The sequence below is a fragment of the Micromonospora echinaurantiaca genome (assembly GCF_900090235.1).
GTDB lineage: Bacteria > Actinomycetota > Actinomycetes > Mycobacteriales > Micromonosporaceae > Micromonospora > Micromonospora echinaurantiaca.
Genome location: NZ_LT607750.1, coordinates 3,701,341 through 3,759,011 on the forward strand (window position 1 = coordinate 3,701,341; position 57,671 = coordinate 3,759,011).

General features: G+C 67.0%; 45 protein-coding genes, 10 pseudogenes and 1 other annotated feature (1 of these 56 running past the window's edge). Of the genes and pseudogenes, 22 read left to right on the forward strand and 33 right to left on the reverse strand.

What is annotated here, in order from left to right:
• Nucleotides 1-209 precede the first annotated feature (209 nt).
• Nucleotides 210-527, forward strand: coding sequence for a hypothetical protein (locus tag GA0070609_RS16630; protein ID WP_157748216.1), 318 nt, complete (start codon nt 210-212; stop codon nt 525-527).
• A gap of 802 nt (nt 528-1,329) precedes the next feature.
• Here GA0070609_RS16630 and GA0070609_RS33315 read toward each other — a convergent pair.
• Both GA0070609_RS33315 and GA0070609_RS16640 read right to left on the reverse strand, forming a co-directional pair.
• Nucleotides 1,330-1,413, reverse strand: a pseudogene (locus GA0070609_RS33315) (transposase); the annotation flags it as partial.
• 424 nt (nt 1,414-1,837) lie between these two features.
• On the reverse strand, nt 1,838-2,572 hold the full coding sequence (locus tag GA0070609_RS16640) for a methyltransferase domain-containing protein (protein WP_088994630.1): 735 nt from the start codon (nt 2,570-2,572) through the stop codon (nt 1,838-1,840).
• Nucleotides 2,573-2,723: 151 nt separating this feature from the next.
• Between GA0070609_RS16640 and GA0070609_RS16645 the strand changes: the two genes are divergently transcribed.
• Together GA0070609_RS16645 and GA0070609_RS16650 are read left to right on the forward strand one after the other, a co-directional pair.
• Entirely contained in the window at nt 2,724-2,957 is a 234-nt protein-coding gene (locus GA0070609_RS16645; protein WP_088994631.1) for a hypothetical protein, read from the forward strand.
• A 414-nt stretch (nt 2,958-3,371) separates the two neighbouring features.
• Nucleotides 3,372-3,880 (forward strand): annotated as a pseudogene (locus GA0070609_RS16650) (LytR C-terminal domain-containing protein).
• Between the two features lie 542 nt (nt 3,881-4,422).
• Here the strand turns inward: GA0070609_RS16650 and GA0070609_RS33320 are convergent.
• Nucleotides 4,423-4,767: a hypothetical protein gene (locus GA0070609_RS33320; RefSeq protein WP_157748217.1), complete on the reverse strand. Its 345-nt coding sequence runs from the start codon at nt 4,765-4,767 to the stop codon at nt 4,423-4,425.
• Between the two features lie 127 nt (nt 4,768-4,894).
• Between GA0070609_RS33320 and GA0070609_RS16655 the strand changes: the two genes are divergently transcribed.
• From GA0070609_RS16655 to GA0070609_RS33330, 5 genes and pseudogenes are all read left to right on the forward strand, one after another.
• Nucleotides 4,895-5,416, forward strand: a complete 522-nt coding sequence (locus GA0070609_RS16655) for a SigE family RNA polymerase sigma factor (RefSeq protein ID WP_088994632.1) — start codon at nt 4,895-4,897, stop codon at nt 5,414-5,416.
• Nucleotides 5,416-6,339 carry a hypothetical protein gene (locus tag GA0070609_RS16660; RefSeq protein ID WP_088994633.1) on the forward strand — a complete coding sequence of 308 codons (924 nt, stop codon included), beginning with the start codon at nt 5,416-5,418 and terminating at the stop codon, nt 6,337-6,339. Before GA0070609_RS16655 ends, GA0070609_RS16660 begins: the two co-directional genes overlap by 1 nt.
• 1,052 nt (nt 6,340-7,391) lie before the next feature.
• Nucleotides 7,392-7,522 (forward strand) — a sequence feature (AL1L pseudoknot).
• Nucleotides 7,427-8,152: pseudogene (locus tag GA0070609_RS16665) on the forward strand (IS3 family transposase); the annotation flags it as partial. It overlaps the preceding feature by 96 nt.
• Nucleotides 8,128-8,562: pseudogene (locus GA0070609_RS16670) on the forward strand (helix-turn-helix domain-containing protein); the annotation flags it as partial. The pseudogenes GA0070609_RS16665 and GA0070609_RS16670, both read left to right, overlap by 25 nt.
• Nucleotides 8,563-8,714: 152 nt before the next feature.
• On the forward strand, nt 8,715-9,065 hold the full coding sequence (locus GA0070609_RS33330; protein WP_157748219.1) for a hypothetical protein: 351 nt from the start codon (nt 8,715-8,717) through the stop codon (nt 9,063-9,065).
• 535 nt (nt 9,066-9,600) lie between these two features.
• On the opposite strand, the gene GA0070609_RS16675 is transcribed toward GA0070609_RS33330, so the two are convergent.
• The 4 genes from GA0070609_RS16675 to GA0070609_RS16690 all read right to left on the reverse strand — a co-directional run bounded on the left by GA0070609_RS16675 (nt 9,601) and on the right by GA0070609_RS16690 (nt 13,270).
• Complete coding sequence (locus GA0070609_RS16675; RefSeq protein ID WP_088994635.1) at nt 9,601-10,014, reverse strand: hypothetical protein; 414 nt, start codon at nt 10,012-10,014, stop codon at nt 9,601-9,603.
• 92 nt (nt 10,015-10,106) lie between these two features.
• Complete coding sequence (locus GA0070609_RS16680) at nt 10,107-11,294, reverse strand: IS110 family RNA-guided transposase (RefSeq protein ID WP_088994636.1); 1,188 nt, start codon at nt 11,292-11,294, stop codon at nt 10,107-10,109.
• A 513-nt stretch (nt 11,295-11,807) separates the two neighbouring features.
• Complete coding sequence (locus GA0070609_RS16685; RefSeq protein ID WP_157748220.1) at nt 11,808-12,092, reverse strand: hypothetical protein; 285 nt, start codon at nt 12,090-12,092, stop codon at nt 11,808-11,810.
• Between the two features lie 185 nt (nt 12,093-12,277).
• Nucleotides 12,278-13,270: an IS481 family transposase gene (locus tag GA0070609_RS16690; RefSeq protein ID WP_088994638.1), complete on the reverse strand. Its 993-nt coding sequence runs from the start codon at nt 13,268-13,270 to the stop codon at nt 12,278-12,280.
• Nucleotides 13,271-13,483: 213 nt separating this feature from the next.
• On the opposite strand from GA0070609_RS16690, the gene GA0070609_RS16695 reads away from it, so the two are divergent.
• Complete coding sequence (locus GA0070609_RS16695) at nt 13,484-14,395, forward strand: IS5 family transposase (RefSeq protein WP_088994639.1); 912 nt, start codon at nt 13,484-13,486, stop codon at nt 14,393-14,395.
• Here GA0070609_RS16695 and GA0070609_RS33335 read toward each other — a convergent pair.
• The 3 genes and pseudogenes from GA0070609_RS33335 to GA0070609_RS34490 form a co-directional block, all read right to left on the reverse strand.
• Nucleotides 14,369-15,484, reverse strand: coding sequence for a hypothetical protein (locus GA0070609_RS33335; protein ID WP_172899257.1), 1,116 nt, complete (start codon nt 15,482-15,484; stop codon nt 14,369-14,371). The two genes, GA0070609_RS16695 and GA0070609_RS33335, sit on opposite strands and share 27 nt — an antisense overlap.
• A gap of 142 nt (nt 15,485-15,626) precedes the next feature.
• Nucleotides 15,627-15,887, reverse strand: a pseudogene (locus tag GA0070609_RS16700) (glycosyltransferase family 2 protein); the annotation flags it as partial.
• A gap of 376 nt (nt 15,888-16,263) precedes the next feature.
• A pseudogene (locus tag GA0070609_RS34490) lies at nt 16,264-16,516 on the reverse strand (transposase); the annotation flags it as partial.
• A 22-nt stretch (nt 16,517-16,538) separates the two neighbouring features.
• Between GA0070609_RS34490 and GA0070609_RS16710 the strand changes: the two are divergent.
• Entirely contained in the window at nt 16,539-17,198 is a 660-nt protein-coding gene (locus GA0070609_RS16710; RefSeq protein ID WP_088994640.1) for a hypothetical protein, read from the forward strand.
• A gap of 453 nt (nt 17,199-17,651) precedes the next feature.
• On the opposite strand, the pseudogene istB reads toward GA0070609_RS16710, so the two are convergent.
• The 3 genes and pseudogenes from istB to GA0070609_RS34495 all read right to left on the reverse strand — a co-directional run bounded on the left by istB (nt 17,652) and on the right by GA0070609_RS34495 (nt 19,904).
• Nucleotides 17,652-18,439 (reverse strand): annotated as a pseudogene (gene istB / locus GA0070609_RS16715) (IS21-like element helper ATPase IstB).
• Nucleotides 18,439-19,615: pseudogene (istA, locus tag GA0070609_RS16720) on the reverse strand (IS21 family transposase). The pseudogenes istB and istA overlap by 1 nt, the downstream one beginning before the upstream one ends.
• Nucleotides 19,542-19,904 (reverse strand): hypothetical protein, encoded by a 363-nt coding sequence (locus GA0070609_RS34495; RefSeq protein WP_231928309.1) that lies wholly within the window; start codon nt 19,902-19,904, stop codon nt 19,542-19,544. The pseudogene istA and the gene GA0070609_RS34495 overlap by 74 nt, the downstream one beginning before the upstream one ends.
• A 165-nt stretch (nt 19,905-20,069) precedes the next feature.
• Between GA0070609_RS34495 and GA0070609_RS34500 the strand changes: the two genes are divergently transcribed.
• The gene (locus GA0070609_RS34500; protein ID WP_088994641.1) at nt 20,070-20,267 is read left to right on the forward strand and encodes a hypothetical protein; all 198 of its coding nucleotides are present in this window, start codon (nt 20,070-20,072) and stop codon (nt 20,265-20,267) included.
• A 135-nt stretch (nt 20,268-20,402) separates the two neighbouring features.
• Here the strand turns inward: GA0070609_RS34500 and GA0070609_RS16730 are convergent, their stop codons facing one another.
• Together GA0070609_RS16730 and GA0070609_RS16735 are read right to left on the reverse strand one after the other, a co-directional pair.
• Nucleotides 20,403-20,750, reverse strand: a complete 348-nt coding sequence (locus tag GA0070609_RS16730; RefSeq protein WP_088997783.1) for a histone-like nucleoid-structuring protein Lsr2 — start codon at nt 20,748-20,750, stop codon at nt 20,403-20,405.
• Nucleotides 20,751-21,007: 257 nt separating this feature from the next.
• Nucleotides 21,008-21,685, reverse strand: coding sequence for an HNH endonuclease family protein (locus GA0070609_RS16735; RefSeq protein ID WP_088994642.1), 678 nt, complete (start codon nt 21,683-21,685; stop codon nt 21,008-21,010).
• Nucleotides 21,686-21,971: 286 nt separating this feature from the next.
• Between GA0070609_RS16735 and GA0070609_RS16740 the strand changes: the two genes are divergently transcribed.
• Both GA0070609_RS16740 and GA0070609_RS34505 read left to right on the forward strand, forming a co-directional pair.
• Nucleotides 21,972-22,196, forward strand: a complete 225-nt coding sequence (locus GA0070609_RS16740; RefSeq protein ID WP_088994643.1) for a hypothetical protein — start codon at nt 21,972-21,974, stop codon at nt 22,194-22,196.
• Between the two features lie 266 nt (nt 22,197-22,462).
• Nucleotides 22,463-23,064 (forward strand): annotated as a pseudogene (locus GA0070609_RS34505) (ATP-dependent DNA ligase).
• A 1,467-nt stretch (nt 23,065-24,531) separates the two neighbouring features.
• On the opposite strand, the pseudogene GA0070609_RS16750 reads toward GA0070609_RS34505, so the two are convergent.
• Nucleotides 24,532-25,715: pseudogene (locus tag GA0070609_RS16750) on the reverse strand (IS3 family transposase).
• A 151-nt stretch (nt 25,716-25,866) separates the two neighbouring features.
• Here GA0070609_RS16750 and GA0070609_RS16755 point away from each other — a divergent pair.
• Entirely contained in the window at nt 25,867-26,436 is a 570-nt protein-coding gene (locus tag GA0070609_RS16755) for a class IV adenylate cyclase (protein WP_231928310.1), read from the forward strand.
• On the opposite strand, the gene GA0070609_RS16760 is transcribed toward GA0070609_RS16755, so the two are convergent.
• From GA0070609_RS16760 to GA0070609_RS34510, 3 genes are read right to left on the reverse strand one after another with little or no spacing between them, the layout of a single operon-like run.
• The gene (locus GA0070609_RS16760; protein ID WP_088994644.1) at nt 26,433-27,233 is read right to left on the reverse strand and encodes an endonuclease/exonuclease/phosphatase family protein; all 801 of its coding nucleotides are present in this window, start codon (nt 27,231-27,233) and stop codon (nt 26,433-26,435) included. The genes GA0070609_RS16755 and GA0070609_RS16760 overlap by 4 nt on opposite strands.
• 15 nt (nt 27,234-27,248) lie before the next feature.
• Nucleotides 27,249-27,845, reverse strand: a complete 597-nt coding sequence (tmk, locus tag GA0070609_RS16765; protein ID WP_157748222.1) for a dTMP kinase — start codon at nt 27,843-27,845, stop codon at nt 27,249-27,251.
• Nucleotides 27,842-28,945 (reverse strand): radical SAM protein, encoded by a 1,104-nt coding sequence (locus tag GA0070609_RS34510; RefSeq protein ID WP_231928311.1) that lies wholly within the window; start codon nt 28,943-28,945, stop codon nt 27,842-27,844. Before GA0070609_RS34510 ends, tmk begins: the two co-directional genes overlap by 4 nt.
• A 327-nt stretch (nt 28,946-29,272) precedes the next feature.
• Between GA0070609_RS34510 and cutA the strand changes: the two genes are divergently transcribed.
• Nucleotides 29,273-29,614: a divalent-cation tolerance protein CutA gene (cutA, locus tag GA0070609_RS16775; RefSeq protein ID WP_088994647.1), complete on the forward strand. Its 342-nt coding sequence runs from the start codon at nt 29,273-29,275 to the stop codon at nt 29,612-29,614.
• Nucleotides 29,615-29,626: 12 nt separating this feature from the next.
• Here the strand turns inward: cutA and GA0070609_RS16780 are convergent, their stop codons facing one another.
• On the reverse strand, nt 29,627-30,919 hold the full coding sequence (locus GA0070609_RS16780; protein WP_088994648.1) for a helix-turn-helix domain-containing protein: 1,293 nt from the start codon (nt 30,917-30,919) through the stop codon (nt 29,627-29,629).
• A gap of 658 nt (nt 30,920-31,577) precedes the next feature.
• Between GA0070609_RS16780 and GA0070609_RS16785 the strand changes: the two genes are divergently transcribed.
• The 4 genes from GA0070609_RS16785 to GA0070609_RS16800 are packed head-to-tail and all read left to right on the forward strand — an operon-like array spanning nt 31,578 to nt 35,375.
• Nucleotides 31,578-32,987, forward strand: coding sequence for an APC family permease (locus GA0070609_RS16785; protein ID WP_088994649.1), 1,410 nt, complete (start codon nt 31,578-31,580; stop codon nt 32,985-32,987).
• Between the two features lie 5 nt (nt 32,988-32,992).
• Nucleotides 32,993-34,012 carry an acetamidase/formamidase family protein gene (locus tag GA0070609_RS16790; protein ID WP_408630670.1) on the forward strand — a complete coding sequence of 340 codons (1,020 nt, stop codon included), beginning with the start codon at nt 32,993-32,995 and terminating at the stop codon, nt 34,010-34,012.
• Nucleotides 34,009-34,692, forward strand: a complete 684-nt coding sequence (locus GA0070609_RS16795; protein WP_088994651.1) for a GOLPH3/VPS74 family protein — start codon at nt 34,009-34,011, stop codon at nt 34,690-34,692. Before GA0070609_RS16790 ends, GA0070609_RS16795 begins: the two co-directional genes overlap by 4 nt.
• 26 nt (nt 34,693-34,718) lie before the next feature.
• On the forward strand, nt 34,719-35,375 hold the full coding sequence (locus GA0070609_RS16800) for a GNAT family N-acetyltransferase (RefSeq protein WP_088994652.1): 657 nt from the start codon (nt 34,719-34,721) through the stop codon (nt 35,373-35,375).
• 1,051 nt (nt 35,376-36,426) lie between these two features.
• Here the strand turns inward: GA0070609_RS16800 and GA0070609_RS16805 are convergent.
• From GA0070609_RS16805 to GA0070609_RS16825, 5 genes are all read right to left on the reverse strand, one after another.
• Nucleotides 36,427-37,608, reverse strand: a complete 1,182-nt coding sequence (locus GA0070609_RS16805) for a Wadjet anti-phage system protein JetD domain-containing protein (RefSeq protein WP_088994653.1) — start codon at nt 37,606-37,608, stop codon at nt 36,427-36,429.
• A gap of 5 nt (nt 37,609-37,613) precedes the next feature.
• On the reverse strand, nt 37,614-41,042 hold the full coding sequence (locus tag GA0070609_RS16810) for an ATP-binding protein (RefSeq protein ID WP_088994654.1): 3,429 nt from the start codon (nt 41,040-41,042) through the stop codon (nt 37,614-37,616).
• Nucleotides 41,039-41,740 carry a DUF4194 domain-containing protein gene (locus tag GA0070609_RS16815; protein WP_088994655.1) on the reverse strand — a complete coding sequence of 234 codons (702 nt, stop codon included), beginning with the start codon at nt 41,738-41,740 and terminating at the stop codon, nt 41,039-41,041. The genes GA0070609_RS16810 and GA0070609_RS16815 overlap by 4 nt, the downstream gene beginning before the upstream one ends.
• A complete protein-coding gene (locus GA0070609_RS16820) occupies nt 41,737-43,194 on the reverse strand; it encodes a DUF3375 family protein (protein ID WP_157748223.1) in 1,458 nt (485 codons plus the stop codon). Before GA0070609_RS16820 ends, GA0070609_RS16815 begins: the two co-directional genes overlap by 4 nt.
• 445 nt (nt 43,195-43,639) lie before the next feature.
• Nucleotides 43,640-44,476, reverse strand: a complete 837-nt coding sequence (locus GA0070609_RS16825; RefSeq protein WP_088994657.1) for a helix-turn-helix domain-containing protein — start codon at nt 44,474-44,476, stop codon at nt 43,640-43,642.
• A gap of 637 nt (nt 44,477-45,113) precedes the next feature.
• Here GA0070609_RS16825 and GA0070609_RS16835 point away from each other — a divergent pair.
• Genes GA0070609_RS16835 through GA0070609_RS16845 form a run of 3 tightly spaced genes read left to right on the forward strand, consistent with a single transcriptional unit; the run spans nt 45,114 to nt 50,144 of the window.
• On the forward strand, nt 45,114-46,436 hold the full coding sequence (locus GA0070609_RS16835; protein WP_157748225.1) for a ComEC/Rec2 family competence protein: 1,323 nt from the start codon (nt 45,114-45,116) through the stop codon (nt 46,434-46,436).
• Nucleotides 46,426-49,050, forward strand: a complete 2,625-nt coding sequence (locus GA0070609_RS16840; RefSeq protein WP_088994660.1) for a ThiF family adenylyltransferase — start codon at nt 46,426-46,428, stop codon at nt 49,048-49,050. The genes GA0070609_RS16835 and GA0070609_RS16840 overlap by 11 nt, the downstream gene beginning before the upstream one ends.
• Nucleotides 49,047-50,144, forward strand: coding sequence for a patatin-like phospholipase family protein (locus GA0070609_RS16845; RefSeq protein WP_197700162.1), 1,098 nt, complete (start codon nt 49,047-49,049; stop codon nt 50,142-50,144). Before GA0070609_RS16840 ends, GA0070609_RS16845 begins: the two co-directional genes overlap by 4 nt.
• Before the next feature lie 124 nt (nt 50,145-50,268).
• Here the strand turns inward: GA0070609_RS16845 and GA0070609_RS16850 are convergent, their stop codons facing one another.
• The 8 genes from GA0070609_RS16850 to GA0070609_RS16885 all read right to left on the reverse strand — a co-directional run.
• On the reverse strand, nt 50,269-50,568 hold the full coding sequence (locus GA0070609_RS16850) for a hypothetical protein (RefSeq protein WP_172899352.1): 300 nt from the start codon (nt 50,566-50,568) through the stop codon (nt 50,269-50,271).
• Between the two features lie 481 nt (nt 50,569-51,049).
• On the reverse strand, nt 51,050-52,351 hold the full coding sequence (locus GA0070609_RS16855; protein WP_157748226.1) for a hypothetical protein: 1,302 nt from the start codon (nt 52,349-52,351) through the stop codon (nt 51,050-51,052).
• The gene (locus GA0070609_RS16860; protein WP_231928312.1) at nt 52,348-53,007 is read right to left on the reverse strand and encodes a GGDEF domain-containing protein; all 660 of its coding nucleotides are present in this window, start codon (nt 53,005-53,007) and stop codon (nt 52,348-52,350) included. The genes GA0070609_RS16855 and GA0070609_RS16860 overlap by 4 nt, the downstream gene beginning before the upstream one ends.
• 421 nt (nt 53,008-53,428) lie before the next feature.
• Complete coding sequence (locus GA0070609_RS16865; RefSeq protein ID WP_088994663.1) at nt 53,429-53,707, reverse strand: hypothetical protein; 279 nt, start codon at nt 53,705-53,707, stop codon at nt 53,429-53,431.
• Nucleotides 53,708-53,815: 108 nt separating this feature from the next.
• Nucleotides 53,816-54,250, reverse strand: a complete 435-nt coding sequence (locus GA0070609_RS16870; protein ID WP_088994664.1) for a hypothetical protein — start codon at nt 54,248-54,250, stop codon at nt 53,816-53,818.
• Nucleotides 54,251-54,298: 48 nt separating this feature from the next.
• Complete coding sequence (locus GA0070609_RS16875; RefSeq protein ID WP_088994665.1) at nt 54,299-55,309, reverse strand: DUF4192 domain-containing protein; 1,011 nt, start codon at nt 55,307-55,309, stop codon at nt 54,299-54,301.
• A 42-nt stretch (nt 55,310-55,351) separates the two neighbouring features.
• Entirely contained in the window at nt 55,352-56,533 is a 1,182-nt protein-coding gene (locus tag GA0070609_RS16880) for a hypothetical protein (protein ID WP_088994666.1), read from the reverse strand.
• A gap of 860 nt (nt 56,534-57,393) precedes the next feature.
• Nucleotides 57,394-57,671: the end of a TRM11 family SAM-dependent methyltransferase gene (locus GA0070609_RS16885; protein ID WP_088994667.1), read on the reverse strand. 565 nt of this gene lie beyond the right edge of the window; 278 of the gene's 843 nt are visible here — the last part of the coding sequence; the start codon falls outside the window, past its right edge; it ends in the stop codon at nt 57,394-57,396.

The window sequence follows — 57,671 nt, forward strand, 5'->3', positions numbered from 1 at the left end:
GACACCACCGGGTTGACCGGGGGCTTCGTCCAAGCGGTGGAGCTAACCGGAAGCGCCAGCCGACGCACGACCGGGCCGCGTCGCGGTCAATAATCAGGGACGTCGCACGTAACTCGGTGTCGACGTGCCGGTCCACTCCCCGGGCACTTGAGATGAGCCGGAATGGGGTCGAGGGCGCCGGCGACCGTAAGGCTACAAGGACCGAATTCATGTTGATGATCATGCTGCTAGTGCACGCCGATGAAGGGGAGGAACTGCGGCTGACCGACGAGGACTGGAGAGACCACTTCTGGCTACACACTCGCGCCGATGACCGCATCGAACACATTCGGGTGCAGGTAACCGGCAGTGGCGTCAAGGCAGTCTTCTTCAGCGCCAGCGTTGATCGCGGCAGTTCCGCTGCCACGGTCGAGGCCATCTGTGTCCGTGCGCTAGAAGCAATGCCCGGATCCGCTACGTGGGAGGTCAGCTACCATCCGACGACTCCCGGTGAGCCCCCGCTGGGCGACCTGAAGAGTGACCAATGACGACGACGCGGGCTGCCTCGGTGATCAGCTCCGTCCCCCGGTCTTCTTGCCCGACCGGTGGACAGCAGGCGGACCCGACGGGCAAGCTTCGCGGGCACGTTGACCGCCTCCACACCGTCGGCGGCCAGCCGTGTGGTCAGCGGGGCGCCGAGCCCAGAGGCACCTTCGATCGCCCAAACCGCGTCGGGCCAGCGGCGGAAGAAGCGGCGTAGCTGCCGGTAGCCATCGCGGTTGACCGGAACGCGGATGGACGCCAACGACTGGAGTCGAGCGTCCACCGCGCCGGCGGTCCACGACGCCTAGTGCGGATCGATTGCGATGACAACCTGAGCAGGCGTCAGCGCAGAGCGGAGGGCATGCGTTCTCCTCATGACAGCCCACAGCACGGGTGCTTGAACCGGCGAGGAGGGCAGACCAACTTCGGGCTAAACAGACCTCTCTCGAGCCACTCTCGCCGCCGGCCGCGGCCGGGACGCAGGCCGTTCGGCAGCCAGCCCGAAGGCGGCAGGCGTAACTAGAGCGATCCCAACCACGGCCTCAAAGATCATGACTGCAGACCACGATCTCCACCAACGATCAAACAAGTTGGAGACCTCCCTGTCGCCGACCGCTTGACACAGAGAGGTGCCGTTCGTCTTACAGTCCCGAGGAGGCCGTGATGGGATACGGCGCATGCACTCCGGGCCCGCGGCAGGCCCGGCAAAGTCCCCAGGTGATGCCGAGTAGGGCCAGTGGTCGGTTGCTGTCGCGGGCGTGTTGTCGGTTGGCGGCGACGATGTTGGTGACGCCGGTCAGGCGTACGGCGCCGATTAAGCGATTCGATCGCGTTCGTGGAGAAGATGACCTTGCGGATCTCGAGGTCGTAGTCGGGGAACGGGATGAACTCGAGCCCGTTCCCAGTCATGTCGGTTTGGGAACAGCGCGAGCCGTGGCCCACCGACGTTGGCTTCCTGCACGATGCTGGATTGACCGACCTGCATTGGGCCATGCGCTGCCCCGACCTGTGCCTATGTGGCCCCTACATATCAGCGACGTCGTCAACGGAGATGACACCCGGAGTGTGCTGACGCCGAGTGGGAACTGACCAACGCGGGCGGCCGGTGGGTGTAGGCGCGGCAGAGGTAGCGCTCCTCGAGGTCCCGAACTTCAGTTGGATCGAGCGATCAACACGACGCTTCACGCGGCGCGGCCGCGGAGTTCAACCACAACAACCCGTCACTCTGCGTAGCGCGTCCGCGCCGCTACCCCGGGCCGCATACGGATCTGTCGATGGAGTGCCTGGCGTCAATGCGGCTTGACCGAGTAGGGCGTTAGCGCCCGAGTACGAAATATGCGAGACCGAGAACGCCGCGATAGACGCCGACGTATTCGCGTAGGCGGGCATCGAGTTCATCCCGAAGCCCTGCGGCTCGGGGATCCTCGGGGTGGTGCAGCAACCACTCCTGGCGGCCGGCGAGCCACGTTGACTCGAAGTCGTCCCATTCCCGTTGATCGGCGGTGCTCAGGTGCAGGACGCGCCAGCCCAGCGATCGTGCGTGCTCGACCAGATCCGCGAGGGGCATGATCTCCGCGCCGAGGATCTCTGTCGCCTCCTTCGTGGGTGGGCGCTCCCAGAACCCCTCACCGAACAGCAGCCGGCCGCCCGGCTGGACGAGATCGGCGAGCGCCCTGAGGGCTTCACGTGTTCCTCCGAATGCGTGTGAAGCGCCAATGCACATGACCCGCTCTGCACGCTCTCGCCAGGCCGCCGCTTCCTGCTTCAGGAAGGTCACCTGCTTGTCGAGTGACCGATTGGCGGCGAGGGCACGGCCGCGCGCCAAAGCTGCGTCATCGGTGTCGACGCCGGTACCCGTTCTCGAGCCGGTGCCATCTGCGCCGACTGCCCGCAATAAGAGCTCGCCCCAGCCGCATCCGAGGTCCATCACGTGGGCGCCGGCGGGAATGTCGAGTCGTTGGAGTAGGAGGGCGGCGTGGGACTCCGACAGCGGTGTGTTCCAGCGCATCCGCGCGTAGCGCGCGATGGCGAGATCGTCGGCTGATGGCATCGCGCCAGCGTGCCAGGTCCTGATCGACCATGCACCGCCTTTTTGCAGGCGGTTCCGGCACCCTCATCTGCCGCGACCCGCTCGCTACGCAGTGTCACGTCGGGCTCGACTTGCCGGCGTCCCAGCGTACCGATGGTCCTATCCTCGCCGTATGACATATGAGGCTCCGGACAGAATTCTGGATCGCTTGATCGAGGCAATAGCGGCCCAGCTGGGTACTTCGGAGCACTCCGCCCTGGCGCCTGTCGCGGTCGAGGCGCTGACCGGGTTGAGCAGGCCCGAGGCGAATTTGATCTTCAGTCATGATGGCCACCTCGTGCACTACGGCACAAACACCGCACCGCTGGAGATCCTTTATTCAGTTGATCTCGGATATTCAACGTAGTGTGGCTGCGGCGGCTGCTGCAATCCTGCCGGGCGACATAGTGAGTGACCGGGTCAGGCGTGAGGCACCGCCTCAACACCCAACGGCCCAGCATCGGCGGCTGAACGCGGAGTCAACCCGCTTGCCGCCGATGTGGGGTTGAGGAAGATCAGCGCTGGCCGCTGGGCGTGGTGGCGCGGGTACCGGCGCCACCACGCCCAGCGGCGCGAAGAATCATGGGCGGCCGATACGTCTTCCGCTGCCCGGCCTCCTTTGATTACCCACCGCAAACTGCCATGCCGACTGGATTCACATCACAGATAAAGTGCCGCAGCATGGCCAGCCGACAAGATCACTACGTCTACCAGGCCACCGTCATGATTACCGCGCTACGGCAATGGTTTTCCGGGGAGCATTGAGATGAGTTTTGCGCGAGTGCGGGCACTCGTTGTCGTCGGTTTGCTGGCGGTCACCGCTGTGGTCTTCGTGGTCGTCACGCTGGTCCGTGACGCTCAGGCCGTGCGGGTATCGCCACTGGTTGCCCGGACGGCTGGCCGCTTGCCGACATCGCCCTGCGTTTACCCAAGGAGATCAAGATCAATGTGTTGAACGCGACCGACGAGAAAGGGCTCGCCGGCAGCGTCGCGAACGACTTCCGCAACCTCAAGTTCCAGGTCAAGAAGGAAGGCAACGCGCCCAAGGGGGTCGACGAGGTGGCCGTGCTCCGGTACGGCCCGAAGGGGGTCGGCTCGGCGCACCTGCTCCGCGCGTACTTCCTCAACGACGCCAAGCGGGATTATGACCCAAAGCGCACCGATGACACCGTCGACGTAGTGCTCGGCAACGGGTTCCGCCAGCTTGCCAGCCCCACCGAAGTCAACCAATCCCTCGTCGAATCGCCGGTCGCCCCACGTGGCTCTTGCCCCGCGCCCGTGAACAAGTAACCCCGAGGACGGAGCTGTACCGAGCGACGGCTGAGTAGACCGGCAGGAGTTCGTAGGCCGTTGGTTGGTCTTCCAGCCGCACTTCCGTTGGCGGTGTTTGCGCAGCTACAGATCTTGAAAGGCTAGGTTCAGCTGGGTTGGAGGGCCAGGCCGGTGTCGGTCGGGAAGCTGACGAGTGGGCCGGGACATGTGCTGGATGCTCAACACGCGCATCGCGGCACCCGTTGTGTTTCGCCTGCTTGACCCTCGACCTGGTTGAGCCTTCAGGATCGCCGGGTCAGCCAGTCGGCGATCAGTGGGAGTGATCCATTTTGGTGGGCAAGCTTGCCGCCAGTCCGGCATCCCAGGCGGTCGCGATCGGCGAGTCCGTGCCAATCACGGTGCGGTGGACGGGTCTCACCGCCGGTCGGCGCTACCTCGGTCTCGTGTCATTCAGAGGGGGCAACCACGCTCGGGTGCACGACTGTCTCGGTTATCGCCTAACCGGGCGTAAGTCGGCTATCCGCGCCTGCGCGGATAGCCGACTTAACTGTTAGATGCGTCTACTGTTCTCGAACATAGAGGTCGTACACGCCTTCGAACAGCGCGCACTGGTAGTCCTGCCATTTACCGGTCGCCATACCGTGCTGGCCCGCAGCTTGACACTCGGCATCCGTCGAGTATGCACCAGCAAACTCCCATGGACTGGCCTGAGCTTCTGAGGCAAATCCAATTGACAGCACGACACCGGCGATCCCGGTCGCAAGAACTTCACTGAGCTTTCTCATCGCCAACTCACTCCAGCTAATTGGTGCTTTCAGCAAGGCATAGCTGACATAAGCGTTCGCCACTCCGGTATAACGGCCGTATAGCGGCGCGACGATCGTCCGTTGGGTCGGTACGCCCATGCCCGCTTCGCCATCGCCGCACACGCCTGCCGCTCGGCCAGCACCACGGCGGCCTGGACGGGGTCGCTTCGGTCGAAGAAGCCGGGAGTCATCCCATGGCAACGGGTCCTGTTGAGACGGCGTTCTGATGGGCATGCAAGTAGATTCCCTCTTCGAGACGTTCGTCGAACGACGCTCTACGGACCTTCTCCGCACCGCGTACCTACTCACCGGGGATCGCGGACATGCCGAGGACCTGTTGCAGACGGCGTTGCTGCGCACTGCGCAGCACTGGCCTCGTGCACGCGCGGCACCCGAGGCCTACGCGCGCCGAGTACTGGTCAACCTCTCCCGGGACCGAATCAGACGGCTGTTCCGTCGCCCGCGGGAGACGTCCATGACGCCCGGGGCCGACAACCTGCCCGCCGCTGATGGCGGCTACGACCAGCTCACGGACCGACGGCTAATCGTCCGCGCGTTGGCCACGTTGCCTACCCGGCAGCGGGAGGTCATCGTGCTGCGCTTCTTCGAGGACCTGTCGGTCGATCAGACCGCCGACCTACTCGGGTTTTCCGCCGGCACGGTCAAGTCGTACACGTCACGCGCCCTGATCAGATTGCGGGAACTTTTAGCCGACTCAACCGCAACCACTTCCATTGGAGGGTCCTGATGCACGTCGATGAGCAGTACGGCCGCCGGCTCGGCGCACAGTTGCGCGAAGAACTCGACGACGTCCACGCGGCCCCGGACATCGTCTCGATCCTGCGCCGCCAGCGGTCGCGACGCGCGTGGAGGATCCGAGCCGCGATCGCCACTCCGATCGCGACGGCTGCCGCGATCGCGATCGTGTCGTCCTTGACCGGGCCCGGTCCTCAACCGGACGGTTCGTCGAACGACTCCGTGCAACTTCAGAACGTCGCCTACATCAAGGCGCAGACCACCCGGGCGCTGAGCCAGGCCACAAATTACGTCATCTATTCCGAAACCGTGTACTCGGGCGGGCGCATCGAGCAATGGAACGACCCGGCAACTCAGCGCTACCGCAACGACGTCTACTCCGTCGACTACGATTCCTTTCCGGTCGGACCAGATGGGCAAGTTCAGGTACCCAGTAATCCAGGTCCCCCGGTCCTATTCCAGTCTCACAGCGCGAGCGGTCCCTTCAGCAAGCGGGACGTCGTCAGCGTGGACTATAAAAGCAAGACGTGGCACAGAGATCACGAGACCAACGCGCCGCCGCCCGGCGCGTTGGACGTGACCGATCCGGACTCGGTCGAGAAGGCGATTAACAACGGCCGGTTCGAGGTGCTGGGCGATGATGTTGTGAACGGTGTGGCCACGCTACATCTGCGCATCAGTCCCAGCGGTGGAACTGGGCCAGCGATGAACCCAGCCGATCACGCCAGCGCCCGCGGTGATGGGATCGACCTGTGGGTCGACGAGAAAACCTTCCTGGCGGTTCAGTCGGCGAAAATAGTGGAAACCAAAAAGGGACCCGTCACGACGACGACGTACACCTGGTTGCCGCGCACGGATGAGAATTTGGCGCGTCTCGTGCTGATCGGCCCGCCAGGTTTCACCCAGGAGCACTGAGAAGGCGGCGAGGCCTCGCTGCCGGCGAGGCCTACACGTCTACAACCAGCCACCAGATCGGGGGAACCGCAACTCGGGCCGGTGGAGCACGTCCTACGTCCGCGAGACTGTGACCAACCCGAAGTACACCGGTTCCATATTCTGGAACCGCCCCGCAACCAAAGACGAACAGCATCCTGGCAGGCCCAACCCCGCGACGAGTAGGTCATCTCCAGCCAATCCCAGCACAAAGCGCTCGCGCCGGCCGACCTGTCCGTGGCCGCCCAGACCTCTCCGGATGCGGCGGGCGCGTGTCAACCTCGACCCGCTGGCCCACAACCCGCACCTGCTGACCGGGAGCGGCTGGCAATGCCGATGGTCATTTCCTCGCGCGGATCAACCGCCGTATGTAGGAACCGACCGCGACATCGCCGCCGCCTCCGACCAACGACGTCTCGTTGCCGGACCTGCTACCGCTCGTTGAGATCGACATCACTCAAAGGCCGGGACCCCGCGGGCTCGATGCCGCCCGGGGCCGAGATCCATTACGACCACCGCACACGCGCGGGCCAACGGATCAAGGCCCTGCACGTCTTAGTGTGTGCCCCCGGCGTGAGTAGCACTGGAAGGGAGAAGGCTCTCCGCCCTCCGATGGCCGTTGCCGTCGGAGGGCGGTCTCCCGCGTTTCGGGCGGCCACGAGTCCTCGGGCATTCATGACTGCTTCGGTTGTCCTGCTGATGTGAACCGTCCCCGGTCTGGTGACTGGTTTGAAGCCACGAAAGGGTGGTGTCATGCCAGCACCGAGGAAGTACCCCCAGGAGTTGCGTGAGCGGGCGATGCGGCTTGTGCAGGAGGCCCGGGAGCAGGATCCGGAGTTGTCGCTGAACGCGGCGGTGGTCCGGATCGGGCAGCGGACCGGCGTGAACGCGGACACTCTGCGGGTTGGTGTAAGCAGGCTGATATCGATGCCGGCCGGCGGCCGGGTACGACGACCCGTGATGCGCAGCGGATCAGGGAGTTGGAGCGGGAGAACCGTGAGCTGAAGCGGGCCAACGAGATTCTGTTGGCGGCCAGCTCGTTCTTCGCGCGGAAGCTCGACCCGCGTTTGCCGTGGTAGTGGCGTTCGTCGACGAACACCGGGAGCGGTTCGGGGTCGAGCCGATCTGCCGCGTGCTGACCGCGCACGGGGTCACGATCGCCCCGAACAGCTACTACGGGCACAAGAAGCGGCCGCCGTCGGCGCGGCTGCAGCGCGATGCGCGGGTACTGGCGCAGATCGTCCGGGTGCCCACCGATCCGGCGATCGGCCGTGGCCCGTACGGCGTCCGCAAGGTGCATGCCGCGCTGGCCCGTGAGGGCGGGGTGGACGGGCAGTCGGTGTCGCGGCGACAGGTCGAGCGGCTCATGCGCCGGGCCGGGATCCAGGGCGCCCGCCGCGGCAAACGGTTCGTCACCACCCGCCCGGACGCGACCGCGTCCCGGCCGCCGGACCTGGTCCGGCGCGACTTCACCGCGGCCGCGCCGAACCGGTTGTGGGTGGTCGACTACACCTACGTGCCGACCTGGTCGGGCATGGCGTTCACCGCGTTCGTCACCGACGTGTTCTCCCGCCGGATCGTCGGCTGGCGCACCGCCGCCAGCATGCCGACCTCGCTGCCGCTGGACGCGCTGGAGATGGCGCTGTGGACCCGCCACCGCCAAGGCCACAGTAAGCACGGCCGGCTCGACGGGCTGATCCATCACTCCGACGCCGGAAGTCAAGGCGGATTCCAGTGGTCGTCGCAACACCTCGATCAGGGGGTGTGCGGATGGGAAGACCATCGGGCTGGGTGACCGCGATGACGGGCCGACCGGCGATGCGATCACCAGGACGGCCGGACGTGAACGCCAGGGATGTTCAGCGGCAGTTCTGGCGGCGAATCGCTGAGGGCTTGTCGAGCGAGGAAGCCGCGCTGGTCTGTGGTGTGTCGCAGCCGGTGGGCGCCCGGTGGTTCCGTCAGGGTGGCGGCATGCCGCCGCTATCTCTCAAGCCGCCGTCGGGCCGGTATCTGTCGTTGGCCGAGCGGGAGGAGATCGCGCTGCTCAAGGCCCAGGACAAGGGCGTGCGTGAGATCGCTCGGCTCGTCCGGCGTGACGGGTCGACGATTTCGCGGGAGCTGCGCCGCAACGCCGCTACCCGTGGCGGTCAGCCGGAGTATCGGGCCTCGGTCGCGCAGTGGCATGCCGAGCGCCGCCTGCGGAGAACTCTTTCCCTGCGCGGACGTTCAAGAAGGTCTACGTGCTCAATCAGGCCCATCCGGACGCAGGAGATCCTCTCGGGAAGCATGAGCGGGGCACTCCAATTAGGCGGAACACGCAGCAGCAGGTAACGGCCTCTCTGACGGCGGTAGCAAATGTGACTTTCATCGACGACGGGGAGGCAGTGATCGAGACGAGGGACGGCTGCCCAAAGGTCAAGGACGGCGGCATCTTGATCACGCTGGGCACGGTGAACGGCGACGATCAGAAGGTGCAGGTACCGATCACCGGCTTTGTCGCCTGCCTCGGCGCCACCTGGCTGACCTACGTGGTGCAGAACAGACCTGGTACCGGGTGGCGGGTGACGGGCACGACCGGCCCGAGTGCAGACTCATTAACCCGCGAACGATCCCGCCGCGACTCCTCACCCCGTCTCAGGGCCCTGGGACCGCCGGCCAGTTGCGCGGTCTTGACGAGTAGTGACCGGCGACGCGGGTCACGCCGCTGAGCGGGTCGGCGATGGGTCCTCGCTGCCATCGCGGGATGAGGTTGTGGAATTCGCCCAGCGGAGACTGCCAGCGCCGCCAACGTGGTGATGCTGCTTGTCATGGCGACACCGCCCGGGCGGGAGCTGTTCGACTGGTACGTCGGATAGCCGGCCCATGTTTCCCTACAACCATCCTCGTATTTGCCGCATGGACTGCCGCCAGGCGCCCACAGCGCGCTACCTAAGCGGATCTCCTCGTCGGCAGTCGCCAGACCGTCCAGCCTCCCCGGACGGGGACAAGGTGGAGCGCCCTACCGGACGAGTCTCAATGGTGGCTGTCAAGCGCGCCTTGCGGCGGGCAGGGTCTCCTCGGTCGGGCAGGCTTGTTCCTGTCCGGGGTTCGCGGTCGGGTCAAGGCTCGCCGTAGGCGACCGCGTAGCGGCTCGGCCTTGATCCGACCGGGGTTCTCGGGCAGCCCTTGCGGTGCCCGGCCGAGGGGACCCGTTGCGGTCTCCGAGGGAGGGTCGGGGTGCGGGGCAGCGCCCCGTCGCTCTTGTCAGCCGCGTGTGGATGCTCGCAACTGCAAGTCGACGTGTGGTTGACGCACCAGGGCCTCTCCCCAATCGCCGGTCATTTCCCAGACGTCGGGTCCATGGTCGGCTGCCAGGTGCAGAGTATCGATGTGGCCATAGTCGGGCTCTCCTGATGCATCGGTAGCGAACGGCGCCGTCGACCGGCGGACGTGGATGGCCGAACCGCTCCGCACCGTCAATGTCGCTTCGCGGTAGCAGTGCGTCTCATTGGCAGCGGCCGACTGGTAGGCAGGGTGCTCCGGCGCGAGGGCGGCTTCGAGCTTGAAGACCACTGCCGTCGCGGAAACGTCTACGTCCAAGACCCAGGAGTCCTCCAAGACGACGCCTACCAAGTCGGAGAAGACCTCGTAGTGCTTGCCACCCTCACGTCTTGCCACAGGCTAAGAATGCCTGGCCACTGCGAGTAGCACAGTCCCGGTCGCCGGGGTCGTTACGCGAGTGCGAGGCGACGGCGTTACGAGACGTCCCGTTATACCGGCGCTGACGGCGCTGGTGGTTGAAGGTGGAAGCAGCGGTTGTCGCGGAGCAGTGCCCACAGCACGTCGACGCGGCGGCGGGCGAGGGCGATCAGCGCCTGTTGGTGCTTGCGTCCTTCGGCGCGTTTGCGCTGGTAGTAGTCCCGGTTCGGGCCGTTCATCCGCAGGGTGCTCAGCGAGGACATATAGAACACGTGGCGCAGCCGCCGGTTGTAACGCTGTGGCCGGCGCAGGTTGGCGACGCGCTTGCCAGAGTCACGGGCCACCGGTGCCAGACCCGCGTAGGCGGCAAGGTGATCAGGGCTGGCGAACGTCGACAGGTCCCCGACCGCGACAATGAACTCCGCCGCCGCCAGTGCACCCATGCCGGGCAGGCTGCGGATGATGCCGGCCTGCGGGTGGTCACTGAAGGCGGCCTCGATCGCTTTGTCGGTGTCCCGCATCCGTTGGTGCAGTTGCAGCAGGTGGATGGCCAGCTCACTGGCGAGGGCAGCAGCGGTGTCCTGCCCCGGCAGGGTGAGGTCCTGCTCAGCCGCGGCGGCCAAGGCCTGCTCGGCGACCTTGACGGCGTTCACGGCCCGATGCCGGCGCAGATGCGCCACGAGCTGCTCGCGACCGGCGGCGCGGATCTGCTCAGGCGTCTGATACGCGCTGATCAGAATCAGGGTCGCGACGTTGGTGAAGGTCAACGCGCGTTCCAACACCGGGGAGATTCCGAGCATCAGTCGGCGCAGCCGGTTGACGGTGCAGACCCAGTCTTCGACCAGGTCGGCGCGGTGCGCGACCAGCAGCGCGAGTTTGGCGATCAGCTCCGTCGGGGTCTCGACGGGCAGGAAGTCACGCCGCATCCGGGCGGTATTTGCGATGACCAGCGCGTCACGCGCGTCAGTCTTGGCCTCGCCGGCGAACCCAGCAGCCATCGTCTTGACCGTCCGGCCCGGGATATAGACGACCCGGTGACCAGCAACAGCCAGCATGGCCCGCAGCAGCGCGGTCTCGCAGCCGACCAGGTCGACTGCCCACACCACCTCGTCATCCGCGCTGACCCGCACGAGCAGCTCCGCGATCGCCTGCTGATCGTTGACCACCCGCGTCGACCACAGCACCCGCCCGGCCACGTCCACCGCCGCAGCGTGGTGAGCCTGCTTGCCCGCGTCAACGCCTACCCATACCTGCGCCAAGCCGTCCTCCCAAGCACCCGGATCCAGGTCACCTCGGACGACCCCGCCGGCAGTTCCTTAGCATGCGACGACTCGCAGATCTCAATCAGCGGCCAAGGCGCCCTAGGCTGGCTGGGCGGCCGCTCGTCCATGGCCACCTGACGGCAAACGACCTTGAGCCACACCCAACCAACCCGGCGGCCCGGAACACCATCCAGACGCAGGAACCCTAAGGAACGACCTTGGCCCCGTCCGGGGAGGCTGGTAGCCCTGGTGGTGCCCGGCGAGGAGATGCCGCCGACGGCATCTCTGAGGAGGGTCGGAGTTCGGGGCGGAGCCCCGAGGTCTTCCAAGATCAGCCGTCCGCGAACGTGGCCGGCCGGCCCTGCCGATGCCGGCCGAAGGTCGCCAGCAGGCCGGGGCCGGGCCGGCGCGGCCCGCTTGCGGGCCGCCTTGATCCTGAAGAGGGGAATTCGACAGTCAACGGACACCGAACCGGGCACCGAACCGCCGGAGTAGCGTCGGGTGGGCCGACTATCCGATGTCCTTGGCAAACAGCGCCACAACAGTCGGATTGTGTGTGCTGACGCCGATCCGCTGCGCCCAGCGTCCGAGGCCGACCAGTCCGATCTCGTGGGCCTCTTGTTCAGTGACGGCCGCGACGACCGCGCTCAGGATGGTTAGACGATCGCCTATTCTCGATATGGCGATCGGGTTCACACGTGAGTCATCCGTGGTGCCGTCGTCCTCACGCCAAGCAGGCGACACGCCGGCATACTCGACTGTCATGATCCACGTCGGGGTGGCAGCTGATTCCATGGATATCCCTTCCAGCTTCGGCCGAGCAGGAATTTTCGTCGCGGATGTGGGTCTGGTCAAAACTTCGGCTGGACCGGTGAGGGCAGCATGTCGGATCACTTGCGTAGTACGTCGACGGCCTGGTCCCGAAGGGCTCCGTCGGCGACCTCTTCGCGCAGTGACCGGCGCTCGATCGGCTGAGCAACCTAGGTGTTCTGCCCAGAGAGGTTAGGGACACGGCTGGCTGGTGGGTGGCCGCCGAGTGCGGTGTGGGCGCGGTGGTGATTGTAGGCGTGGAGCCAGGCGGGTAGGGCTGCTCGGCGGGCTGATTCGGAGGGGTATGGGCGGGCGTAGGCCCATTCCTCGGTAAGGGTGCGGTGGAACCGTTCGACCTTTCCGTTGGTTTGCGGCCGGAAGGGGCGGGTCTTCTTCACGGCGATGCCCAGCTCGTGCAGGGTGTCGCGCCAGAGGAAGGACTTGTAGCAGGAGCCGTTGTCGGCGATGACCCGGCGGACGGTGATGCCGTGGGCTGCGAACCAGGCCTGCGCGCGGCGCCAGAAGGCGGCCGCGGTGTCTTTGCGTTCGTCGTCGAGGATCTCTGTGTAGGCCAGCCGGGAATGGTCGTCGATGGCGGTGTGCAGGTAGGAGTAGCCGAGCCGGGCGCCGCCCCACCGGTCGGTGGTGTGGCCTTTGGTGGCGGTGCGGTTGAGTTTTCCTTGACGCCGGCCCTGGGTGCGCCATCCGCCGCCGTCGGGGATGTTGCCCAGCTTCTTGATGTCGACGTGGACCAGGTCTCCGGGCGCGGGATGCTCGTAACGGCGTACCGGCCGGCCCGTGGCCCGGTCCAGGTGGGCCAGGCGGGCGGCTCCGGCCCGGCGCAGCACCGCATGACACGTCGACGCCGCCAGCCCGAACCGGCCACCGATCCGCGCCGGTCCCCACCGGCGCTTCGCCCGCAGATGCAGCACCTTCCGCTCCACCGGCGCCGGCGTGCGTCGCGGTGACCGCAGCGGCCGGCTGGACCGGTCGACCATCCCCGCCACACCCTCGACCCGGTACCGGTCGGCCCACCGCTTCGCCGTGGTCGGACTGACCTGAAATCGGTCAGCTGCCCGCCGCAGCGGCCAACCGTCGTCGACCACGCAGCGGGCCAGACGCAGCCTGCCACGGTCCGTCAGGGGTGCGTTAGCGTGGGGCACGAGGACCTCCCGGGTGATGCGGAACCTTCGACAAGCTCCACCTCACCCGGAGGTCCTCACCTATTTCAAGATCCCAGCCACGTCACCAACGTCCATGGACAGAACACCTAGGTCGTGTCTCGAAGTCGTGTGTGGCGTGTCGGTGATCGATAGATAGCGAGGTCTCCGGTAGAGGGTTCATCGACCAAGAAGAACCTGAATACCGGAGACCTCGTGGCCACCATAGCGGTGACGAGGCGGCACGACCTGACCGACGCCCAGTGGCGGGTGTTGGAGTCGCTGCTGCCTGCGGGTAAGCGGCCGGGCCGACCGTCGCAGTGGAGCAAGCGGCAGCTCATTGACGGTATCCGGTGGCGGGTGCGGGTCGGTGCACCGTGGCGGGACGTGCCGGCGTGTTACGGCTCCTGGCAGGCGATCTACGCGTTGTTCCGACGCTGGCAGCGGGCCGGGGTCTGGCAGCAGATCGTCACCGGCTTGCAGGCTCGCGCGGACGCGGCCGGGTTGATCACGTGGGATGTGAGCGTCGATTCCACCATCGCTCGGCCCCACCAGCACGCCGCGGGCGCACGTCGGCGCCCGCAGGAGCAGATCGAGCCGCCCGGCGGAGTCCATGCCGAGCCAGGCGACCACGCCTTGGGCCGGTCCCGTGGCGGCTGGACCAAGCTGCACCTGGCCTGCGAGCAGGGCGGCAAACCGCTATCGATGCTCCTGACCGCCGGACACCGCGGCGACAGCCCGCAATTCGCCGCCGTGCTGGCCGGCATCCGCGTGCCCAGACTCGGTGTCGGCCGTCCCCGCGTGCGACCCGACCGGGTCATCGCCGACCGGGCCTACACCTCCCGCGCCAACCGGACCTACCTGCGCCGCCGAGGGATCAGGGCCTGCATCCCGAGCAAGGTCGACCAGGACGCCCACCGGCGGGCCAAGGGCTCCGCCGGCGGCCGGCCACCAGCCTTCGACCCCGAGGTCTACCGGCAGCGACACGCCGTCGAGTGCGGCATCAACCGCCTCAAGCGCCACCGCGGGCTGGCAACCCGATACGAAAAGCTGGCCGTCCGCTACGAAGCCACCATCCACGTCACCGTGATTAACGAGTGGCTACGCGCACTTCGAGACACTGCCTAGCGGTAGAACTGAAGGTCTTCGAAGCCGTAGGTCGCCACATCGTGGCTGCTCGCCCCGAAGATCAGACGTGGAATGCGTGCCCAGTAGCAAGCCTGAGGCACATGGGCAGGGTTCGCTGCTCGCGTACATGATGCCGTCTTCGAACAGGTGTCGGCCCAGGTTGCTCCCGGCATGACGCAGTGCCATGACCCTGCCCGAGGGACCGGATGCCTTCGTTTTCCCCGGCCGGCAACCGCATCGCGGCCCCACCGGTGTGATGTCTGCTTCTGCTTCGATAGCGGGGGGCGGATTCGCCCTGCCGCTGTACGGCTCGTCGGCATGCTCCAGGCTGGGCCGTTGCCCGATTGCGGCGGCGATCCAGCCGGCGCAGATGAGGATCGCCAACAGCGTGCCGGGGAGGGTGACTCGAGCGACTGAGGTGCGCAGCCACCATTGGATGTCGTTCGGACCGACGACATGCGTCAATGCCAGCACGGTCAGATACCCCACGAGGAGGTTCCAGAGCCACAGGTCCGATCCGAGCCTCTTTGCTCGACGCTGTCGGCGCAGAAAGACCATGCCGAACAGCGCGACCAAGACCGTCCCGGTGAGCAGCGGGCCGACGTTGTCACGAAAGGCGTCCAGGGTGCGGCCGGCACGGTCGAGTACCTCGGGACCCCCGGCTAGCATCCGCTCCATTCGGCTGCCTTCCGTGACGTCGGAGCGAGCACCGAGTCCACGGACGAGCAGAGCCCAGCCACCGCCGGCAAGGACCGGTAGCCAGACCAGCCAGGCGCGGTGAAGCTCGCGGCGGGAACGAATCACCACTAGCAATGCGAGCAGACTACCGGTCACCATGCCCTCGTTCTTGGTGAGGACCGCGACGGTCAGCAGGAGCAGGGCCAGTGCCGGTCGCCGGAACGGATGCGGTTCCAGCAGCAGGCCAGCCGCTGCGCCCACCAGGCAGACCGACCATAACGGGTCTGCCAGCCCACTGGTTGGCGCGTACGGGGCGGTTGCCCAGGTACCGAGGCCCACCGCGATCGCGAGCAGCCAGGCCACCGCGGGTGGGGAGCGTCGGAACGCCCGGCGCACCAAATAGACGGTCATGCAGATGGCCGAGAAAGTGATTACCGCTCCGACGAGCTGGGCGACTTTGAAGTCCTGTCCGAGGACGCCCAAACGGCCGTAACCGCCGCCGAGGCGAGGGGCGGATAGTCGGTATGCGAGAAGACGAAGCCAGAGCTACCAATAGCATGACCATGTAGTCGCCCTCGGCGTTGTCTACGGCGGTCTTGATGGCCGCGCCCTTGCCCGCGTTGCGCGGGTGGGTGACCACCCGCAGCCGCGCGTCGTCGGCGCGGCCGAGGATCTCCCCCGTGCCGTCCCGGCTGCCGTCGTCGACCACGACCAGGTCGATCTCGCACGGGTAATCGACCGCCAATGCCTGCTTCAGGGCATCCGCGATGCGTTCTTCCTCGTTGTAGACCGGCATGAGGATCGAGCGCTTCATGAAAATCCCGAGTTGTTAAAGGCAGGCACATCTGCCTGAGAGGTACGGCGGATGATTCCTGGGCGACCATCACCTAGCGTCACTTTCGGGAGGTGCGATCTCCCATGGCCACCCCGACACCAAAAAGCTCCTGGTCGCCGCGTGGTGTCGGACGTGCAATATCAGATCGCCGTGTTGGTACTCTTAGCACTCTCGTCCTCTCACCGTCACCATTTCGTCCTCGGTTAATGAAAGCGCGACAGTCCTTGCCGGCACTGGTCGGCCAAGGTGCGTCTGACCGAGAAGTTTGCCCACCGTCTAGGGCAGACGCCAGCTTGCTGCCAGCGCTGGGCTTCCCGCCTACTTTCCTGCTGCCATCCCGATGCTCCTATGGAGGTCAAGGGTTGAGGGCGGCGAAGTCGGCTCGTAGGGCGGTGTAGACGTCGCGGATGATGTAGCGCTTGAGGCAGCGGAGGATCTCTTGCTTGTTGAGGCCTTCGGTGATGCGTCGTTGCTGGTAGGCGCGGGTGCGTTGGTCGTAGCGCAGGCGGCAGAGGGCGATGGTGTGCAGGGGAGTGGTTGGCGTCGCGGTCGCCTCCTCGATGGAGGCGGTGGCGGCGCACCCGTCCCGAGCTGGCTGGAATCGGTGCCGCCGGCCCGTAGACTCCCGGCGTGACCGTCTACGACATCGCCGCGCGGCTGCCCTCCATCGACGTGTTGCGCGAGCGCTGCAAAGCCCTAGCAATGCTCGACGCGATCGTCGGGGGCGACTATTACGCCTACGACCGCGAATGGGGCGAGGACGAAGCGGCGTCGATGCGCAACGGCAGCGGTGAGGAGTACGACGTCGTCTTCACCGCCGACGGCGTATTCATCCGAGGTGTCTACCACGAGTCGTCGATGTTCACGTACACGGACGGGCGGCTGTGGCCGGGCCTCCTCGATGGACTGCCTGAGGAGTTCCAGACGCAGGTGCACGAGCCGGCGTTCTGTCGGCAGGACGGCACTCTTGATGCCACCTTCGTCCTGTGGCGGCGCACCAACGACGAGCGATGGCACGCTGGCGACGACATCGACTTTTCACCGGCTGACGACGATGAGGTTGACCCGGACGGCTCATGGCTGCTCGACATCCTTTGCGACGACATCGTCGCGGAGTACATCGAGCACGCTAAGGATGTCTACGAAACCGACCTGCATCCAGCTGCGGTTGAACAAATCGTTGCGTTCCGTCCACTGACCAACGCGGCCGTCCGCGCGCTCAACCCCGAAGTTGAACTGGCCGACCTGCGCGAACAGGCAGAGGAGTACGGCTACCCGACCGCGGCGTAAGACCCTGCTCCAGCCGCACGAACTTGCCGCGACTGCGGTCTGTCACCCTGGGCGAAGGCTGCGGCCAAGCGCCGGAAACGCCTGTCAAGCATCTGGTGGGACGCGAGTGTCAAGCATGTCCCGTGACGGGACACAGCACCGTCCCAGAATTGTCGGGTCTCGGGACCTGCGTGACAGATCAGTCTCGGGACGTGGGTGACACGTCCGGCTAAACGATCTTCATGGTCAGGGTGGCCGGTCAGTTGCCCACGCTGATGTTCTCGCCCTGGCCGTTAGGCGCGCGGTGTGGGCATGGGCTGAGTATCCACCTGGTCACCGGCCAGGGCGCCGCCACACCCCCAGCAGGCGTCGAGCCGCACCTGCCCAGCACCCGTCCGCGCCGCTGTCAACGCCGACTGAACTTCGACCCCTGTGTTCCGGCTGAATGTTGACCCCCTCGCTGGTTGTTGATGTTCAGTCGTTGGTCTTGCTGGCTGCGGGGACGCGGCCGAGGTCGCGGTCTTTGAGCCGGTAGCTGTCGCCCTTGATGGAGATGACTTCGGCGTGGTGGACGAGGCGGTCGATCATGGCTGCGGCGACGACGTCGTCGCCGAACACTTCGCCCCAGCGGCCGAAGGGTTTGTTGCTGGTGACGATCAGCGAGGCTCGTTCGTAGCGGTTGGAGACGAGCTGGAAGAACAGGTTCGCGGCTTCGGCTTCGAAGGGGATGTAGCCGACCTCGTCGACGATCAGCAGCGGGATCCGGCCGAGCTTGACCAGCTCGTCCTGCAGGGGCCGGCGTGGTGGGCGTCGGCGAGGCGGGACACCCACCCGGCGGCGGTGGCGAACGCGACGCGGTGTCCGGCCTGGCAGGCCCGGATCCCGATGCCGATGGACAGGTGGGTCTTGCCGGTGCCGGGCGGGCCGAGGAAGACGACGTTCTCCCGGCCGGTGATGAAGTCCAGGGTGCCCAGGTGAGCGATCGTTTCCCGCTTCAACGACCGCTGGTGGTCGAAGTCGAACTCCTCGAGGCTCTTGCGGGCCGGGAACCTGGCTGCCCGGATGCGTCCTTCACCGCCGTGGGCTTCACGGGCGGCGACCTCGCGTTGCAGGCAGGCGGCGAGAAACTCCTCGTGCGTCCAGGACTCCGCCCGGGCCCGCTCCGCCAGTCTCTCGACGGAGGCAGCCAGGGATGGCGCCTTCAGGGCGCGGGTGAGGAACGCGATCTCGGATGCAACGTTGCGGCTGGTCTTGGCGGCCATCACGCAGCCACCTCAACGTCCAGGCCGAACAGGCGGTCGTAGTCGCTCAATGGCCGGCGTTCGACCTGCGCGTCGACAGCGGTCGCTGGAGTGCGTTGGGCGGCGATGCGCAGGTCCGCTGCGGCTTGCCGGTGGGCGGGATCGGTGATGCTCTGATGCTTGGCCCAGCAGCGGTCGTGCCGGGCCACCGGCCGGCCGTCGCAGAACACCGTCACCTGGTCGCAGTCGGCGGTGACCTCGACCCGCCGCCCGACCACGGATGGGTGCACCGAGTAGTCGTTGCCGTCCAAGCGCACGTAATGATCGCGAGGCAGCCGGGTGCTCTGCCTCCAGCCGGCCACCGGCGCAACCGGCGGCAGCGGCGGCATCACCTGCCGGTCAGCGTCCCACCGCTCAGCCGGCCGGCAGCCCAGCATCCGATGCTGGCGGTTGTTCGCCCGCACCAACCACTCGGACAGCTGAGCCTTGAAGTCGCCCGGCGAGGCGAAGCGGCGTCCGGGCAGGAACGAGGTCTCCAGATAGCCGTTGGCCCGCTCGACCAGGCCCTTGGCCTCCGGGTCCGCCGGCCGGCACTGGACCACCTTGATGCCGAGAGTGCCGCGGAAGGCATTCATCGCCTCCGTCAGCTGAGGCCGCCCGGCCCGCCACTGCCCGACCGCGGACTCGTTGTCCCACACCAACGCCTTCGGCACCCGCCCCCCACCCGGAGATCAGCGTCCAGTGCCCGACCAACAGATCTGGTGACTGCCGAGACGGGATCATCACCGCCGACAGCCACCGCGAATACCCCGACACCATCACCAACACCGGCGGCCGGCCGACCTGCCCGAAGCCCAACGGCACGTCCGCCGGCGGGAACCACAGATCACACTGCGCCAGCTCTCCCGGCAGATACTCCGTCCGCTGGCCGGGGGTCCGGGCGGCGGAACAACGGCCGAAGCTGCTGCACCCGATCGGCGAACACCGTCTTGCCGCGAGTCCACCCGACCCGCTCCATGATCACCGTCGTTGCCATGTCCGGGAACTCCGCCAACAACGCCCGGATCTGCGGCTCCACCGCATCCACGATCGAGCCCTTCGCCGCCGCTGATAGCGGGGCGGCTCATGACTGGCCAAGGCCTTGCGCACCGTGTTCCGCGAGACCCCCAGCCGCCGACAGATGGCCTTGATCGCCATCCGCTCCGCCCGATGCAACCGACGGATCTCCGCCCAGTCCTCCACGCTCAGCACCTCCCGATGCTTCCGGAAGGCAGCCACGCCCACCCGACAGCCGCGATTCGCCGTCTCCGGCTTGGAGCAGGTAGCTGCCGTCTGGGCCGATCGTCACCGTCACCTCACCGCCATGGGGCTGGCTGATGCGTACCGCCAGGTAGGCGAAGTAGATGTGCCGGTAGTCGAACTCGTCGTGATGCCAGTGGATCCAGTCAAGCCCCTGATCCACCTCAGCCAGGATGTACGGATCCACGATGCGCCTTTCCCACGCGCGGCGCCTTCCATGATGCTCACGCATGTCACCGAAACCCCAAGTCCCACCGCCACTGAGTGGCTGCGACTGCGGCACCCGGTGTGTTGCCTCGGCACCTTAGCCGTCTCATCACCCAGGAGAAGGTCCACGTGATACGTCAATCAGGTGGAGGTGCTATTGCGTGGCGGGCCTTGTGATGGACGAGTCGTCGTAGGCGGAGGTGAAGCCGTGATCTGCGGCTCCTGCCTCTACGAGCGAACGTTCGACATCGGCCGCGCTCGCGGGCGGGACCTGCGCGTGTACCAACACCGGCCGGACTGCTGTCAGCCATACGGGCGCGGCGCGGAGGACCGCTGCGAATAAGCAGGGCGCGGCTGGAGGGCAAGACGCGGGCCCCCCGGATTAACGCCTGTCTGTCTGTGCTCCCCACCGGCCATTCGGGTGTCGAAGCCCGATGCCAACGAGGCCCGCCGGTAGCGTGGCGAGCTGCCCGTACGGTCATCGGTTGTTATAGGCCTCTACCACCGAGGTTGGGATGCGGCCCCGTTCGGAGATCTGGTAGCCGTTCTCGGCTGCCCATTCGCGGATCGCGCGAGTGTGAGCACGACTGCGGCCGGAGGTCCCGGGACGCGTCGCCCGCTGCGCCGACCGACCCGAATCGATACCTCCCCGCCCCATCCGCCGGCCCGCCGTGATGTACACGTCGAGAGCCTTCCGCAAGGCGCCTGCGTTCTGGTCTGACAGATCGATGACGTAGGCGACACCGTCCAGGCTGAATTCGACCGTCCGGTCCGCCGCTCCGCCGTCGAGGTCGTCGGTCAGAACAGTGATCACTTTCCGAGCCATGGCGGTCACTCCCGGCGAATTGTTGGTCTTAACTTGAGCCGGGGAAATGGTACGCCCCGTCAGCTTCACCATCGACAGCCGGGCCATCGCACCGATCTGCTGAATCGACGATCGACAGTCATATCTTCGGTGTAGATGCTCAATCGAACGAAGGCTTCCGGGTGCTGGCGACGACCAGCAGTCACTCGCTCAGCTACGAACGTTCTGCGGACCCGCATGGCACTGTTCATGTGCAGGCGAGAGCAGACTGCGCGCGGTCAAGAGCTGCAGGTGTTGGGCATACTCTGCAGCGCGGACTTCTCCGACGACTGCAGCGACAGGCCCCAGCTGTACTTCACGGTGATCCACATTTTGCTGTAGGTGCAGCGGTAGGCCGACCGCGGCGGTTGCCACGTTGACGGGTCCTGGTCGCCCTTGGCCTGGTTGACGTTGTCGGTGACCGCGATCAGCTGCGGGCGGGTCAGGTCGTTGGCGAAGCTCTGCCGTCGGCTGGTCGTCCAGGAGTTCGCGCCCGACCGCCACGCCTCGGCCAGCGGCACCACGTGGTCGATGTCGACGTCGGAAGCGGCGTACCAGGTCGCGCCGTCGTACGGGCTGTACCAGCGACCGGAGGTGGCCGCGCAGGAGCTGTCCACCACCACCGACGTGCCGTCGCGCTTGAGGACCTGCTCGCGGGTGTTGCAGCTTCCGCTGACCGTGGTCCAGTGCGGGAACAGGTCCCGGGAGTAGCCACTGGTCGAGCCCTGCGCCGCCACGGTCAGCGCGTTGAGCTGCGACTGCGCGGTGGCTTTCGAGGGGATGCCAGGGGGCGTGGCCGCAGCCGGTGTGGCACCGACGCTGATGAGGCCGGCTCCTGCGACCATCGCCATCACGGTTGCCACGACGGGGGTGCGCCGTCGGCCCAGGTGCGGTGGGAAGAGTCGAGCCAGCCTCATGGGAACCTCCTGAGCCACCCGTGCGGAGGTTGACGGTCTCCGATGAGTACGGCCACGGTTCGGTGATTTCGTAACAGGCGGGGAACCACAAGACGAACGATCTCGGCGGCGCTTGTCATGGATGTCTGACCCTCGCCAGAGAGATCGAGCCCCACATATGGTGGCCGTGGCTGGTGACATCCACTCCGACCGCCCTTTCTGGGTGGCCGTAGGGCCGGAATGGCCTGCTGCGGAGGCTGTGGCCCGCGGTAGCCCGTAGGGGATGAACAGAAGGGGAGAACGGCTGATGCCGGCAGTCGAGGCATGGTTCGTTGGCGGTCCGATCGATGGCCGCATCATGCCCGTGGAAACCGGCGCCGACGGGTCGCTGCCCCAGGCTGTCGACCTGCCGCAGACGGGTGTTTACGTCGGCGCCGCCGAGCAGGCGGGCCCGGTCATCCATTACCGGTACGTCCGGCAGGGCATCGACGCCGAGCCTCCCACCTTCCGCTATGCCGGCCGGCTGCCGTAGGACATGACCTCACGAAGAGGCACCCAGGCACGAGTTCAAGCGGTCCCGACCGCCCAGGCGTTGACCTTGGCGCCCACGCCCGGCGGCATCCGGCTGCGGCCGTAGGCATTCGTTGTCGCGGATCTTCACCCCGGAGTGGCCGTCGCTCCCCACGATGATCCGCAGGGGGCGGACATGATCAGCGTTCACATCCCGCGGGAGCGGTGAGCCCGGCCCGCCGGGTGGAGACGGGCGCCGAACCGGTGCTGCGCCGGCCGGTCGCGCCGATGCTCGCCGCGCCGGTCGACGAGGTGCCCGAGGGCCCGGCGCTGGTTCATGAGCCGAAGTGGGACGGGTGGCGTGCGATCGCCTTTCGGGAGTCCGACGGGGTGTATCTCCAATCCCGAGCCGGCCGCAACCTGACCACGTACTTTCCTGACATCACCCGGGCCGTTCGCGGGGCCATACCACCGGGGGGGTGCTCGACGGCGAGTTGATCGTGCTGCAGGGAGGCCGGACGAACTTCGCGCAGCTGCAGCGACGCGTCACCGCCGGCCGCGACCTGCTGCGCGTGGCCCGCGAGCGCCCCGCCCACTACGTGCTGTTCGACCTGCTCGCCGACCCCGGTGGACAGGTGATCCTGAACCGCGAGCTGTCGCAGCGGCGCGACCGGCTCGAACAGCTGCTCGCCGGCGCGCCAGCGCAGCTCACCCTCACCCCGCAGACCGCGGACATGCGGCAGGTCGCCGACTGGCTGACGCACTGGACCGTCGCCACCGGCATCGAAGGCGTGGTCAGCAAGCGGTCGACCGGCCAGTACGAGCCTGGCCGCGCAGCTGGTGGAAGTACCGGACCCGGATCACCACCGAGGCGATCGTCGGTGGCGTGACCGGCAGCATCCGCGACCCGGACACCGTGCTGCTCGGCCGGTTCGACCGGCGAGGAACCCTGCGATACACCGGCCGCACCCACCCGCTGAACCCCACACAGCGGGCCGAACTCGCGGCCATGCTGTCCCCGTTCGCGCGATGCCGCGCCGCGGCACAACGGTGCACCCCTGGCCGCAGCCACTGCCACCGTCCTGGTCCGGGCAACTGGACCGGCCCGAACCACTGCCATATGTACAGGTGGACCCCATCACGGTTGTCGAGATCGACGCCGACGTGGCCCTCTGAGCACCAGCGGCGGCGGCACCGGGTGCGGTACATCAGGGCTCGGCCGGACATGTCGATCTACGACGTGCCGCTGCTGCTCGGCGAGAAGGAGGGATACTTCGGCGAGACGTGAGCCTCAGGCCAGGTGGAGTCCCGGTCAGTTCGAGCGCCGGCACGTCAAAGAAGCCACCAGGATGTCGCCCGCGTCCGCTAGCACCGGCAGTTCGCCGCCAGAGGGTGTCACCGATGATCGGCTGGACCGGATGGTCAACGACGCCACAGCCCGGCATGCGTCGGCGCCGTCGTCGCCGATGACGGGAGCCATAGGCATGCGATCGGCCGCCGCCGGATCAGCCCTCGACGAGCAGGGCCGGTACGTGATGAGGGAGCTCCTGGCCTACCTGCCGGGTGCACCTCGGCGACGGCGACGGCATCGCCGGTCGCAACCGACTATCGGTGCACCCGAAGTCCTAGGCTGGCCTGGCCGCCTCACCCTCTGGAGCTCGTGCAGGGCCAGCCGATACCAGCGGTCGGGGGTGATGAGATGCAGATCCGATCCCCGGCCGACCGCCGTCGCCGTAGTGGGCAGAGGGCTGCCATCGGGTAGCGCGAGCCGATGGTCACCAACGACGTGCATAGCCCGCCCGGCCAGCTCACCCACGACGAACCGGTCATGATCCGGCCCGTACCCGCCGAGCAGTCCGACTCGGCTGCCGCTGACTGCGAGGGCCTTTCCCCCGTCGACCCGGTTGCTCCAGCCGCTGACTGAGCCATCCCGGATCTGCACGATCGGGAAGTCGGTGTAGTAGGAGGTCCAGACCGCGTCGTCGGTGACGTTGAGGGCGTAGCAGTCGCTGATCGCACTCCAACCGCTGTCCACGTGGGACGGAAACCGCCAGGTCGGTTCGAGCTGGGTGAGAAGCGAACCAACCCGGAGCTGCCGACCGGCGGTGCGGCGTGAGTGTCTCCCCAGCCGTAGTTCCCGTAGACCCCTTCGTCGAAGTAGCCCACCCACACCTCCCCGGAGGTGGTGGTGAAGACGTGCTCGATGCCGTCCCCGAGCGTCGCCCGGGCCTCGACGCGCCCCTCGCTGTCATAGATCACAGCGTTGCGGTCCGGACCGTCAGCCCGCCACTGGCAACGGGCTCCGACCACCAGCATCCGCCCGCAAGGAAGCGGCTGAACCGATGGATGAGCCAGCGTCAGCCCGGCAAGCGGCGTGACATCGACGGTGTCCCCCGCCGCCGGTGGTTGTACCAGTCGACCCATTCAGCGGTGGCCAGCTCGACCTGGGCCAGGCTGCGCCACGGCCGGCCGGGCTTGATCAACTCGGTCTTGTAAAGGCCGATCGTGGATTCCATCAGTGCGTTGTCCAGGGCGTCGCCGACGGTGCCGATCGAGGCGTCGATGCCGGCAGAGACGAGGTGGGTGGTGAACCGGAACGACGTGTACTGGGATCCGGCATCCGAGTGGTGGATCAGGCCCGCCTCGACGGGCCGGCCGTCGCGGTCGCGGCGCCACAGGCCCATGTCGAGGGCATCCAGGACTAGGGTGGTGTGTTTGGTGGTGGCCGCGGACCAGCCGACGATCGCCCGGGAATACACGTCGACGACGAACGCCACGTAGACCACGCCAGCGAACGTGGCCACGTGGGTGAAGTCCGCGACCCAGCAGCGGTTCGGCGCGGCCGCGGTGAAGTCGCGTTGCACCAGGTCCGCCGCCCGATCGGCTCGCGGGTCGGCGATGGTGGTGCGGATCTTCTTACCCCGCACCACGCCCGCCAGGCCGGCCTCACGCATCAACCGCTCCACCGTGCACCGCGCCACCCGGTGCCCGTCGCGGCGCAACGCGGCCCAGATCTTGCGGACCCCGTAGACACCGTAGTTGGCCTGATACACCCGCCGGATCTCCGCCAGGGTCTCGGCGTCCCGCACCGCCCGTGACGACGGCGGCAAGGCCTTGGCCTTGTAGTAGGTGCTGGCGGCGATCTTCATGCCGTGGCCGGTCAGGACACGGCAGATCGGCTCGACCCCGCCGAACTGCTCCTTGTGCGCGTCGATGAACGCTACGAGCGATGCTGTGGCCGGTCGAGCTCGGCCGCAAAGAAAGCCGACGCGGCTTTCAAGATCTCATTCGCCCGGCGCAATTCGGCGTTCTCCCGCTTCAACCGGCGCAGCTCCGCTGACTCGTCGCTGGTCACGCCGGAACGCTGCCCGGCGTCGACCTCGGCCTGGCGGACCCACTTACGCAGCGTCTCAGCCGACCCGATCCCCAGCTTCGTCGCGATCGATCCGATCGCCTCCCACTCGGTGGCGTAGTCGCCCCGGTGCTCCAGCACCAGACGCACCGCCCGCTCCCGCAGGTCTCTCGGGTACTGCTTCGGCATGGTCAGATCCTCTCAAGCAAAGAGGTCTCCACCAGCCCCGGGGCGGTTCAGAGATCCCGGCTGCCAGCATTCTGCGGATGCATGCGTGCAGGCACCGACACGTGTGTTGCGGTGACGTCCGATGGCGGCGGTAGGTGGCTAGGCTGCGCTGGTGCAGACGTCACCGATCGATGTTGTTCACGAGGTCGAGGTCAAGTACCGCGTCGATGATGAGTCTTCGCTAGTGGAGGCACTCCGACAGCGGGGCGTGCGGCTGTCGGCGTCGGTGCGGCAGGACGATCAGGCGTATGCGCCATCGTTGTGGCGGTACGGCATGTCGAAGGTTGGGGTGCCGTTCGCGCGGCTACGAACTGAGGATGGCTGTCATCTGTTCACGGTGAAGCGGCCGATTGACAACGAGATGGTGTGCCTGGAGCACGAGACCGTGGTCGCGGACCGGGAGCAGATGCACGCGGCGTTGTTGGCGATGAGCTTCGTGCCGACCGTGCGGATCGTCAAGACTCGTCGCGGTGGGCGGTGGGGCGATGTGTCGGTGTGCCTGGATAGCGTCGATGGCTTGGGCACGTTCGTGGAGTTGGAGGCGCTTGTCGGTGCCGACGAGTCAGGCCAGAGAGTGCAGGAGCACCTGGACCGCTTGGTCCGGTCGCTGGGCGTGGGGGTGTGGCGCACTACCGACACCTACGACTCGTTGCTGCGCGCGGTCGCGCCGGCGGCTGGCTAGGACAGGGCTGCGGCCTCGGCCAGCGGCGCGCTGACTGCGGTCCGGTGGTCGACGGTCAGGCGCAGGGTGGCTGCGACGGCGGCGTGGTCCGACAGCTGACGGTCGCGGGGCTGGTGTAGGTAGTCGCAGCTGGCGAGATGCGGCGTGAGAGCGGCACCGGTATGTAGATAGTCGAAGCGGTAGCCGTTGCCGCCGCGGCCTATCCAGCTGTGCGCCTGCGTTGTGGGGTGTAGCCGCTGGTGGGCGTCCGCCAGGTCGAGCTGCTCCAGCGCGTCGAGGAACTCGTACTCGAAGGATAGGAAGCCTGGGTAGCGTGGCCGATGGTTCCGGCTGATCACGTTGTAGTCCCCTCCGACTATCAAATGGGCGCGCTGGCCCTCAGTGAGACCGCGCAGGCCGTCGATGACGCTGGTGAGGAAGGCGCGTTTCTTGGCGACCTTTGCCGGTGCCCGGTCGCTGGAGGGCACGTACAGGCCGAGCACCGTGATGGCCGATTCGGTGTTCACCGTAACCGCGACGGCCCGACCAGGCAGCGTGACGCCGGCGAGCAGGTCCGGGCGGGCGGTGGTCGGTAGGCGGCTGACGATGGCACAGCCGCGGTCGCCGTCCGGTGAAGGGGTGTGGGTCACGTCCAGGCCGGCGGCGCGGCATTGCTCGAGGAGGTATGCGGTGCCGGGTCCGTTGCTGGTTTCCGTGAGGATGATCAGGTTGTCGTCGCGGGCATCGAGCCAGGCCAGCAGCCGTCGGGCACGCGGTAGCGCGGCGGCTTGCACATTCAGGGTTAACACGGACAGCACGGAGGCTCAGCTTCGCTAATCGGCGCGGGGCAGCAGATCGAGGATAGTGGCTACGACCTTGTCTGGGGTGCGCCCGTGGCAGTCGACGGTGTGTTGTGTCCATCCGTGTCGACGCAGGTGGCGGGCAGCCTCCCGGTACAGGCGCAGTTCCGTGTCCGGTGATCCGGTGGTTTCCAGCCGGGTCCGCTCAGGGCGCTGAGCGAGGCGAGCTGCGATGACGTCGGGGTGGTCTTCCAGGTAGAAGGAGATGGCAGGCAGCACATACCGGTTGTAGGACCAGATTTCGCGCAGGTCGAGGCCGTCGATGCGCTGCAGGACCAGAGACGACTGCACGTATCGGTCGGTCACCACGTGCCGGCCGTCGTTGAGGGCGGGAACGATGTCCGTCTCGAGGTGCGCGGCGCGATCGGCTGCCAGAGCTAGGGCCAGGGCGCGGCCGTGCATGACGGCTTCGCTGTGGCGCAGGAGTTGCCCGAGTGGGGTGCGGGTGGGTTCGCTGGTCAGGTGCACCCTGTACGGGCTGGTTTCTGAGAGCCGGTCGGCAAGTAGCGTCGCGATCGTGGATTTTCCCACGCCGTTGGGGCCCTCGATCGCGATGAACAGCTTGCTCACTGGCGGACGATGGCCAGTGGGAGCAGGGGCTGGCCGGGGACGGGGGTGATCGGGCACTGCTCGTCATCGAGGTCGCCGATGAGTCCGCCACGGGACACGATCGCGGCCGGGCAGCCCTTGCCACATCTGCTGTTCATTGTGCAGCTACCGCAGGTGGGGTTGGCGCCGACGGTGTAGCGGGCGTGGAAGTCGTAGCCGTCGAGGCCCGCAGCGACGTCGTCGCGCAGGATGTTACCCACGAGGAAGTCGCTGTCGGGGTAGCGCGAGGCCGGGGTGCGGGCGGCGAAGACCAGGTAGGGGCAGACTGCTACCTGCCCGTCGGTGTACACGTAGATCAGCTTTCCGGCGTCGCAGCCGCCTAAGGGCAGGCTGTCGTTCGGGAATCGGATCTGTACGACGTCGAGTTGGTCAGCGAACCGGTCGGTGACGGCGCGGATGGCCGTCATCACCTGATCCGGCGCGGCGAGACGACCCTGGCTCTTGACGCCTCGGCCGAATGACGACAGCGGGTTCATCAGCACGTACTGCGCGCCGATTTCGACAGCGAAGGCGCACAAATCGGCGAACTCCGCCGGTTTGGTCAGCGCGTTCGGCGTCGATAGCAGTCCCTGCAGCAGTCCTGTTGCCGCGAACTTGCGGGTGGTAGCGACCGTTGTGTCGAAGGATGCACGGTTGCCGCGGAACTTGCCGTGGCTCTCAGGGCGGAAGCCGTCGAAGGACACGTTGATGTGTACTCCGCCAAGCGCGGCCAGTTCGGCGATCTGGGCGTCCGTCGTCTGGGTAGCGTTCGTGCATATGCCAACCGGCAGGCCACTGGCACGCACCGCTCGGCAGAAGCCGAGGACGTCGGGGTGCACGAAAGGCTCGCCGCCGGTCAGGGTAATGCGCTCAACCCGGGTAGCTAGTAACTGGGGCAGCACGTGTTCGGTGAAAACGGTCAGGGACAGGTCAGCGCCAGCCTCGGTGGAGGAGACGAAGCAGTGCGCGCAGTGCAGGTTGCACCGCTCGGTGATCTGCACCAGCGCCTTGCGAGCGTCGCCGCCCACGGAGGTGCGGAAGTAGCAGGACGATGCGTGGGTGTCGACGATCAACCGTTTCACCACTTGACTCCTCACAGCCCGATCGATGCCCGGTGCGCACGGCCTGCGTTCCGCCTCACGCATCTTGTAGTGACAGACGTGAGTCAACGTCGCTACTCCCAGTGTCGGGCAGCGGCGGAGGCGAACGCTGACAAGCCTCCGACAATCGTGGCGGGTGAACCGTCGCCAGCACGGCCGGCGATCAAGTCGCCTATTGCCGTCGCCGCTGACTCCGCCGAGATCAGCGAACTGACAGGCCGGTCCTGGCTTGCGATGGTGTCGCCGCTTGCTGTTAGTACAGGTGATGCGGGCGGTGTGCCGATGAAGGCAGTACGTAGGGTCGCTGCCATGAGTGATGTTCTGCAGGTGTACACGGCGGCCGGTAGCCAGGAGGCCGCGCTGCGGTTGGCGCAGGGCGCCGTCCGTGCCCGGTTGGCGGCTGGTGGCCAGGTCATCGGACCAGTGGAGGCCGTGTTCTGGCACGAGGACACGTTTGGCACCGGCCAGGAGTGGCAGGTGGTGCTCAGGTCCAGCAGCGCGCGGTACCCGGAGTTGGAGCGCTACCTCCGAGAGCACCATGAGTGGACCAACCCGGAGATTGCGGCGGTGCCAGTCGTCGCGGGATCAGCCGCCTACCTGAGGTGGGTATGCACGACCACGGGAACAGCGGAAGGCTCTGAAAACACCTGATGCATCAGCCCTCTATCCCAGCGACTCCGCTACTGCGGCCACGTCTCGGTAGGGCAGGAGACGTTCATGGACGACGGCAATACGAGCAGCGGGACGAGGGGAAGCGACACCTTCGCAGAGCCGCTTCGAACGTTTCATCACGATCGCCGCTTGTTCGACCTCGCCGGCGTCGAGGTAGGCCTCGGCCAGCCAGGTGGAGTAGAACGCTTTGTCCCTGGCACAGGTGTCATCAAACCGTTCGAGGGCCGTCTCCATCTCAGGTAGGGCGCGGAGCGGACGCCTTAGTTCGGTCCAGACCCGACCGGTCATGATCCGAACTTCGTCGTGGTCAACCCATGCCGCCCAGTCTGGAGTGGTACCGACCTCGGTGCTGTCGAGCGCACCGTGCGCTGCGTCCAAGGCGGCGGCGGCTTCTTTTTCCTGGCCGGCAACCGCGTGGGTAAACGCCAGCCGCTCAAGCAGCAGGGCGCGGACGGCGGGATCCGCACCGGCGTTCGCGGGCAGGCGTGATGCTTCGGCGGTGGCGATGTCAGGCTGGCCACGGCTCGCCCTTAGATAGGCCAGCAACGCCAAGGCGTTGGCCCCTAGGAGCACGTCTTGCGCCTGCACCGCGATGGACCGGCTGGTGTTGAAGAGGGCAGTCGCGTACATGTCATGACCTGCGTCGAAGGCTGCCCAGCCCGCAAGTTGGGTCTGCTCGGCCAGTAGCGACAACAAGGCCTTCGCGGTTGCCGGGCTGAACGACGTCGTTCGGAGCAACGTCATCGTCCCGGCCAGCTCAGCCTCGTAGAGGCGGAGGGTATCGGCACCACCGAGGTAGTTGTCGAGTCGGCGCAGCCGAGCGGTACGCCGGGCGCACTCCTCTACGTCTTCCCGGCTGATGCGACGCCCTGTTGTGGAAGCCGCGGCTGCCGCGCCGCACACTGCGAGCATCGCTGCGGCTCCTATGAACTCTCGCCGGTGCATCTCCTGCTCCTTCGCGGGCTCGGGCTGGAGCTGACCGACGTGCGGCACACCGTTGAAGGCCTGTGCTGGCCACTCCCTGCGTCCGGCCTCCTGCCGAAGCCTCTGCAACTGATCGAACGCTGCTGTCAGCTGCCCGCCAGCGCCGAGCACCTCGTCACAGCGCTCCCAGAAGCGTCGTGGAGTTCGTTGCCGGCCAACCTCCACGTTAGCGATGGTGCTACGCCCGTAATGAACCAGTGGCGCAAGAGAGTGCTGGGTGTAGCCAGCGGTGGCGCGTAGACGAGCGAGCTGACGGCCGAGCTGCTGCCAGCCTTCATCAAGGTCAGTCACGTCAGGCATCGCTCCTCGTCACAGTACAACCAGCAGACTACTCATCGGCAGGTCACGCAACTCGCTTGCTCGGCGGAGATTCAGTTGCCGGATCAGCAACTGACCAGCCCTAGTGGTGATCTTATTCGTTCTGGCCTTCGGCCCGGCCACCGATGATGTCGGCAGATTGTCAATACTTCCTTCGACAGCTTGCCGACACACTTTCACCAGCCCTTAGATGCTCAAGAAGCTCGCCTCATTACGACTCGCCCTCACCCAGCGTTGCGTTCGGCGCGCCGGAATGGCCCCTCACTACCCACGGTCGTGGTGAAGATCTCGCGAGGCTGGGGCGGCAGGCGACGTCGGCCACCGAAGGTCATCTCGCGCACCTGGATGACAGCCATCCTCAGCAGCAGAGCAGAGCGGTGTCACCGGGATTGCTGGCGTAGTGGCCGGCGTCCGACGGCGCTGAAGCGATCATCACTCAGTGCCGGGCGGTTACGCGGGTATCTCGCCTGTCAGCGGACTGTCGTAGTTCCGGGTCAGCCCTTTCCGACACCGGTGCGCCTTCCGTTGGGTGTTCCTGTGTCCCGCCACGGCAGGCCCTGATGACGCCATGCCCTATCAGGTACCACGCGGCCGCGTGATGAGGCACCTCCCCTAATTGATCTTTCCGAGAGGTCTACTGATGTTCGACCGTGAAGAGCTGTCGCGCTATGGCTATCAGCAGGAGTTGAGTCGGCAGCTGCGATTGCGGGACGTGCTGGCCTATGGCCTCGTGTACATGGTGCCGATCGCGCCGATGGCGATCTTCGGCAGTGTCTACGCCGGCTCTGGCGGGATGGTGGCCCTGGCGTACGCGATCGGTGTGGTGGCGCTGGTGTTCACGGCCTTTTCTTACGCGCAGATGGTGAAGGCGTTCCCGATGTCGGGCAGCGTCTACAACTACGCCGGGCGCGGTATCAGCCCGCCGGTGGGTTTCCTGGCGGGTTGGGTGATCCTGCTCGATTACGTGCTCGTGCCGGGGCTGTTGTATCTGGTGGCGTCGGTGGCGATGCACGCGAGCGTGCCGGCGGTGCCGGTGTGGGTGTGGCTGCTCGGATTCGTCGCGGTGAACACGGTCGTCAACTCGGTTGGTATCCGGATGACCGCGGTCGTCACCCGGGTCATGCTGGTCGGTGAGCTGATCGTCTTGGCAGTTTTCCTCGCGGTCGCGGGTTGGGCGCTGGCGGTGGGCAAGGGCCGGTTCAGCGGGGATGCGTTCTACAACCCGGACACGTTCACCTGGTCACTGGTTGCGGGGGCGGTGTCGATCGCGGTGTTGTCGTTCCTCGGTTTCGATGGCATCAGCATGCTGGCCGAGGAGACCCGGGACGGGTCGCGGCAGATCGGCCGGGCGATGGCCGGCGTCCTGGTCCTGGCGGGGGTGCTGTTCATCGCGCAGACGTGGCTGGCCGCCATGCTCGTCCCCGACCCCACGGGACTGCAGGCCGCCGGCGACCCGGATGGGACTGCGTTCTACAGCGCGGCCGCGGTGGCGGGCGGGAGCTGGTTGGCGACGGTGTGCGCGGTGGCGACGGCGGTGGCGTGGGGTTTGCCGAACTCGATGGTCGCGCAGGTCGCCACGTCTCGGCTGCTGTATGCGATGGCCCGGGACCGGCAACTCCCCCGCTTCCTGTCGAAGGTGTCGCTGCGGCGGAGCGTGCCGATCAACGCGACGCTGCTCACCGGCGCGGTGTCCCTCGCACTCGGCCTGTACATGGCCACTCGGGCGGACGGGATCACGCTGCTGTCGTCGCTGATCAACTTCGGGGCGATGGTCGCTTTCCTCGTCCTGCACATCTGCGTGGTGGTCCACCATGTGATCCGCGGCCGCAGCCGGAAGCTGTGGGCGCATCTGGTGATGCCCGGGGTCGGGTTCGCGATCCTGGCCTACGTCGTGGTCAACGCCAACATCGCCGCGCAACGCCTCGGCCTGGCCTGGCTGGCCCTCGGGGTGCTGGTCCTCGCCGGCCTCTACGCGACCAGCCGCCGGCCGGCGCTCTCGGGTCTGGCGCCTGTTCGGCGGCAGTCGCGGCGTGACGTGGAGCGGGTGTGAGCGGCATGGACAGGATCGTGTACCGGCCGGTGCGGGACAGGTTCGCTTACACCTTCGGCGGCCGCATGCCCGTCGCGCACCTGCGCTCCGGTGACCTGCTTGAGGTGGTCACGGAGGACTGTTTCGGCGGCCTCGTCCGCGGTCCGGCGGACCTGCCGTCCCGGGTGTGCCGTATGCCTTACCTCAATCCGGTGTCGGGGCCGTTCTTCATCGAGGACGCCGAGCCCGGAGACACCCTCGCCATCCACGTCGTCTCCATCACCCCGGCCCGGGACTGGGGTGTGTCCGCGACGTTCCCGCACTTCGGCGCCCTCACTTCCACGCCACACACCCCCACCCTGCAACCACCATTGGAGGAGCGGGTGTGGGTGTACGAGATCGACCGGCCCGCCGGCGTGGTGCGGTACCAGGCCACTGTTAGCGACCACACTGTTGACCTGCCGCTGGACCCGGTGATCGGCACGATCGGCGTCGCCCCGGGCGGTTTCGAAGCCCGCTCCACTACCGTCCCCGACGCCCACGGCGGGAACCTCGACACCCCCGAGATACGGGCCGGGACCACCCTCTACCTGGGTGTGGCCGTGCACGGGGCGATGCTCGCCCTCGGCGACGGACACGCCCGCCAAGGCGAGGGAGAAGCTTGCGGCGTCGCGGTCGAAATCGCGACCACCACCACCCTCATCGTCGACGTGATCAAAGGCGTGTCCACGCCGTGGCCGCGGCTGGAAAGCGACCGCGAGATCATGTCCATCGGAGCGGCCCGCCCTCTCGAGGACGCCTACCGGATCGCCCACCACGACCTGGTCGGCTGGACCGCCACCCTCACCGGCCTCGACCCCCTTGATGCCTATCAACTCGTGTCGCAGGCGGGACGGGCGCCGATCGGCAACGTGTGCGACCCCAACTACACGATCCTGGCCGCCGTCGCCAAGACCCTGCTCCCCTCCGCGTCCGAGCCGTATGGCGGGGCGCACGACCGGTTGCGGCAGCTCGCGACCGCGACGGCAGTCGGAGGCGGATCGTGACGGCGTCGGTTCCCCGCCTGCCCCTGCGGGATGAGCTGTTCCTGCTCGGCCACAACGACGACACCGGCCACCCCCACCTGCACCGCGACGCCCTCGCGCTCGGCCTGTCCGGAGCCGTCCTGATCGACATGTTCCTCGCCGGACGAGTCGACCTCGATCACATCGACCCAGCCCACCCTGCCGGCGAGCAACGGCTCCGTCTGCACATCGACCGGCCGGTCGGCGACTTGATCGCCGACACCGCACTCGCCTCCATCCGCTACGCCCACACGGCCCCGCCGCTGAAGGTGTGGCTCCGCGGCTTCGCCCACGACCTGTACGACCGCACCCGCGCCGGCCTCGTCGCCGCCGGAATCCTGCGCCACACCACCCGCCGGCGCCTCGGCGGCCTCGTCCGCGCCGACACCTACATCGCCGCAGACACGAAATGGGCCATCGTCGCCCGAGCCCGACTGCGCTACCTCGCCGCCAGACGCGAGCAACCCGACAACCACACCGCCGCCCTCGCCGGCCTCGTCGCCGTCCTCGGCCTCACCCCGTACCTCTACCTCGACGACGACACCACCGCCCTCACCGCGCACCTGAAGACCATCGCCAACCAGCACCACCGCCCGATACGCGACATCACCGCCACCGTCGACGCCGCCCTCGGCGACCTCGCCACCGCCACCTACCGCTGACCCCACCCGCACAGGAGCCCCCTGCCATGGACACCGTCCCCCGCATCCGCGCCGCCCGCTGGGCCGACAAGGACCCCGTCGCCGCCCTCATCGCCGACGCCCTGCACCCCAGCCCACTCGCCGCCTGGCTCGTACCCGACCCGGCACAACGCCGCCGCATCCTCGCCGACGTCCTCGCCATCTGGGTGGAACACGCCATGTTCTTCGGCGACATCTACCTCACCGACGACCTCACCGCCGCCACCGTCGGCTTCCACCGCTACCGGCCCATACCCCCACCCGCCAACTACCCAATTCGGCTAACCGACGCCGCCGGCCCACACGCCGACCGCTTCGACATCCTCGACCAGACGCTGTCCCTGCGGCGACCAACCGAACCCCACTACCACCTGGCATTCCTCGCCATTCAGCCCAAGGCGCAGCGCACCGGGCGGGGCACCGCCATGCTCGCCCACCACCGCAACCGCATCGACCGCGTCGACCTACCCTCCTGGACCGACACCACCACCGCAGCCCAAAACCTGTATGCCCGCCACGGCTACACCCCACGCCCGACGATCACACTCCCGGACGGACCAACCATCCACCCGATGCGCCGCAACCCGGACCCCGGCAACGACGCGTGGCCCCTCAACACGACCCGCCCCACGACGACGTCCCACCAACAGGACATCGCCATCTGACGGAGCCAGCCCGACAACCCGCAGCCCTGCCACCTGAACAGGAACCTGTCACATGCCGCCGCTACGACGATCCGATCACGCTGTCCGCCGGCTGGTCACAGTCGCCACCAGGTCCGCGCCAGCGGCAACCCCACCTCCGCTCCCCCAACCGCCGCCATCTCACCTCCTGTAGGGCAGGGTCATCCACGGCAGCTAATCCTGAGGCCGAGGGGCCGTGGCCGCATCACCGGTTTGCTCACGCCACTGACCACCGCCGCTCGCAAGAAGTCGCCGAACCATCGCCCGAGCTTCCGCCTCGCTGTCAAATGCCCACCGCAGGACCTGGCCCGTCTCCGAGTCACCAGCACGCGTGACAATCTGCCACCGAACCTCCCGCGTTAACCACACATCACGACGCGCCAACCGCCCCCAGTTGGGTCGGGTCGAAGCGCGGTGCCGGCCTTTCGACCGGTCCGTTTCTTCGGCCCGCCCTCCGAACCGGACGTGCCACTCTCGCTGCATCCGGCTCTCCACAGACTCACGCCGGCTGGGTCAAGCGACGCGTCGAAGGCGTCCAGGGGTTGGGGATCACGCTGCGGCGTCGATACCGGGACACGATGACCGAGGCCGGGTTGAACAGGGTGAGCTGCCCGTCGGTGATCGTCCATCCGCCGGCCATACTGGCGGGCGACAAGTCCACCGTTGTCACTCTGACAGCCACGCACGTTGCTGAACTGCGCCAGGAGTTGAACATTGCACTTGGACTTCTCCCTCGAGCGGATCTGTAAGAGGAGCGGCACCTCGTGAGATTCGCGACGAGCATTGGGCCCGCTTCGGCGAAGTCGAGCCGGTCTGCCGCGTGTTGCGCCAGGCCGGGCTGCAGCGACGGCTTTAGCGGTGACGGCGCGGGGCTGGCGGGGTGCGGAGGGATGCCAGCCGTAGAAGGCCGCTTAGGACATGGTGGCGGGTTGCCTCAGCGCGGGGCGCGCTGGCTGAGGCGGCGTCTGCCTTGCTGGCTCGGCGAATCTGTCTCGGTTCGCAGCCTTCAAAGCACTTCGTCGGTACCGAGTCCTTACATGGCACGGCCAAGCCGGTCGAGGACGAACGGCGAGGGGAGGCGCTCCTGCTCCAGGCGCACGCAGTTCCCCTGCTCCGTGGATAGAGCGGCCAGGGCCGAGGTTTCGGTGTCGGTCAGATTGGAAAGCGGCGGATCGGCTTGCGTCTTGTCCTCGACTGCAAGAGCTTTGTGTTCTTCGAGCGTGTTGGGGTCCATGAGGACGGAGGCGAGGCGCGGCAACCGAGCACGTGCACGTGACAGTAGGAGGAATCCGGCGCGGTCAAGGTCTCCCCAGTAGAGATGACGCGCCACGTGCAGCCACGCGATGTCGTCTAGGACGTTGAGGTGGTTGCCTAGCGAGTGGATGACCACGGTCCGTGGCTGGTCCGGGACGAGGTACGCGGATTCCTTGTTTTCGACGATCATGACTGTCTCAGGACGGATGGGTAGTGCGTCGATCTCTGGTAGTGGCGCTCTGAGGTGTCGCAGGCCGCCCACCCGGGCACGGTCGGCGGGGTCGGCCAGGATCACGTCGATGTGCACGGGCAGGGCCTTTAGCCCGAGCGGATCCAGGTCGTGCTGTTCCAACTCCTCATCTGGCTGGTCGCTGCTGACGTGCGGATTTTCCGTGATGTTGAGGCAGGCCAGGATGAGCCGGCGATGGCGGGCAAGCCACTTGGTGTGCATTCCCAGGATGGGCACCTGCCGGATGGTTAGTCCCGACCGGGGGTTCTCAGTGAACCAGACGGCGGATTTGATCAGGATTTCGAAATCGGCGTCGTCCAGGTCGATGATCTGCTGCAGGTGCGGGCGTATCCGTTCGGTGACCAGGCCTCCGGGCAGGGTGGCGAGGCGCGCCCATCGGGCGGTGGCCCGCCGCCAGTGGTCGTTGAGGTTCTCATCGAGGGCCACGAGGTCGGTGATCGTGGATACGTCCAGGTGGGTGATGATCTCCTGTGGGCCTATGACGGTGCGGCGGGTGGCGGTGCGTAGCTGGGCGGCCGGGTGTGCTTCCGACCAGTTCCGCCAGGCCCGTAGCCACTGGCCGACGGTTTCCGAGTCGCGGGCGATATCCTGTGCGTTCGCTGCGGCGAGGGGGAACGAGAAGGCGGTCTCGTCTGCGTGTAGCAGCCAGTCGCGCCAATTCTTGCGGTATCGGACGCGTACCTGTTCCAGCACCTCGGCCGGGTGTCGCATGGTTTCTACCCTTCCTCGAGGCGTAGCGCCTCCTGCATTGTCATGGGGTAGATGCGCACGCGCGTGGGGTCGCGGACGTCGATGTTGATGTAGGCGACGGACTCTACGTAGTCCTCGAAGGCGGTTGCCTTCTCGCGGGGAGCGCCGACGATCAGCTGGAAGCCAAGGGCCTGCAGGGCGGATAGGGCTCTGCCGGTGTAGTCGCTGTCGGCCTTGACGAACCCTTCGTCGAGGATGACCGACGCGTAGGCGGGAGGGCCTTCGTGGCCTTCGCCGAGGCGGAACCGTAGGGCGGCGCCGAGGATGAACGCGATCAGCTCTTGTCCTTCGCCACCACTCATCCCGGAGACGCCGTCATGCACGACTTTGATGCCGTCGGGGCGGGTTTCGATGGCTTGGAACTCGACCTGTTCGCGGGCGTCGAACACGCGCCGCCGCCAGGCCTCTCCGGCTCGCGACGGGTCGTCGAGTTTGGCAAGGTGTTTGCGTAGGCGGGTGAAGGACCTCTCCACCTGCTCGGCGTTGCGCTTCGCGTCCAATCCGATCGTGTTGCTGGTGTACCGGATGATGATCTGACGGAAGTCTTTCAGGTCGCTGCTCGGGCGCTCGACTGATTCGATACTTAGCGTGGCGTCAGCGCGGAACCGCACATGGCGCAGCACGTTGTTGATCGGGTCGAGCCCTCGCTTGATGGCCCGGGTGTCGTCGTCGATCTGCACGAGCAGCCCGCGCAGCTGCCGGTTCATGTCCTCATCGACCTTCGCCAGCCATGCGCCCTTGGCGCGGGGCAGGTCGTCGGTCACCAGTTGCTCATAGATCGCCAGCACCGACGGCAGGGAGTCGATCGTGCCGTCTGTCTCCCGGGCGGTTCGCTCGTCCAGGTTCCGGTATGCGGCGATGTAGCCGATAACGGCCGCCTCGTGTTTCTCCCGATCACTCTTGTGCCGTTCGATCTGCCCGCTCAGGTGCTCGATGGCCGACTTCAAGCTCTGCGTGATGGCGGTGGTGTCGGCCGGCGCGACGAACGGGGTGGCGGCGAGCGCGGCACGCTCGTCGTCAGTCAGGGGCGGGGCTGCCTCGACGCGGTCCTTCGCCTCGTCCACCGCGCTCACTAGATCGCCCCAACTCGTGTCGAGCTCCTCCTGTTCGTTCTCGAGTCGCTTCACCTCACTGCTTGCCGCGATCGTCTCGCCACGTTGCTTGTCCAACAGGTCAGCGAGTTGTGCGGCTTCGGGAGAGTTGGCTTGGGCGAGCTGTCTTTCGAACTCCTTGATCCGCTGTTGGGCAGCGGTCGTGTCGATCCGGTCCCAGGTCAGGTCGGCGCGCAGCGCTGTCAGCTCCCGTGTTCGGCCGCGTGTGAGCTCGCGTCGCTTGTCTGCCTCATCCGACGACACCTCGGCGAGTCGTAGCTCCCGCTGGATCGACTCCAGTTCGTCGCCCAGCTCCTGCAGCAGCCGGCGAGTGTCCCAGCCGAGCCAGGGGTAGCGCAGACGACGGTCGTCCTTGGTAAATCGTTGCCGTGAGCCATTGCGCATGCCGGCCGGGGTGATCGCGCCGCGAGCCCAATCGGGACGCGGGTTGTCCAACTCCGCCTCAGTCTCCACGCAGTAATAGTTGACGGTGTCGTTCAGTTCGCCTGCGAGCCACCCGCGGAATGGGTGATCGGCGATGTCGAGTAGGGCCGGGACGCTACCGTCTGTCGGGGTGCGGCTCGGCACGTCGGAGGCAGCCGGTGCGAGGGTGATCGATCCTCCCATGTCGTGGTCGTGCACGTACCGGCGTACACGTGCGAAGTCCCGGTTGTCGACGAGCAGAGTGCTCGACAGTGGCAGTAGGAGGCCGACGACCGCCTTTTCCCAGCGCCGATGCTCGGGTCTGAGCTGCAGCAGCTCTCCGGCGTACCGAAGCCGATTCTGGTCGACACCAAGGTCGGCTGCGATCCGGTTGCGGCGCGCGTCGGCGTCCTCGGGGATGAGGCTGCGTCGTGCCCGCAATCCGGCTATCTCGCGCTGTTTGACCTCGTCGTCCTTGCGCAGCTGCCAGAGCTTTCCCGCGGCCTTGGTGACAGCCTCGGAGGCGACCGTGAGCGCTTTCTCTTCCTCGGCAAGGAGGTGGTCGAGGCTGACGTGCGTCAGTGTCACGTCGCCTGGCGAGGTGGGCAGCGGCAGCTCGAAGGATGCGAGGCGGCTACCGAATTGACGCCGTTCTGCGTCGACTTGGTCGAGCGTCTCCCTCGCGCGCTCAAGCTGGACGGTGATGATTTTCGAACGGTCACCGCCAGCCGCGACGAGTTGGTTCATCGTGTCCTTCTCGCGCCGATCGGCCTCTTCGGCAAGCCTGACGGCGGTGGCGTACTCCTCGTCTGTCTCCGCTTTGGCGAGACGGTTGTCGTCGATGGCCGCGTCAGCCCATTCGGCCACTTTCTCCGCGTGCCACACATCGATCCGCGCAGGGGTGTCACCGTCAGCCCTCAGCAGTCGGCTCTTGGCCACGAGATCGGTGCCGGCGGCGCGGTACTTCTCGGCGATTGTGGGAAGGGGTGCGAGCGTGTCGGTGCGGCGCCGTGCTGACTCGAACTCCTCGTACAGCCGGGATGCCTCCCGGTACGCCTCGAGAGCGACGTCCCACCGGGTCAGTGCGAGCGGTTCGGTGAGCACGAATTCCTTGAACAGGGCGTTGATGGAGAAGATGCCCTTGGACGCTTGGGCACGCCGTAGCAGCTGCATGGCCAGGCGTTGCGACTCGTCGGTGGAGCCCATCCCCATGACGCTGCGCATTTTCGCGTGCACCCGTGCCTGTGAGGGGTCCACGACGTCGCCCCGGTCTTGGTCGACGAGACGTTCCAGGGAGGTCTTGGACAGCGGGGAGGCTCCCTGGCGGATGGCGGTGAGGCCTTGCAGTTGTGTCAGGTCGAAGTGGTCGTTGACGAATCCGTAGACGGTGGCGCCGTTGATCGCGTCCGGGCCGTCGGCGTCCGGGCCGACCCACGCCAGTCGAAACGAGGTGACGCGTCGCCCGTCTCGGGTTTCCCAGGTGATCGCCGCGCCACTGGGGAAGCCTGGCCCGCCGGGCGGTCGCAGGTAGTTCGTCGTCGCGGAGCGCCGGTTGTCGTCCCTTCTCTGGTCGGTGTGTCCGCGCGCGTACGAGTAGACGGTCCGTTCGCGCTTCTTGCCGCGGTCGTCGCGGGCGGCCTGGTTGAACTCTTGCGGGTTCGGCAGGATCACCGAGGCCATGGCGTCCAGCAGGGTGGACTTGCCACGCCCGGACGGGCCGACGATCGCGGTCCCCGACCGCGCTACGGTCATGGTCTGCAGGCCCGAGTATGCGCCCCAGTTGAGGATCTGCACCGTGCTGATGCGGAACTGCGCCGCGTCATGCTCGTCGGCGATAGCGGACTTTTCATTGGCAGCGATGCGGGGCGCGGTTGTGGTCATGCGGGATCCTCGGCGGTTTCCGCGTTGTCCCTCTCGTCGGTTGCGCCCGCTGCCCGGGCCGCCTCAATGAAGTACCGCTCCATGCGCATGACCTCGTCCGAGCCGATCAGCGGAACGATGGCGGGTGAGACGGTGAACAGGTAGTCCGCGTCCGGATCCGCCGTCAGCAGCTTCAAGTCGGTCACCGCGCGGATGGCCGAGTCCACACGGCGCTCGAACCTGGCCTCGTCGCCATCGCCGTCCTCCCGGAACGGGCGCAGGAATTCGGCCACCTGGACTCTGGTGATCACGACTGGGTCGTCGGTCGCGTCCGTGTACGTGTGCTCCTTGCGCAGGTGTATCAGCAGCAGGGACGCGTCACGGTGCAGCGGTTTGTCGCGGCGCAGCATCTTCGGCGCGTCCTCGGCCGGGTCCTGCCGCTTGAACGCCACCTCGTAGTCCCTATCCACGGTCAGGAGCAGGTACATGTCAGCGAGACGCTCACGGATCTCGTTCTCGTACGCCAGCACCGCCTCCCACGCCCCTCGGTCGCGGCCGCGGGTGATGAATCGGTTGTTCAGCAGCGTCGCCAGCGCCCGACGCGCCGCGGTCGGCAGGCGCGACCCACCGAGGCCGTCCGGCTCGTCGCCCTCGAAGCCGTACTCGTCCGGGTCGTCGTCGGACGTCGAGTCGTCGAGGACATCGATGCCGTGGCTCATGGCACCTCCTTGGTCGGCACGGGCGCGTCGAAGACGAGGGCAGGCAGTGTGGCCATCAGTGCGGCGGCCCTGTCTCCGGACAGCCGCACCGTCTCGGCGAGGTTGATATCGACCTGCCCGTGCATGACGGCGAGGTCGAGCAGGCTCACCAGGGTGCCCAGGCGCTGGAACTCTGGCGCAGTGGCGTCGAACACCTCGGCACCGGTCACCACCGGTCGGCTGGCGAGCAGCCTGTTGATGGTTCGTCCGACGGCACGCGGGCTGGTGCCGGCGGCCAGCCGCAGGGCGGCTCGGTCCGCCGTGGGCAACGTGGTGCGCTGTTCGGTGACTTCGACGACGACTTCCTGAGGGCCGTGGTCACGCCAAAGCTGAGTTTGAGAGATGTCGGTGATGGCGAGGGGGCCGACGCCGAGCACGTCTTGGGGCACATACCGCTGGCCTGGCTCGGCCTGCACCCAGGTGCCGCCGGCGTGCAGAGCACGGTCGGCGAGGCTGAGCAGCCGCTGATGGCGGCCGTGGGCGACCCGTGTGAGAAACCGACGCAGCGACGCCGACCAGCGCACGTAGCTGCTTTGCACGTCCAGTTCCGCGGCGAGAAGGGTCGACAGCATGCCGTCGAGCTCTTCACGCTGCGCGGCCGTCACGTGCTCACGCGCGAACTCCTGGGCCAAGATCTGGTCAATGTCGGCGCGCAGCTGTTCGGTCTGCCGGGATGACAGCAGCCGAGAGAACCCGAGGTATGCCGTGCCCTGGCTCGTCTTCGACAGCAGGTCGTTCTCGCGAAGGTAGTCCTCGACCAGGTCCGCCTTGCGCGGTCCCTGCACCATCGCCCGCCGCGCGACCTCCTGGTGACGGTCCTCCACCATCGTGCGCAGCTGCCGGAAGTCGGCCGGCAACGACCGGGTCATGGCGAGGATCTCGCGCAGCTGCTGCTTCATCTCCTCCAGAGTCGCCAGCCGCACCCGGCCGGAAGCGATGTCCTGGCGCCTTTTGCGCAACTCGGCGATCTGCTGGTCGATGCGCCGCACTTGAACGTCCCGGTCCGGGTTCGTCATGTCGGCCAAGAGCCGCACGGCGTGGGTGATGGAGCCGAGACGGGCACCACTGACGGTCGTCTCCCCCTCGACAAGCTCACGAACGAACCGCAGCGCTCGTAGCGAGTAGGGCGATAAGCGATATCTCAGACGTCCGTTCAGCGTCTCAGTCTCCAGCCAGCGCTTCTCGACCCAGTCGCGGCAGTGTTCGGCCGGTGTGACGCTGCCCTGCCAGTCGGGGACCTGTTCGCGCGCCTCGGAAACCCGCTCGTGGAACCACTCTGCGGACACCGATCCGTCGATTTGGTCGAGATGCTCAGCGAACAGGGGCAGCACCCAGTCTCGTGAGTACGCCTTGAGCAGCGTCAGCGTCGGGTTCGAGTCCAGTGCTGCCCTGATCCGTTCGCCTGTGATCCCCATGACCACCAACCACGTCGACAACCCATGCCAGCACTGCCGAGTCTGCCGGAACCCACTGACAATGCCCAGACAGGTCGCGTCTCGAGAGTCAGAAGACCGTGCCGATGATCAATAGGTGGCTTCGTTCCGCAAGCGAGTTCATCAGCGTCAAGAAACTTGGACCCAATCTCTCGCCATCAGAGCGGTAAGCCGAAGGACCACCGCAGGCACGCTCCGTGGGCGGTGCTGGCGCCGTCGCCAGCGGCTTCATTACGGTCCACCGCAGCCGTCGGTTCCAGATGATCGGCCGCATACGGCGATCCCCGCGGTGCCGTGCCGCAGGTCGTGCAGCCGGACCGGCGGCAGATCCAGGTCCTTGACCAGCTTCGCAAAGCGACGAGTCAGCCCATCCGGACGCAGACGCCACGACAAGTGGCATCCTCCCGGTGGCTCACGAGCCGGTGGGTTATGAGGACGAACACCCGCGCGATTCTTGGTCCGGTTCGTCGCCGCCAAGGTCTGGCCTAGACGCCATCAACTCCTGATAGACCAGTGGTGGCAAGAGGTGATCATCCTGATCATCTCCGGTCGCATGGCGGTGCCTGCCGCTTGGTGCGGTCTCCTTCAATGCCGCTGAGACACTTGGTGGCAGGTCGGGCAACTGGAATCCCTCAGACTTGATCAAGCCGCGATGCATGCGAAGGCGGTCGAGACTGTAAGCGAGTTCGGTGAGGAAGTCCGCCAGCGGGCCTCGGCTTAGACGAAGGTCATCCGAGGCGATCTCCCCAACGACGAGATGCTCCTGATCGGCCAACTGCTGGATCCGTCGTTGGATCTGTTGATGTTCCCTGACTAGAAGGCGGTGGATGTCGTAGAGCGTGATGGCTCGCCTGCTCTGTTGCCACATCGTGGCCGAGAAGCCCTGGTAGTTGAGTTCTACCGCACCGTGGATCCATCCGCGGACATGCCACGGTGTGGTTCGCGTTGCGGGCAGTACCTCGATATCGCGTTCACGTCCGACCGGTGCGATGAGCAGGACTGGGGGGACGTCAAGCGCGGCAGCCAAGATCAATAACTCAGCGACAGTGACGGTGTCGCGCCGGTTGTTCTCCAGGTTCGCAAGGACACTGCGGGGCAACTGATATCCGAGCTGAGCAGTTCTTCTCGCCAACTGGAGCGCAGTCATACCGCGTTGCTCACGCCAGTACCGGACCTCGGCAGCAACCCTCCGGGCGAGCAGGACGGACCAGCCGGGCTCGGGTCGCTTCTCGCCTCGACCCGGCGTTTCGGGTGATGTAGTCATTCACGTCAATCAGGGCAGGCGGGACTTCTAGATCAATTCTAGCACGCATCGGTGTCACCTCAACAGAGGCGCGCAGAGCCGTGTGCTGCCATCTCACACCGACAGCCTAGAAGTGTCACCCTTCCTCACACGGAGTTGGCGGTCGCCAGGCACCTCGGGTACAGTCACACGGGCAACACCAGCCACACTCGGCCGAGGGACGCCAGTTCGGCCGGCGAGTGGCAGGCCATCGAGGATTGCTCGCCAGCCGATGTCGGCGCGTCCAACCACCCATTCAGGGCCGCCGTCCGGGTCAAACCCTGTACCCACAACCCCTGGCGCTCGGAGCGGTGGCCCACCGGCCGCCTGCCGCTCTGGACCCTGTACACGTGCGGCATGAACGGAAGACCCCGCGCACCGAGATGCTTCCGACACCTCGGTACGGCGGGGCCCGAGCCCGCAGCCTAGGGCCTGCGGCGGGTTCCGCGCATCCGCAACGTGCCCTTTCTGCCGGTTTTCAACCCTGCCACGGCCTTTCTACGCCACCCGGACCCGGGCGGCGCGCCGTCGCTTGGGCACCGACGTCACATTGTGGAGACTTTATGCAGCTGTCCGTGTACGTGCTTCTACCAGGCCTGCCTCAGGACGAGGAGTATTAGTGAGTACGGAACTTCCCGATCTGGGTGTGGTGTTCTGGCCGGTCGGCACAGGCGACAGTTCGACGGTGGTGGTCACCGACGAAGTGCTGATGCAGGTGGACCTGAACGACCGCGCGAAGGCGGATGACGACGACATCCCCGAGGTGCCAGTCGTTGACCTGCTGGTGGAGGCGTTGCCGACCGGTTCGGACGGTCGTCCGTTCCTGGCTGCGTTCGTGCTTACGCATGCAGACAAGGATCACTGCAGCGGGTTCGCCGACTTGCTGGACAAGGCGACGATCGGCGAGCTGTGGGCTACTCCGCGGATGTGGCGGGAGTACCTGGACGACGGCGATGACGCCGACCTGTGCGAGGACGCTAAGGCATTCCATGAGGAGGTCAAGCGCCGCGTCGAGGCGGTGAAGAAGGCGGTCGCCGACGGCGAGGAGATCGCTCTGGGCGACCGTGTCCTCGTGGTCGGCTACGACACCGACGAGCACAAGCACGCCTACCACGACCTCCCGGAGGAGTACCTTCTGAAGCCGGGGATCAGCGTCACCAAGATCAATGGGGTCGATTACGCCGGCCGGTTCGAGGCCTTCATCCACGCGCCATTCAAGGACGACTGTGCCGCTGCGCGCAACGAGACGTCATTGTCACTGCAGGTCACACTCACCGAAGGTGGCGGTCAGGACGGCAAGGTGTTGCTGTTCGGTGACCTGGCATACGAGACGATCATGAAGATCTTCAAGTACAGCGAGGACCACGATAGAGAGCAGTACCTGGAGTGGAATCTGCTGCTTGCTCCTCACCATTGCTCCAAGCGCGTGATGTACGTGCGTGAGGACGGTAAGGACGTCCTGAAAACCGACATCCTCGAAGCCTTTGAGCGGCACGCCCGCGAAGGCTCGGTGGTCGTCGCGAGCAGCCACCCCATCCCGGCCGCGGACGTTGACGGCGCCAACCCACCCCACAAGAAGGCGGCCGACCGGTACAAGGACTACTCCGACCGATTCATCTGCACGATGGAGTGGCCCTCCGTGGAGGACCCGTCGCCGGTCGTGCTCGGCATTGATGCGAACGGTGCCCAGATCGTCGAGGACGAGGTCGTCGAGCACTCCGCCAAGAGCGCGGACGTGGCGAAGGCCGCTGGCCGCAAGCGCGGGCGGCTGTCGGAGGTCGCGGCGGCGGCCACCGCAGCGGGCCGGTACGCCGGTGGCGTGGTGTCGGTCTCCGGGACAGCGGCCATGACCGGCTCCGAGCGGGTCCAGGCCGCCATCAAGGCCGACAGGGGCTCCGAGGCCGCGCCCACCACTGCCGTCGGGTTCGGGCGTGACCGCTGACGGCGTCGACCTCGCCCGCCGTCAGCTCCTCGACCTGGTCGAGGTAGCTGGCGGCGCGGTCGAGGTGCTGGAGGAGTGGACGAACGTCCACGGGAACACCGCGTTCACTATCTCGCTCGACACCTCGGGGCTTGAGCACACGGCGACCGGAATTACGGTGCGCGATCGGGAGCGGTTCAAGGTCATCATCAATGACGGGTTCCCGTTCGTGCCCCCGAGTGTGTTCTCAGTCCACAAGCGCTGGGCCCGCACGCCCCACGTCCAGTGGGGAAGTTCCCTTTGCCTGTACGCCGCGCCGTCAGTCGAGTGGAGCCCGACAGACGGCATGCGCGGATTTATTGGCCGGCTGTCGAAGTGGGTCGAGAACGCGGCTGCCGGAACGCTGGACCCGGAGGGTCAGCCGCTACATCCGCCGGCTGTGTACACGAGTGCCGACGCTGGTCGGCTGCTAGTTCACCCGAACTTGGGCGACCGAGTGCCCTGGGCTGTGGATGGGTCCGGCAGGGAGGTCGGCACCCTGGTGGCCTGGTGCGCGGTGAACAGCCGACGCAAGCGGGTCGACGTCCTGGAGTGGGTCGACATGGATACGGCGGTAGCTCGGGCCGAGGGCGATGCCTTCGAGGTGTTCCACGGTGACCGACCCTTGATCGCTATCCCGGTTGTCTTGACGCCCGACGAGTTCGGATCCGAGTACCCCGAGGACGTGAAATCGCTCAGTGCCGGACTGGCTGAGTCAGGCTACGACCGGGACGCTCTCTTGAACGACCTGGCGGCCTGTACGTACATCAACAGGAAGTTGCGGGCCCGGCAGATCGAGCAGGATGCGAGGGCAGCGGGAGACGCCTGGGACGAGACGACTGACGAGGAAGCGCCCCTGTTCACGGCGATGCTCGTCGGCACGCCGTCCCGGCGGGTGGACGGAGACGTGCGCCTGGCCCACCTGGCCGCGTGGAAGCTGGACGCCCTGAGCGCGAAGGTCACCGACCTGTTCGCGCGGATCCGCGACCTGCGGGTATCTAGAGAGTCTGCCGAGCTTCAGGGCGAGGTCCGCGACCTGGCCTTCAGCCTGTTCGACTCCTCAGCGATCGCATGGATGCAGGTCATGGAAACGCGGCCGGAGGTAACCCAACGCCGCGACCAGGGCACCCCGTCGAGCTGGCTTGCCGGCCGACGCGTCCTGGTGCTCGGGTCGGGCGCACTGGGGGCGCCGGTGTCGGAGTTCTGCGTCCGGGCTGGCGTGAAGGAATTGACCGTCGCCGACTACGCCGTAGTGAACCCCGGAATCCTGGTCCGGCAGCCGTACACCGACGCCGACATAGGCCTCGGGAAGGCCCGCGCGCTTGCACGCCGCCTGTCCGCCATCCGTGATGACCTTGATGTCACGCCGGCGCACGGGAACGTGCGGTCCGGGTTCTTCGCGCCGGACCAGGACCTGGGCGTGTACGACCTGGTCATCGACGCGACAGCTGACGCGTCAGTTCGCTCCAACATCGAGTTAGCCCGGAAAGGCGCCGCCGTACGCCCACCGTTGGTCACGATGGTCATCGGACACAACGCCGAACGCGGTCTGGTCACCACGAACCTGCCGGCGGCGACCGGCGCGGCGGCCGATACGTTCCGTAAGGTGTCACTCCTGGCCGCGTCGAAGGCGGCCGAGTGGGCCGACATAGGCGACGACCTGTTCCCAGCGACTCCGCGCACCAAGTTGTTCTTCCCCGAGCCCGGCTGCTCCTCGCCGACCTTTGTCGGCTCGGCAGCGCAGTCGGCCGCGCTCGCAGGCATGATGCTTCACGAAGCGCTGATGGTTCTCCACGCAGCTGACCGCGGCCACCGGGAGACGGTAGGCGACGAGCAGGTGTCCTTCGCCTCCGTCGTCCGGATGGGGGCGGCGGCCACGATCGGTACCTCGCGCGTGAGCTGGCCAGCCGACGTCGTGCAGACCGACGAATCAGGAGAGTTCGAAGTCCGGGTGAGCGTTACAGCGCTTGCTGAAGCTCGCGCCGAAGTCCAGCGGGGGGCTAGGGTTCGGGCACCGGAGATCGAGACCGGAGGGATGCTCCTCGGGGCGCTCGACGACGCGACCGGCATTGTGTACATCGACAAGGTCACGGGCCCGCCGCCGGACAGTTACCTGTCCGCGACCTACTTCCACCACGGTGTTGAAGGCACGCAGGAACGCGTCAGCGCTGAGGTCAGGCGCACCGCGAACACCCGCGGGTTCGTCGGCTTCTGGCACAGCCATCCCTTCGGGCGCGCGCACCCGAGTCCGACGGATGAGCAGGGCATGGCATCGATCGTTGCCCCGGACGGGACCACTCGGCGGGCGTTGATGATGATCCTGGGCGGCGACGAGAGAAGCTGGAGTACTTGGCGCAACGGTGGGGCCGGAGCCCGACCCGATGTCTACCTCAGGGTCGTGCCGCGCTCGGACGGCCCGGTCATCAGCGGACATCCCGGGTACGTGGGTGGGTTAAATCTTCAGCAGCTCCCCGCCGGCTGGTACTTCCGCGGCGGATCCGGCAGACCCGTGCGGGTGCGCCGTGGCGCTGAGCCGGTCGCAGGACCAATCGGTCGCCCTTCGCCTTGGTGGGCATGGCTCAGGAGGCGCCCGTGAGCACAGCGACCGAGCGCCCAAGTGTCGGACTGGCGCTCTCGGGCGGGGGATTTCGTGCCACCGCATTCGGACTTGGAGCGCTACGAGCGCTGCACGACCGCGGAGTCCTGCCCGACGTGCGAGTCGTCTCAGGAATCAGCGGCGGCAGCCTGCTGACGGCCATGTGGGCCTACGGACCCGAGGACTTTGGGGAATTCGACTCAACCGTCACCGACCTCCTCGGCCGCGGCCTGCAGATGGAACTCATCAAGCGCACCTTCACGCCGGGCAGAACGATGACCAACATCCTGAGCGCCACGTCCGCGGCACTGCCCGGCGGAAAGAACCGCCCTCGCCAGAGCAGCAGAACCGAAGCACTCGTCGATGCGCTAGCCTCCCGGGCCTTCGGCGTCAAGGAAATGGCCCAGGTCACCCACCCCAAGTTGAGCACCGTCATCTCAGCAACTGATCTGTCAACCGGCAATGCCGTGCGATTCGGCAGCGACGTCTCGTCCTGTTCACCACACGGCACCATCATCGAACCAGTACCAGTCGCAGACGCAGTGGCCGCCTCAGCCGCGTTCCCGGTCCTCTTACCCCAACTGAACCGCACCTACACCTTCACTCGGACCGACGGCACCCAGCACATCAAAACGATGTCGATGACCGACGGAGGCGTCTACGACAACCTCGGCATCAGTCCGCTACTCCCAGGACGATCAAGGCAACACACCAGTCACGTGTACGACCTCGACTACATAATCGCGGTTGACGCCGGCCCAGGCCGGACGGCGCCTCGGGCACCAAACTTCATGCTGGGCAGACTCAAGCGGAGCTTCGAGATTGCTCACACGCGCAATCAGGACGGTTCCCGCGCTCGGGTCCATGAACTGGCAGCAGCCGGTCACGTGAAGGGATTCGTGTACTCCTACCTCGGGATGCGTGACAGCCGCCTACCAATCCCGATCGCAGACCTCGTCGAGCGCGAGCAGGTAGCCGCATACCCGACCAACTTTGCCCGGATGGCACCTGCAGACCTGCAGGCCGTAGCCATCCGTGGCGAGCAACTCACGCGCACCCTTATCGAGTTCTACTGCCCTCAGCTCGGGGCTTAAATAGTCAACGATTCGCTTGCCCAGGGTTCCTTCATCCTGATCGAGCTACTGAACTGCCCCGGTGCTGGTGGAGGCCTCTTGACTTGAGAAGATCGCCGCCATGCCGAAGCAGTACCCGAAGGATCTATTGCAGCCGCCTACTCAATCTTTCGGGCAGCAATCGCCGAGCCGGCCGGCGCAGCGCCCGCGGTGACTGATCTCGGCGCGAGCGGAATTGGTTGATGCCTCGCTTGGTCCTGCGGACGATCTGCCCGAACCCGAAGTTGGCGGTGTTGCGCGGCACGTTGACCGTGCCGTAGGAGATCATGGTGGCGGGGTCGAGCCCGATGGCGGGTACGACGAGGTCATTGTGAGGTAGATCCAGCGCCGTCAGCGCGTTGAGCATGCGAGTGAGTTGCTTGATCAGGTCGTCCTGGTCGAGCAACGCGCCCATTTGACCTCTGGGCAGGGGGCCCACGCCGACCGTTGCCCGGACCGGGTGACCACGAGTCCCTTCTCGTAGTTCCAACCACTGCTCGTCGCACAGGCGACGGCGGAGTCGACGTGGACGTGTAGGGCTTCCAGCCGGGTAAAACCCCGTGCTGTCGTGGAGTTTGCCAACCGACGGACCCGAGGCAGGACACCGCAATGAACGCCCGTGAGCGCAATAGGGATACCAGCCCGACCAAGGGCGGGAGCGCCGTGCTCCCAATCTGCTCCCGGTTTAAGGGGCATCAGCGGAGAAGCCCGTTACCGGTAATTCCGATGACGGGCTTCTTACCTGCATATATCTACGGTGGGCGATACTGGGATCGAACCAGTCACGTCAGCCGATGTTGGAATCATTGGCAGCTACCGACTCGGAAGGGCTCCTGCTATCAGTCGTGGCAGGGGCCAAGCCCCTGCCACGACTTGGTCATCGCAAGCTAGTCATGATCCTCAGGCTTCGGTTTGTGGCTGCTGAGCATGCGAACGGTGGTGCTGAGTTTGATCGGCGCCTCCTCTGGGCCCCTGAGGAAGGGGCTGATGTAGACGGGACGGCGTAGCGTTCGGCCCGGCCCGTATGGTTGGTTGCGCCAGTGGCCCGACACCCAGAACCGGCTGGTCTGGGAGCGTCCTGAGTCGCGAGGCGCCGATCGCGTACTGGGCGGTGTGGTGCCGCGGTTGGCACGGATGCGTACGATCCGGACCTCTGGTGCCGGGCGGTTGGTGCGGGCGTAGGTCTTGCGTACGGTTTTGTCGAGGTTTGCTGTCGTGATTTCGGCGGCTTGCTGTGCGATCAGCAGCCATGTGGCGACCAGCGGCGCGGCTGGGTGGTTGCCGGGCAGCATGTGCTGTTCGTGGACCTGGTAGGAGCTCATGGGGGCAAGCCAACCGACCTGTTCGCGTAGTCGCTGGAGCGGTTTGCCGTCCAGTCCCCCGCCGATTGTGCGGTAGTTGATGAGTTGCCAGCTGTCGCTGTTAGCGGTCCAGGATGCGGCGGCGATCTGTCGGCGGGTCACCGGCTGTGACCACACGAGCAGTCCATCCGTGGAAGGCATGAGGTCACGGCTGATGGTGACGTCGAGGAACCTTTGAGCGGCGTACTCGGCCAGGTCGGTGAAGTCGGCGTCGATCCAGTACAAGCCTGCGCGGTCCAGGCCGTCGGCGATCTGTCGACGTTGGTCGGTGGACGCCGACGCGAATGGGAGATCGTCGCCAGCGCGGTAGAAGTGGGTGAGCCGGTCGCGCACCTTTGGCAGGTCGCGGGCGGTGATGGCGGTGGCGGGCCAGGCGGTCGTCATGATGAGCGTTCGTCCCGGGACCCGGGCGTTCAGAAACGCGAGGTGCAGTTGCTGGATGCGCTCTCGCGCCTCGGGATGGTTGCCTCGGCCCAGTGCCTGCGCCGCTCGGTCGACGACCTTGTCGTTTCTGCCGTCGTCGATGTGCATTTGGCACGTCGCGCACGCCGCCCATGCCTGGCCGAAGTTCTGCACCAGTCCCCCGGCGGTGCCGATCGCGATGGCTGCGACGTCGCCACCGACGAGCGTCCACGTCGGGTACGGGTCCCCGCAGAAGTCACAGGTTCTCTGCACGGTGTCAAGCTGGCTGACCGGGACCGGCACTGGTTCGTGTCCATGTCCATCTGTGGCGAGTTGGATCGGGTGCAGGTAGGTGGGTGGTGTACCGAGGGTGTTCAGTGGGGAGAGGCAGATCTGGCAGGCCATCTCCTCGGGCGCGGCCGTCATGCCGTCACCTCGTCGGTGAGCTGCTGGCGGTCGCGAAGGCGAGGTCCTCGACGACGCCCGGCGGCGGGCATCACCATGCCCGGCTCGTAGATGGCGTGGCGGTTCCGGCCGTTGTGCTTGGCGTGATACATGGCGATGTCGGCGCGGCGTAGGGCCACCTCTTCGAAGGGGTCGGTGGTGTCGGCGAGCGCCAGGCCGACGCTGGCGGTGACGGTGACCGTGACGGGCTTGCCGTCCGCGGTGAATTCGACGGGCTCGGAGATCAGGGCGACGAAGGTGTCGCCGATGCGGGCCAGGTCGTCGGTACGGGCGGGTAGCAGTGCCGCGAACTCGTCGCCGGAGAGCCGCGCGGCGATTCCACCGTGGAGTGCGGCGATGTCGACGATGCGGCCGCCAATCGCAGCCAGGACCTCGTCCCCCCGGCCGTGGCCGTGGGTGTCGTTCACCGGCTTGAAGTCGTCCAGGTCGATCAGGACGACGATGATGGGGCCAGCGGTGTCGGCGCCGGTGAGGGGCGCGTGTGCGGCGAGCAGGCCGGTGCGGTTGAGCATGCCGGTGACCGGGTCGTGCTGCAGCCGCCAGGTGGCGTCGTCGAGTCGGTTGCGGAGTTGGTGGATGAATGGCCACATGGTGAGGCCGCCGAGGGTGAACGCCACCAAGGTGGTGGCGATCATGATCACTGGTAGGGACACTGGAGTCCTCCATCTCATGGAGAACCCGGGACGCGTCGTTTCCTAGGCGGGCGTCCCGGGTCCTGGATGCGACGGCCCGCCGTGTGGCGGGCCGTTCTTCCTTCTTGTGCCGCTCGGTTCGCGGCACGGCCGTGGCTACTTCGGTGCCGGAGGCCCCGGGTCGGCGTGGCTTACTCAGGCGATATGGCCAGCCGCCGCGAGCCGTGGGTGCTCCGTCGCGCCGTGATGTGTCGGTGAATCGGGGCGCGGCGCCCTGCCCGTGCTCGGATCGTGCGAATGGGGTTCGCGAGGAGCGCCGAACGACTGGCCGGTGAACCAGAAGGTGCTCTCTGCGAGTGCGATGCGGCCCTGGCGTCGGTGCGACGGCGGGCCTCGGGTGTTCGTGTTAGCGGCGCACGGGGTGCGCGGCTTGGTCGGCGCGCAGTGTGGTGGCCAGGTCAGCCGGGATGTCGGCGTAGGGTTCGACGGCCAGCAGCACCTCGGTGGGGTCGAGAATCGTCTCGATCAGGCCGATGCGAACCGTGTCGGGTGGGTTGTCGTGGTCGGTTACGAGGTCCCAGGCGAAGTCGACGACGGTCGCGAAGTAGGTGCGGTGTGGGTTCCAGCCGACCTGGATGGTGTAGCGCTCGTAGCCGGGTCTGGGTGTGAGGGTGTAGACGCTCATCGGTTCCTTTCGCAGGGGGTGCGGCCGAACCCCGTCTGGTGCGAGTCGCGCCATGATCGGGTGGCCTTGCGGGCGGCAACGGAGAGCCGGTGGGCCGCCGGACGGGTCTCATGCCTTCAGGTGGCGGGCGCGTTCCTCGGCCAGATCGACGATCTTGTCGCGGCGGGCGGCGGGAAGGGCGGCGAGCAGGTCGATGTACTGCTGTTCCGGTGCGGTAACGGGTTCGGCGAGTGCGCTCTTGTAGGCCAGGCGGGCTGCCTCGTGTGCGGCCTCGATCGGGCCGCTGTGGTCGTAGGCGACAGCAACTTGATGCAGTTGCTCGGCTGCGGCGAGGGGGTCGCGGGACAGTGTGATGTCGTAGATGCGGAAGTTCGCTGGAAGGTTCGCCGCGCCGATGGCGGTGATCAGGCACAGGTTGGCCTGGACGTGGTAGGCGTACGCCTCGGTGCGGGCCAGGGTTGCGCCGCGAGCCCGCACGGCGGCGCGTTCGGCGTTCCAGCGCAGCCGGGCTTCTTCAGCGTGCCTGGCGAGGGCGAGCAGCATGCTGCGAGTGGAATCCATCGTGGTCCTCCTGTTGGTGGGGGGGTTCGGCTACTCGGTTGCGGGGTTGGTTCGGCCGGTGGTGAATGCCTGCGCGAACACCGATGGCGGGAGTCCGGCGTGCAGCGCCTGCCGCAGCAGGTCGGCGAGCTGGTAGGTGGGGTCGACCTGCAGGGCGCGGTCTGCTGCCATGGCGGCCAGAGCGCCGTCACCGCACCGCCACGCGGCGACGGCGAGCAGGGTGGCCGGTGCCGGAACGAGCGCCTCCTCGGCGCGGCGGGTGACCTCGGCCCAGAACGTGACGTGCCCGTCGTGCGGCTGGGTGAGGTCGACGGCACGGTCCCGCACCGAGGGCCGCTTCAGGAGCAGGGTGAGCCAGGCCACCTCGTCGTCGGTGAGACGGTTGCCGCCGTCGTGCTGTCGCAGCGCGCCGCGGACCGCGTGCGCGCCGGCGGCGTCCATGCCCGTCTCGCCGGTGGCGTTGAGTGTCGTCAGGCGGTCGGCTGCCGCACGGGTGGCGTCGCGCATACGGTCGCGGGCGGTGCCGTTGACGGGCGCGAACCGGGCGGCCACGGCTGCCCGGTCCGGTAGCGCGACCAGCCCGGCGGCGGTTGCCTGCACGGCCACGAGTGAGGCGGTGGGGTCGAACGGAGTTCCCTGCGGTGGGCAGCAGGCCGGGTTGTGACAGGTGAGGTTGACGATTCGGCTGCCGGTGACCCGCAGCAGGTCCCGGACGGTCATGCCGCTGGCGGTGAACGCCTCGCCGACGGTGTGCAGCGCCGGGTCAAGGCGGTCGGCGTCTCCGTATCCGACGAGGATAAGGTCGGAGATCGGCTGCTGCCGTCGCACGACCGGAACCAGGTTGGCGGTGAGGTCGAGAAGGTGGCTTGCGGGGGCGCCGGGGGCGGGCAGGTCGCTGCGGGCAGCAAAGACGATCCGGCGGTCCCTGCTCGCGATCACGGCGATGCTGCCGTCGGCGGGGTGGAAGCCGAGGAGGTAGGGCACCGCGGTCACCAGGTCGGCTGGGGATCGCACGGTCAGCTTGTTGTCGGGAAACGACATGATGACCTCCAATGGGAGTCTCGGGTCGGGCAGGTGGCGGGTTCAGTCGCGGTCGGGGTCGAGGTAGAGGTCGATACCGACGGTCTCGACGCTGGCGGTCACCGTGACCAGGTCGATGCCGGGCAGCGCCCGGGTCAGGTCCGCGCAGGCGAGGGCTTCGGCCGCCGCCGTCGCGTCGCCGGAGGTGGCGTGGCCGCGAAGCTGCATCTCGTATTCGTGCCGCCACGGAATCCGCCAACCGTCCTGGTCGCACGTGGCGTACTCGGGGATGGTCCAGCCGTACGCGGTCCATGGCCGCGTCTCGACCGGGCCGCTGGTGGTGGCCGCCCGCATCACGTCTCGTGCCGCGTCGCAGGCTTCCCGGGCGGTGCCGGCGCCAACCGGCAGCATCAGGTCGGCGACCACCGTGACGTGATGTGCCCGAGGCAGCCCGTGGAGGCCGAGGTCGACCAGGAACCGGTCGATCCGCTCGGCGGTGTGCTGATAGATGCCACCGATCTCGTCGTCGATCAGGGCGCGGATCGCGCGGGCGCGGATGCTGCGCCGCAGCTCGTTGAGGGCCTGCACCGCCGCGTCACGGGCGGCAATCGCCGCGGTGAGGTCGCCTGCGAGTTCGGGCAGCTGTGCCGCGCCATCCACGGTTCCCGCGTCGGTGTCGATGTCGTCGTGCGGGACGTCGTCGGGGCCGTGGGCGGCCTGCCACGCCAGCCCGGTCACCGTGAAGCCGGCGTCAGCCAGCACGCGCAGGTGGCCCTCGAGGATCGCGCGTGCGGCTTCGTAGGCGGCGGCTTCCCGGGTCGCGGTGACCCAGGTGTGGAGGGTGACCTGCGCGGTGATGCGGTACTCCTGCGGTCCAGGCTGGTCGCTTTCGATCACCGGTGTCACGTCGATGACGTGGCGCGGGTAGACCGCTATCGCTGGCTGAAGCAGGCGTAGATCGTCTGGTACGCCGAAGCAGGCCTGCTCGCGGGCTTCGTCGTGGTTGGTGTGCGACCGCGTGTGCGACAGCTGCGCGTGGGCGGAGATGGTCCATCGTTGCGGCAGCGGTTCCAGACCCCAGGTGTCCAGGGCGTCCTCGCAGCCAGGCCGGCAGATCAGCCTGTTGTGCAGCGCGGTGATGAGTGCGGAGCGGACGTCGACGGCCAGGGTCTGCCGCTGCTCGATGGCGGCGATCGTTTCGGTGTGCAGGGTGCGGATCTGGTGCGCGAGGCTCTCGTCGGTCATCGCTGCGCTGCCCGATCGTCGGCGGTGGCCCGGTGGGTGTCCATGACGGATTCAGCGCAGGAAGCCGGTGCCGTGGGGTGAGCCGGACGGGGGCCGTTGTTCTCGCTGGCGAGTACGGCGGCACCGCTGAGGAGGTCGGGCGGGGTGGCGTTGCGGTGGCCGGCGCGGTGCGTCAGGTGACGCATCTGTCCTCCTTCGGACATGAAGAAGGCGGCCACCGGATGGTGGCCGCCTGAAGCGATAGGGGATGTCGCCCCGGTCGCGTGGGGCGAGGGGCGTGGGTTGTGGGTGCCAGATCCAAGGCTGGCGGCGGCTGCCGACCGGAAATGGTGGGCGCGATGCCGTCGCGGGAGGCGTCAGATCAGAAGCACATGGAAAGGGAAGGTGAGCGTTCAGGCTAGTCGCGCGGGGAGTCCCGGCGGCCGGGCTGTCAGGCTCGGCCTCCTGGCAGAACCTGACAGCCCGGCGATACCCGCGCTCCTGTCAGGTCTGCTCATCGCACCGGTACCCCGGCCGCAGGACGTTGCGGACAGCGGCAGCTGCCGCGTACCGCTCCACGCGACCGGCGCCGGGACACGGGTCGGCAAGTCATCGCCCGGATCGAGGCGCCCGGTCCCGCTGTGCTCCGGATCGGACTCCCCCGTCAGCCATCGGGCGGGCAGCTGGTAACCCGGGAGCCGGGCCGCCCACTGTCTGACCGTCACCGCAGCAGCCCAGATTAAGCGTGGCGGACGGTGGTGGTGAACGCCTCATACCTCGAGCCGGGCGGCCATAGCCCCCCGCCACTCCCGCTCGGCGGCAACCGCCCGGCTTCGGACGTGCCCGGCGCCGTCAGGATTCCTGACCGTCCCAGGCATCCCTCACCACCGCCGCAGGACCAACACGTCCTCGTGCGCCACCAGATGCACGGGGATGCCCTCGTCCCTGGCACGGCGGACGGCGAGGAGTCCGAACATGTTGGCCCGGTGCACGATCTGCCCGTCACGGACGGCGGCGAGCATCGCCGCGCACCGCTGCACCGGTACCAACCCGACCGACTGGGCGACGGCCAGCAGTTCGCCAGGTAGGTCGATCAAGTCGTCCCGCTGGCGGCGTACCGGCCGGCACGTGATCACCACGATCCCGCCGGGACGCAGGA

Excerpts from the sequence above, each read along its gene's own strand:
- GA0070609_RS16785 (WP_088994649.1), top strand. The coding sequence starts at position 31,578 with ATGTTCGACCGTGAAGAGCTGTCGCGCTATGGCTATCAGCAGGAGTTG.
- GA0070609_RS16730 (WP_088997783.1), bottom strand. The coding sequence starts at position 20,750 with ATGGCTCGGAAAGTGATCACTGTTCTGACCGACGACCTCGACGGCGGA.
- GA0070609_RS16820 (WP_157748223.1), bottom strand. The coding sequence starts at position 43,194 with ATGGGGATCACAGGCGAACGGATCAGGGCAGCACTGGACTCGAACCCG.
- GA0070609_RS16645 (WP_088994631.1), top strand. The coding sequence starts at position 2,724 with ATGACATATGAGGCTCCGGACAGAATTCTGGATCGCTTGATCGAGGCA.
- GA0070609_RS16810 (WP_088994654.1), bottom strand. The coding sequence starts at position 41,042 with ATGACCACAACCGCGCCCCGCATCGCTGCCAATGAAAAGTCCGCTATC.
- GA0070609_RS16880 (WP_088994666.1), bottom strand. The coding sequence starts at position 56,533 with ATGACCGACGAGAGCCTCGCGCACCAGATCCGCACCCTGCACACCGAA.
- GA0070609_RS16660 (WP_088994633.1), top strand. The coding sequence starts at position 5,416 with ATGCACGTCGATGAGCAGTACGGCCGCCGGCTCGGCGCACAGTTGCGC.
- GA0070609_RS16800 (WP_088994652.1), top strand. The coding sequence starts at position 34,719 with ATGGACACCGTCCCCCGCATCCGCGCCGCCCGCTGGGCCGACAAGGAC.
- GA0070609_RS16630 (WP_157748216.1), top strand. The coding sequence starts at position 210 with ATGTTGATGATCATGCTGCTAGTGCACGCCGATGAAGGGGAGGAACTG.
- GA0070609_RS16735 (WP_088994642.1), bottom strand. The coding sequence starts at position 21,685 with ATGAGGCTGGCTCGACTCTTCCCACCGCACCTGGGCCGACGGCGCACC.
- GA0070609_RS16855 (WP_157748226.1), bottom strand. The coding sequence starts at position 52,351 with ATGACGGCCGCGCCCGAGGAGATGGCCTGCCAGATCTGCCTCTCCCCA.
- GA0070609_RS16780 (WP_088994648.1), bottom strand. The coding sequence starts at position 30,919 with ATGCCTGACGTGACTGACCTTGATGAAGGCTGGCAGCAGCTCGGCCGT.
- GA0070609_RS16640 (WP_088994630.1), bottom strand. The coding sequence starts at position 2,572 with ATGCCATCAGCCGACGATCTCGCCATCGCGCGCTACGCGCGGATGCGC.
- GA0070609_RS16805 (WP_088994653.1), bottom strand. The coding sequence starts at position 37,608 with ATGCGACACCCGGCCGAGGTGCTGGAACAGGTACGCGTCCGATACCGC.
- GA0070609_RS16790 (WP_408630670.1), top strand. The coding sequence starts at position 32,993 with ATGGACAGGATCGTGTACCGGCCGGTGCGGGACAGGTTCGCTTACACC.
- GA0070609_RS16655 (WP_088994632.1), top strand. The coding sequence starts at position 4,895 with ATGGGCATGCAAGTAGATTCCCTCTTCGAGACGTTCGTCGAACGACGC.
- GA0070609_RS16740 (WP_088994643.1), top strand. The coding sequence starts at position 21,972 with ATGCCGGCAGTCGAGGCATGGTTCGTTGGCGGTCCGATCGATGGCCGC.
- GA0070609_RS33335 (WP_172899257.1), bottom strand. The coding sequence starts at position 15,484 with ATGACCGTCTATTTGGTGCGCCGGGCGTTCCGACGCTCCCCACCCGCG.
- GA0070609_RS16685 (WP_157748220.1), bottom strand. The coding sequence starts at position 12,092 with ATGGAATCAGCTGCCACCCCGACGTGGATCATGACAGTCGAGTATGCC.
- GA0070609_RS16865 (WP_088994663.1), bottom strand. The coding sequence starts at position 53,707 with ATGAGCGTCTACACCCTCACACCCAGACCCGGCTACGAGCGCTACACC.
- GA0070609_RS16825 (WP_088994657.1), bottom strand. The coding sequence starts at position 44,476 with ATGACTACATCACCCGAAACGCCGGGTCGAGGCGAGAAGCGACCCGAG.
- cutA (WP_088994647.1), top strand. The coding sequence starts at position 29,273 with ATGAGTGATGTTCTGCAGGTGTACACGGCGGCCGGTAGCCAGGAGGCC.
- GA0070609_RS33320 (WP_157748217.1), bottom strand. The coding sequence starts at position 4,767 with ATGGGCGTACCGACCCAACGGACGATCGTCGCGCCGCTATACGGCCGT.
- GA0070609_RS16870 (WP_088994664.1), bottom strand. The coding sequence starts at position 54,250 with ATGCTGCTCGCCCTCGCCAGGCACGCTGAAGAAGCCCGGCTGCGCTGG.
- GA0070609_RS16815 (WP_088994655.1), bottom strand. The coding sequence starts at position 41,740 with ATGAGCCACGGCATCGATGTCCTCGACGACTCGACGTCCGACGACGAC.
- GA0070609_RS16875 (WP_088994665.1), bottom strand. The coding sequence starts at position 55,309 with ATGTCGTTTCCCGACAACAAGCTGACCGTGCGATCCCCAGCCGACCTG.